Origin of the sequence: Pelagimonas phthalicica, from assembly GCF_004364805.1 — a bacterium.
In the GTDB taxonomy this organism is placed as follows: Bacteria; Pseudomonadota; Alphaproteobacteria; order Rhodobacterales; family Rhodobacteraceae; genus Pelagimonas; species Pelagimonas phthalicica.
This window is the reverse complement of the sequence record NZ_SOAP01000001.1, coordinates 731,727-789,397: the sequence shown is the minus strand read 5'-3', so window position 1 is coordinate 789,397 and position 57,671 is coordinate 731,727. Positions and strand designations below refer to the sequence as shown.

Genomic DNA, 57,671 nt, shown 5'->3' with positions numbered 1-57,671 from the left:
CTAACCTGCAAATCACCACGAATGATGGTGACCCTGACCCAAGGGTGTTTGAAGTTGGCGATACTTACGATGTGTCCTGGTCAGGTCATGGTGGTGGCAATTTGGAAGATGCGGTTGTCGTGCGCAGTGATCCGGCTCCTGGCAATGGAGGAATCGTTGTTTTTGAAGGGACGAGCGGCGGCGAAACGGTCCATGTCATCTGGACTCCCGATTTTGATCTCGAAAACTGGTATTGGACGAATTACGGCCCCTCAAACCCGCCAAATTTCTACACGACCGACCAAGACCCAGCTTACGACCATGAATATATCTGCTTTGAACGCTCAACGCAGATCGCCACGCCGCGTGGCTATTTTCGGGCCGGTCAGCTCAAGGTGGGGGAGACCGTGTGCACCCTGGGTGGAGTGGCACGGGAAATCCTGTGGATCGGTCGAAAGACCGTGTCCGGGCGCGGAGCAGCGGCTCCGGTGCGCTTTCCCAAAGGGGCCATCGGGAATTTCGCGCCGATCAAGTTGTCTCCACAACACCGGGTCTTGATCTCGTCCCATGAGGCGGATTTGCATTTTGGCGAGCGGGAAATTCTGGTGCCCGCCATCTCGCTTGTTGATGGGAAACGCATCCGACAGGTTGAAAAAGATCGGGTGACCTATGTCCATATCCTGTTGGACCGACATGATATCCTTTTGGCGCAAGGGGCCCCGTGCGAAAGCCTGCTGCCAAGCGAAATTGTCGATAATCTGATAGATGCCAAGGATCGCGCTGCGATCAAGGATGTGGTTGGTGATCGCAAATATCACCTGATCCGCCCTTCTTTACATCGGCGCGAGGCCGAGCTGATCGCGGCTAATCGCGAGCCGATTCAGCGCGAGGCCATGTTCCTGTAAGCTCGTGGTCTTAAATCACCCCTTGGGCTTGTCGTCATAATCGCCGGACAGGATGCGCTGGGCGTCGCCTTCAGGGTCGTCATATTGGTTGGACCGCAGGGTAAAGACGAAAAAGCCTAAGCCCACACAACCCAGAACCAAGGAAATCGGGATCAGATAAGTCAGAACATTCATCAGTTTACCTCAGGCGCAGGGCGTTCAGGGACACGGTCAGCGAGCTGCTCGACATGGCCAGCGCCGCAATCAAGGGTGAACACAGGCCGGCAATCGCCAAAGGCACCGCGATAATATTGTACCAAGTGGCGATGGTGAAATTTTCGCGGATGCGGCGGGTGGCTTTCTGCGCGGTTGTGATGGCTTCGGGGATCGGATCCAGCTCTCCGCCGAGCAGCACTATGTCCGAGGCCACACGCGCAGCGTCCAGCGCCGATGCGGGCGAGATCGAGGCATGGGCGGCAGTCAGCGCGGCGGTGTCGTTCAACCCGTCGCCAACCATCAGCACTTTGGCCCCCTGATCGGTCAGCGCCTGAATGCGCGCGGCCTTGTCTTGCGGCAGGGCTTCGGCCAGCCATTGTTCGATGCCCAGCCGGTTGGCCAGCGCTTCAACCGCCGGGGTGGTGTCACCCGACATCAAGATCACCTTATGCCCGGCCTCTTGCAGCGCGCGCACCGCCTCTTCGGCCCCGTCGCGCAGCCGGTCGGTAAAGGTAAAGGCCTGCACCGGCCCATCACCAACCCGCAAACAGGTCGATGTCAGCGCCAGGCTTGGCCCATCAACCCAGGCCGCACGGCCCAGACGCACCAATTGCCCGTTCCAGCGCCCTTGCGTGCCATGGCCGGGAACTTCTTGGATCTCGCTGACTTCAGCGGCACCGATACCTGCGCCTTGAATGGCAGCGGTCAGGGATTGCGACAGCGGGTGCGAGGAGCCAGAGGCCAAGGCCAAGGTGATCTCAAGATCGCGCCGGGTGAAATCATCGATATTGGTGACCTCGGGCGTGCCCGCGGTCAGGGTGCCGGTCTTGTCAAAAACAACCGTATCGATCTGCGCCAAGCGCTCCAGCGCGGTGGCGTCCTTGATCAGCAGCCCGCGTTTGAACAAACGCCCCGAGGCGGCGGTGGTCACTGCGGGCACGGCCAGACCCAGCGCACAGGGGCAGGTGATGATCAAAACAGCGGCGGCGATGTTCAGCGCCACGCGCAAATCACCGCTATAGAGATACCAGCCGACAAAGGCCAAAGCCGACAGGATATGCACGCCAGGCGCATAAAGCTTGGCGGCCTTGTCAGCCAAAGACGTATAGCGCGACCGCCCGGATTCCGCGATCGAGACCAGATCAGCCATGCGATGCAGTGAGGTGTCGCGCCCCACAGCGGTGGCGCGGATGGTCAGCGGGCCGGTCAGATTGACCTCACCCGCGCTGACGCTCAGCCCCGGTTCGGCAAAGACCGGCAGGGTTTCCCCGGTCAGCAATGAGCGATCCAGCTCAGATGTGCCATCGGCAATCTCACCATCCACCGGCATCCGCCCGCCGGGACGCACGCGGATCAGGTCGCCCACTTGCAGCTCGGCAACGTTGATCTGTTCCTCGCCATCCTCGGTGACCCGCCAGGCGCGGGGCACTTCGAGCGCTGCCAATTCCTCAGCCGCAGAGCGCGCGACGGAACGGGTGCGATGATCAAGGTAACGCCCTGTCAGCAAAAAGAAAGTCAGGGCAATCGCGGCGTCGAAATAGGCGTGTTCCCCTGATAAAGACGTTTCCCAAAGCGAGGTCACCAGCGCCAGCAGGATCGCCAGCGAGATCGGCACATCCATATTGAGATGCCCGGCCTTCAGCGCCGTCCAGGCGTTTTTGAAAAACGGTTGCGCGGCAAAAGCCACCGAGGGCAGCACGATGGCCGCTGAAATCCAGTGGAACATGTCGCGAGTCGGCCCTTCGGCCCCCGACCAGACCGCCACGGACAAAAGCATCACGTTCATCGAGGCAAAGCCCGCCACCGCCAGCCGCATGAGCAATTCGCGCCCGGCGCGGTCGGTTTGCGTGGCCGACAGCGCGGTGCTGTCCAACTCATGGGCCTCGTAACCGGCCGCTTCGACCAGCGGGATCACATCCGCCGCCGTCAGATCGGGATTGGCTTCGATGCTGACCCGTTTCATGGTCAGGTTCACCCGGGCCGAGCGCACCGTGTCCGATTTCATCAGCGCGCTTTCCACCGCCGACATGCAGGCGGCGCAATGGATGGTCGGCAAAGACAGGATGATATGCGCCTCACTCGGTTCCTGAGCCGCCGCCAGCGCCTCGGCCGCAGGGGCGGCAGAGCAGGCAGGGCAGGCAGAGGCTGGGGGCGGCATTACGGCTGTCATGACGGATCCTTCACCTCAAACACAACGCGCTGTTCAAACGGGGTCCCGTCCAGGGCGGTGGCCTTCATACGGATGTTCCAATTGCCGGGCGCGAGGGTTTCGCGCGCAACATAGGCGCGACCATCAAACTGGAAATCCGGCTCGCGGTCTTCTTTGACATGGGTGGGGCGGCCCAGAACCGCCGTCAGCTTGCCCACCTGCACCGGAGTGCCGTCGGCTTTGCTGATCGCAAGGATCAGCAAACCGCCCGTATTGCGGGCCTCAACCGTCCAACCCAGCGCCTCTTGCGCGGCGCGGCGATCATCAAAGGTCTGGCTGGCGATATAAGAGTTCTTGGTCTCCAACCCCGGAAAGGTTTTCACCGCGCTAAAGGCCAGCACCATATTCACGGCGATGATCACCCCAAAGGCACCGCCAAAGATCATCAGCACATGCCAACCGGTCAGTTTGCGTTCAGTCTTGGTCATTGGTCATCTCGTCCGTTAAAGACAGTATCATTATGGGCGCGGTCTCCGGTGGTCAAATCTTCGACCCAGAACCGGATGTCAGCGCGGCCACCCTTGGCCGGGTCCGAATGACGCGGTGCGATCACATGGACCTTTTGCAGCAGCGTCTCATTGGCTTTGACCGTGACCGTTTCATAGGGCGTGCCTTCCAGTTGCAGACGCAGGGTTGGGTCGGCCTTGAGGGTCAGGCGGAACGGGCGGTCTTCGCCATGTTTGTTGAGCAGGCGGATGTCATATGTGTTGCGGATCGACCCGTCAGACAGGGTGACATAGACCGGGTTGCGCACCGGGGCGACGGTCATCTCGATGGCGGGGCGGATGAACAGGGCAAAAACCAGCCCGACCCCGACCAGTGACCACAGGGTGGTATACATGATGGTGCGCACGCGGAAGATATGCTTCCAAACCGAGCGCGGTGGTTGGCCTTCGCGTTCGCGCGGCTCATCCGATAGGGCGAGATAATCGATCAGCCCGCGTGGCTTGCCGATCTTGTCCATCATCTCGTCACAGGCATCGATACAGAGGCCGCAAGTGATGCATTCCATCTGCTGACCATCGCGAATGTCGATCCCCATGGGGCAAACATTCACGCAGGCCATGCAATCGATGCAATCACCGGTCTCTTGGCTGGCATCCTGTTTCTTGCGCAGCTTGCCGCGCGGTTCACCGCGCCAGTCGCGATAACCGATGGTCAGCGTGTCTTCGTCCATCATTGCCGCCTGAATACGCGGCCAGGGGCAGGCATAGATGCAGATCTGTTCCCGCGCGATTCCGCCAAAGAAAAAGGTGGTCGCGGTCAGGGTCAGCATGGTGGTGTAGGCGATTGGGTGGGCTTGGCCGGTGACCAGATCCACCAAAAGCGTGGGCGCATCGGCAAAATAGAACACCCAAGCGCCGCCAGTGGCGAGGCCAATCACAAACCAGGCGATAAACTTGGTGACACGCAGCCGCAGCTTGCGAAGATCCCATTTCTTTTGGCGATGCAGGCGCAGGCGGGCGTTTCTGTCGCCTTCAATCCAGCGTTCCACCAGAATGAACAGGTCGGTCCAGACCGTTTGCGGGCAGGCATAGCCACACCAGACTCGACCCAAGGCTGAGGTGAACAGGAACAGCCCCAGCCCGGCCATGATCAGCAGGCCGGCGACAAAGTAAAACTCGTGGCTCCAGATCTCGATCCAGAAGAAATAAAAGCGGCGGTTGGCAAGATCGACCAGCACCGCCTGATCCGGTAGTTGCGGCCCGCGATCCCAACGAATCCAAGGTGTTAGATAGTAGATCCCCAATGTCACCAACATGATGATCCATTTCATGTTGCGAAATGCGCCGCTGACTCGTTTTGGGAAAACTGGCTCGCGCGCCGCGTAAAGGGAGGGAGGGGTCGTATTGTCGGACACGGGGAATCGCTCCGTTAAGGGATTTTGTCGATGCGTGTTTTCCCAAAAGCCGACCTGCGCAGCCTTGACCTGCATCAAATACTGAATCTCTAATTTAGGTTTTTCGGGCTTCGTCCAAGATCCAGCGACAAAATGCCCGCAGGGCTGGGCGCTGCAATCCGGGGCGCGTGACCAGATGATAGCTCGCCCCGGTGTTTTCCTCATGCAGGATGATCAACCGGCCCGAGGCGATATCCTCGGCCACCGCAAGGCGGGTGACAACGGCGATTCCCTGACCGCTGCGCAGCCCGTCCAGCACCAGGTTGCCCGGCGCATCGGTGATCGAGGTGATCTGATCGCGTTTCAACCCTTTGCGTTCCAGCCAAAGCGAGGCTTCGTTCGTGCCCAACTCATTGAGCCAGGGCAGTTTTTGCAGATCGGCATTTGTGCGGGGCACCTTGTTGGGAAACAGGACCGGCGCACCGACAAGCACCAGCTGCGCCGGAAAAAGCGCGCGATTTTCCAAGCCCGACCAGCCGCCCGTGCCATAACGAATGGCCACATCAATGCCGCCGGGGGTCAGTGTCACGAGATTGGGGTTGGGATCGATCATCATATCGATATTGCCGTGTTTCTCGCGGAACCGGGCCAGGCGCGGCATCAACCAGCAAGAGGCAAAGCTGGGCGTGCAGGAAATCTGCAAGGGCCGCTGATCTTCTTGCTCTGACAGCGCTTCAACCGCTTCGGCAATGGTGCCGAATCCATCCAGCAGCGCCGTCGCCAGGGCGCGCCCTTCGAGTGTCAAAACCATCTGTCGCCCTGACCGATCCACCAAGGCGACATTCAGATGCCCCTCAAGCTGGCGAATATGCTGGCTGATCGCCGCATGGCTGACATTCAACCGCGCCCCGGCGGCCGATACCGAACCGGTATCGGCATAGGCGGCAAAGGCCTTGAGCGGGGCCAGGGGCGGGACAGAGGACCACTTCATTTAAGTTCAGCTTACATAATGGAAAGATAGTTGGCTGGCTTGATGGCGGTGATTTCAGCATGTTGGAACGCAGAAAGTCAACAAAGGAGCTGGCTATGTTCAATATTCTCGCAAATTCCATGCTGCTTGCATCGCGTCAAAACTTACATAAGTTTCATCTGGAGCACCCGCAGACACCCGTGCATCTTGCCGACCTTGATCTGGCACCGCATCGCTGGCGGTCAACTCGGGGGAGCGTGAAATAGAAAATGCGCCGATACCCTAGGAAACGCGCGAACAGGACAGGGCATCGGCGCAATACGCCTCGGCACTGGGGCCGGGGTGTTTTATGACATGGGGGGAGGTCCCCAAGTCTTTCTGAGGACAGTTTGCCAAAACGAATCTCGGGCTTCCTTGATTTGTATCAAGCCGAGCTGCGTCGCGCGTTACATTCTTCGCTTTCCGGGCACGAAGTCATTGGGCATTTGCCGCTCACTCTCAGGGAGGGCACGCCGTTATTGGTGACCACCTGGTTGCGGCCATTGTGCTTGGCCGCATAAAGCGCCAGATCCGCACATTTCAGCCAGTCATTTTCGGTTTTGAACCCCTTGGCCGCAGGGGAAACACCAAAGCTCGCGCTGGTGTCAAAGCCCAATGCCAAAGAGGCGATGGCCTCTCGCAGGGATTCGGCCAAATCGACGGCAAATTGCGTGTCACACTGCTCTAGAATAACCGCAAATTCCTCACCGCCGATCCGATAGAGCTGTAGGTCCCGCCCCAGTTTCTCTTGCACCGCCTGCGCAATAGAGCGCAGCACAACATCCCCGCGATCATGGCCAAACCGATCATTGATCGATTTGAAATGGTCGATATCGAACAGGATTAGTTGCGCAGATGATGGCGACAGTCTGGTCTTGGCAAAGGCCATGTTCAGCGTCTTGCGAAAAGCGCGATTGGTGCCCGCGCCGGTCAACCAATCCTGCTGCGCTTCGCGGGTCAGCGCCTGATAACTCATTTCAAGCGATAATTCCTGCGCAATCCAGGCCCCGCAGAGCTTCAGCACGTCAAAATCCGCCTTGCCAAAGGCGGGCCTGGCCGCGGGTCCGGAAAAGCCCAATGTGCCGAAACGTTCACCATCGACGGTCAGCGGCAAGCCGATATAGGCCTGCAATCCGGTTTTGTCACCGACGGCGCGGGTCTGCGCATCGGAGTTTTCGTCAATCTGGTGCACCGCATGGGGCGCGCCGGTTTCCAGGGTTTGATGGCAAAAGGTTTCGTCGAGGCAAAACTGTGTCGTGGGCGGAATATCCGCATGGGCGCAATTGGAAAACAACACCGTGAACTTGTCGTCGCGAATGAGGCTGACCAGGGCAATGGGCAAGCCAAAAAAGCGTCGGCCCAGGGCAAGGATGGCGTCGATTTTCTCGGACCCGGTCAGAGATTGAGACGAGGAAATCCGATATAGGTCTGACAGCGCCTCGTTCACACGATAGCTGGCAGTCTTGTCGCGCAGAATGGCGGCAAAGCCGATCAACTGACCCTCGGCATCCTTGACCGGCCAACTGGTGGTTTCGGCAAAGATCTTGGACCCGTCCTTGTGACGGTATTCTGCGGTGTAGCACCGTCTGTCGAGATCGCGTTTGGGAATGGCCCGCTTGCCCCCGATGTGATCGAAGTCTTGTCTGTTGGCGTAAAGCGACCGGGTGCTGGTGCCTTGAACTGTGCTCAGATCATATCCCAGCAGGTTTTCGAAATGGGCGTTGCACCAGATAACGCGCCGCGCCAGATCCGTCAGGATCACCGGCTCGGGGAATTGGTCAAAGGCATCGACAAAAGCCCTTGGCGCGCAGGGGCTAGGTGCGGTCAAATGTGTGTCTGTTACTGTCATAGGCAAAGGGGCAGATTTGGCTTTGATCAAATTTGACTGAAAGTCTTTACAAAGCGTTAACATTGCCCTCTGACACAAAAAAAGGGCCTCTCACATTGCTGTGAGAGGCCCGATTCTCTGGTTTCAAGCGCTGATTATTCGGAGGCTTCGCCGCCGCCCAGACCATGCACATAGGCCGATACGGCGCGGATTTCCGCTTCGCTCAACCGGTCGTTCCAGGATGGCATGACGCCAAACCGGGCATTGGTCACAGTTTCGAGGATGTCCTCATAGCTGTCACCAAACAGCGTGATCGCGTCGGTCAGGTTCGGAGCACCCTGGCTGCGGTCACCGGTCCCGTCCTCTGCGTGGCAGGAGGAGCAGTTATCGGCAAAGACCTCAGCACCGGCCTCAGCAGCAGCGGCATCCGCAGGCGTATTGCCACCCAGTTGCATCACATAGTTTGCAACCTGGACAATTTCCTCTTTCTCCAGCAGCTCGTCGCGGCCAAAGGCGGGCATTTCCGAATAGCGCGCATCGTCGCTTGTTTCGTTACGCACGCCATGGCTGACCGTGTGGTGGATATCCTCGATGGAGCCCCCCCAGAGCCAGTCATCATCCAGCAGCGTAGGATAGCCAATGGCCCCTTTGCCGTTGGTCTGGTGACACTGGACACACCAGGTGTTGAACACGGCTTTACCAGCATTGTTGGCATAGGTGCTCAGCTCGGAGTCATCTGCAATCGCGGTCAACTCGGCCGCAGCCAGCTTGGCGTTGATTGCCGAGTTGGCCTCACTCACACGGTCGATTTCCGCTGCAACCTCACCACGGGTCGAATAACCCAGCAAGCCAGGGGTGGCTTCGCTGATCATCGGCCAGGCAGGGTAGGCGATCGAATAACCGATACCCCAGACGATGGTGGCGTAGAAGGTCCAGACCCACCATTTCGGGAGCGGCTTGTTGTATTCGTGAATACCGTCCCAGACATGGCCTGTTGTCTCATAGTCGAGATCGTCGTTTTTCTTGTCACTCATTGTTCCTCGCCTCCTTAATCCGCGGCGGGTTTGTCGTCACCCCGAAGGGGGGCAGGACGATCATCATGGCGGAACGGGATATTGGCCGTGTCGTCATGAATGGCGCGGCTGCCTGGGCGAAACGCCCAGAGACCGATGCCGATGAAGATCGAGAACATCACCAAAAGCGCCCAGCTATCGGCAAGTTCGCGCAGGAAAGAATAGGTTTCCATATCCGTTCTCCTTAGCGGCTTGCGTCAGGCGTGAAGGTCGAGAAGTCGACCAGGGTGCCCAGCATTTGCAGGTAAGCGACCAACGCGTCCGCCTCAGAGACACCAGCGCGGGCGTCAAAGTTGCGTACATTGACCTTGTCACCATAGCGTTCCAGCAGACCGTCATAATCGCTGTCCGGATCCGCCTGCGCGGCAAAGTCTGCCTGAGCGTTGTCGATCATCTCTTGGGTGTAAGGGACACCCACCAGACGATGTGTTGCCATCAGCTCGCCAACATATTTGCCGTCGATCATCTTGGCCTCGAGGAAGCCGTATTTCGGCATCACCGATTCCGGAACAACCGATTGCGGATCGCGCAGGTGGTCGATCTGCCACTCATCCGAGTAACGACCGCCCACACGGGCCAGGTCAGGACCTGTCCGCTTGGAGCCCCACTGGAACGGGTGGTCATACTGGCTCTCTGCAGCCAGAGAGTAGTGACCGTAACGTTCCACCTCGTCGCGCATCGGGCGGATCATCTGCGAATGGCAGACATAGCAGCCTTCGCGGATATAGACTTCGCGCCCGGTGAGCTCGAGAGGGGTGTAGGGACGCATGCCCTCTACATCCTCGATGGTGTTTTCGAGGTAGAAGAGCGGTACGATCTGCACCAGGCCCCCGATGGTCACCACAAGGAAGGCAAAGATTGCCAAAAGGGTGACGTTTTTCTCAAGGACTGCGTGTTTGTCGAGAATTGCCATCTATCCGGTCCTCCTTATTCGGCCGGGGTGGCATGCGCATTGGCGGCTTCGGCATCGACTGCCGGGGCTGCTTTTGCGGTCATCCACAAGTTATAGACCATGATCACGGCACCAGCGACGAACATCACACCACCCAAAGCGCGGACGATATACATCGGCAGTTTCGCACCTACGGTGTCTGCAAAGCTCCAGACCAGGAAGCCATTGGCGTCAACTTCGCGCCACATCAAACCTTCCATGATACCGGTGACCCACATCGAGGCGGCGTAAAGAACGATGCCGATGGTGGCGAGCCAGAAGTGCCAGGAGACCAGTTGCAACGAATAGAGACGTTCGCGGTTCCACAGCTTCGGTACCAGGTAGTACAGCGCACCAAAGGTGATCATGCCGTTCCAACCCAGCGCACCAGAGTGCACGTGGCCAATGGTCCAGTCAGTATAGTGGCTCAGGCTGTTCACGGCGCGGATCGACATCATCGGACCCTCGAATGTGGACATGCCGTAGAAACCGATCGAGATCACCATCATGCGGATAACCGGGTCGGTGCGCAGCTTGTCCCAGGCACCGGACAGGGTCATCAGACCGTTGATCATACCACCCCAGGACGGCATCCACAGGATGACCGAGAACACCATGCCAAGGGTCGAGGCCCAGTCAGGCAGCGCGGTGTAATGCAGGTGGTGAGGACCAGCCCAGATATACAGGAAGATCAGCGCCCAGAAGTGGATGATCGACAGTTTGTAGCTGAAAACAGGGCGTTCGGCCTGCTTTGGCACAAAGTAATACATCATCCCCAGGAAGCCCGCGGTCAGGAAGAAGCCCACAGCGTTGTGGCCATACCACCACTGGGTCATCGCGTCTTGTACGCCCGAGAAGACCTGAACCGATTTGGAGCCCCAGATCGAGACCGGGATGCTGAGGTTGTTGAACACGTGCAGCATTGCGACGGTCAGGATGAAGGACAGGAAGAACCAGTTTGCCACGTAGATATGCGGCTCTTTGCGTTTGACGATGGTGCCCACAAAGATCGCCAGATAGGCGAGCCAGACAATGGTCAGCCACAGGTCAACATACCATTCAGGTTCTGCATATTCCTTGGATTGCGTGCCACCCAGCAGGTAACCGGTTGCCGCCAGCACGATAAACAGCTGGTAGCCCCAGAATACGAACCAGGCCATGTTGCCGCCCCAGAGGCGCGCGGCGCTGGTGCGCTGGACAATATAGAAAGAGGTCGCAATCAAAGCGTTTCCGCCAAAGGCAAAAATCACCGCGCTGGTATGCAGCGGGCGCAGGCGGCCAAAGTTTGCATATCCCTGCGCCCAATCAAAGTTCAGCACGGGGAAAGCAAGTTGGAAGGCGATGAAAGTCCCCGCGGCAAAGCCGATCACACCCCAGAAGGCTGTGGCAATCACACCGGCGCGGATCACATCGTCCATATATTCGTTCTGTGGTGTTGCCACCACGGGTTCATCGGTGCGGCGCAGAGTCCAGATAAACATCCCGGCCGCAACAGCCAGAATGATGATCGCATGGACCTGATAAGCCACATCTCGTGCATAGGAGGCGGCGATCATCGCAAAGATCGCAACCAGTCCAAGCACGATCAGCTTGAGATAGTTGATCATAATTCGTCCCTTCGTCTGACCCGCACGATTCGCAAAGCCGTGCGAGCGGTTATTAGACCGGCTTGGTTTTGGACGTTTCGGGAAATGAGGGCATTGATCTGCATCAATAGATCTGCGGCTTGACCTTGACGAGGGTCAAGGTGCGACCATCCGCGCCGGTCTAGCGTGGGGTGAGTTAGGAACAGGAGGGGATAATGGCCTTCAAATCAGTATTTACAGTCGTCACTGACCCGGCGCTGGCAGAAACGACCCTGGACCATGCCGCTGCTGTGGCAACCGGATGTGATGCGCATCTTGATGTCATGTGCTTTGGCGTCGATCGCACGCAAACCGGCTATTACTATGCCGGGGCCAATGCGATGGTGCTGCAGGAAACCCTGACCCGCGCAAGCGGCGAAGCAACCGCGTTGGGCGCGCAGGCGCGCGAGCGTTTGGCCAGGACCGAGGCCCGTTGGGGGGTCGAAGACGGGGTGGCGCAATTGGTCGATATCGGCCGTCACGTGGCAGCGCGCGCGCGGTTCAGCGATCTGGTCGTCTTGCCCAAACCCTATGGCACCGGTCGCGGGGTTGAGCTGGAACCGGTTCTGGAGGGGGCCCTGTTCGAGGGGCAGGTGCCGGTTCTGGTGGTGCCCGAAGAGGTCGAGCCGCCGAAATCTCCCGAACGCATTGTCATTGGCTGGAATGAAAGCAGCGAGGCCTTGCGCGCTGTGCGCGCGGCGATGCCGTTTCTGGTTCAGGCGGATGCGGTGCATGTGGTTGTGATCGATCCTCCGCAGCACGGGCCGAACCGTTCCGATCCCGGTGGGATGCTGTCGCAATACCTGGCGCGGCACGGCGTGAAGGCCGAGATTGATGTGCTGTCCAAGACCCTGCCCCGGGTGGCGGATGTCATGCAGCGCCATGTGCGCGATGTGAATGCGGATATGGTGGTGATGGGGGCCTATGGCCATTCGCGCTTCCGTGAAGCCATTCTGGGCGGTGCGACCCGCAACATGCTGGAACAGACCGAAGTCACCACATTGATGGCGCATTGATTTTGCGAGATGTGGGGGACGCTTGTGCTCAGGGTAAACCCTGATCACATCGCCCCACCCACCATCCCGCAGGACGGTGTTCTGTTAGGGCAGGGTGATCGTTCCACTGCTGACCGGCACGGCTGATCCCGAGATGTAAACGGCCTGAAGCGCGCCATCTTTGGTGATGGCGCGAAAGCCGATCTCGCTCGGGCGGTCCATTTCCACACCTTGGCGCAGGGTGAGGGCGGTTTCGCCCTCTGCTAGCGCGCCATTTGCCAGCAATTGCGCCGCCAGAATGGCGCTGGCCGATCCGGTGGCCGGATCCTCGGGGATGCCGGCCGTGGGTGAGAACATGCGCGCCTGATAGCCACCATCGACAGCGGTATAGACATAGGCATTGTCCACCGCGCCCGCTGCAATCGCCGTGCTCCATGCCGGTTCGATAGGCCGCGCCTGTGCCAAAGCGTCGAGATCGCGCACCGGCACATACATGAACCGCGGGCCCCCTTCGAACACACCGGGGGCATGGCCGCTCATGCCGATCTGATCCTCGGACAAATCCAGAGCCGCTGCCAAGTGCCCGGCCTCGGGCGCGCGGCCCTCGCTGGCGGCAAAAGGCACAACCGGTGCCTGGAATTCCGCCTGTACATGGCCCGCCTGACGCCAGACACGCACCGGTACCAGCCCCGCCTGTTCCTCTAGCGTGATCTTGGTCTCGAAATCCCCCTCTGGCGCGGTTTCCAAGGCGAGATGGATGGCGCAGCCAATGGTGGGATGCCCGGCAAAGGGGATCTCGGCTGTGGGAAAGAAAATCCGCACCTTGGCGCTATGGGCCGGGTCATCCGGTGTTTGCACAAAGATGGTCTCGGAAAGGTTGAACTCGCGCGCGATGGTCTGCATCGCCTCTGTGCTCATCCCATCCGCCCCGCGCACAATCGCCAGCGGGTTGCCAGTGAACCGTTCGGTGGTGAACACATCGCAGGTCGCAAAGGGCAGTTGCTCAGGCAAAAACGCCCCCATCCGCGTCATCCCCGGCCTCATCCATCAACCGAGACATATCCGGAATGGTCACGTGACGCTTGCCCTCAAGCACGATCACCCCGTCCCGTTTCAACGCCGAAATCTGGCGGCTCACGGTTTCCAGCGTCAAGCCAAGGTAGTCCGCCATCGCCTCGCGGGTCAGTGGCAGGTCAAAGACCAGCGGTCCATCGGTTGTGGACAGGTGCAGCGTGGCATTGCGCCGCGCGATGATCGACAAAAGCGAAGCGATCTTTTCCCGCGCTGTTTTGCGGCCCAGAACCAGCATCCATTCCCGCGCCGCATCCAGCTCGTCCAGAGTCATTTCCAACAGGCGCTGGGCGATATGCGGGGTCTTGACCATCAGGTCCTCAAACGGGGCCTTGCGAAAGCAGCACATGACCAGATCGGTGGTCGCCACCACGTCATAGGCTGCCGCGCCCCGGCCCGGACGGCCGACAAAATCCGATGGCAACAAAAGGCCCACCATCTGGGTGCGTCCGTCTTCCATGGTCTGGGTCAGTGTTGCGATGCCAGAAACGACAGAGCCGACAAAATCCATACGGTCACCGGACCAGATAATGGTCTGCCCGGCTTCGAACTTGCGATAATACTTAATCTCTTCAAGCTGTTGAAGCTCATCATCTTCGCAGCGCGCACAAACGGCGCGGTGCTTGATCGGGCAGTCTTCACATTCCTGCAGAACTGCGAGGCTTCGTTTATTCACCATTGGCATGGTCCCATATTGATCTGGGTCAAGGTCGCGCTCCCCCAACATCCATAACTCTACGCCCATGGTGGACAGAACACAACTTGCACGTTTAGGTCTCTTTGACGCAAAAGTGCCCCGATATACCTCTTACCCAACTGCCCCGCATTTCGCCGGTGGCGTCGGGCCTGATACATTCACGAACTGGATCGAATCTGTTCCAGAATATGGGGAGGTATCGCTCTATTTGCATGTTCCCTTTTGCCGCAGGCTGTGCTGGTTCTGCGCCTGCCGGACACAAGGCACCTCGACGCTTTCACCGGTTGAGGCCTATGTTGGCACGCTGATTGACGAGCTCAAGATGCTGCGCAAACACCTGCCCAGGGGCGTCAAGCTGTCGCGCCTGCATTGGGGTGGTGGAACGCCGACGCTCTTGTCGCCAGACATGATGACCCGGCTGATCGCGGCCATTCGTGAAACGGCGGATTTTGCCGATAATGCCGAATTTTCGGTCGAGATTGATCCGAATGAGATCGACGAGGACCGGCTCAAGGCGCTGGCCGCGGGCGGGATGAATCGCGCCTCGATCGGGGTGCAGGATTTTGACGAGCAGATCCAGGAGACCATTGGCCGCCCGCAAGGGTTTGAACTGACTAAACAGGCGGTCGAAATGATCCGCGCCACCGGGGTGGCCAGCCTGAATGCCGACATCCTCTTTGGTTTGCCGCACCAGACTAAGGCCAAGATCACCGAAACCGTGCAAAAGCTGCTCAGCTTTTCGCCGGACCGCGTGGCGCTGTATGGTTATGCGCATGTGCCTTGGATGGCCAAGCGCCAGCAGTTGATCCCGTCAGACGCATTGCCGACGCCCGATGAACGGCTGGCCCTGTTCGAAACCGCGCGCCGCTTGTTCATGTGGGACAGCTATCAGGAAATCGGCATCGACCATTTTGCCACCAAATCCGATGGTCTGGCGATTGCTCAGAAAACCGGGCGGTTGCGGCGGAATTTCCAGGGTTATACCGATGATACGGCTGATGTATTGATCGGGCTTGGGGCCTCTTCGATCTCGAAATTCCCGCAAGGGTTTGCCCAGAATGCGCCGTCAACCTCGGCCCATACCGGCAAGATCCGCGAGGGCAGTTTTTCCACCTCGCGCGGTCATGCCTTTAGCGAAGAGGACAAGCTGCGCGCGCGTCTGATCGAGGCCATCATGTGCGATTTCGCCATTGATGCGCAGGAGATCACCCGCGATTTCGGCACCCCTCAGGGGGAACTGATGGATATGTTTCGGGCCGCCAATGCGCAGTTTGAGAACATTCTGCGCGTTGATGAGACCGGGTTGTTCATCCCGAAAGAGGCGCGTCCGCTGACCCGCCTGATTGCCCGCAGTTTCGACGCCTATGACCTGTCCAAGGCGGGGCATAGCTCGGCGATTTAGGGGCGGGACGTTTTCAACGCGAAACGGCGCTCACTCAGCGGTCTCAAACCCGCCAAGCCACTTCTTGAGCAGCGTATTTAGCTGCTCTCGCTCTTCGCCCGTCAGCGCGCTGATCATCTGCGCCTGATTGGCGACATGCGCGCTCACCGCTTGTTCGATCACGTCAAAGCCGTGATCCGTCAGTTGCACCAGAAAGCCGCGCCCGTCATTCGGGTCGGGGTTGCGGGTGATCAAGCCGGCCTGTTCCAGGCGATCCAGCCGGTTGGTCATGGTGCCCGAGGTCACCATGGTCTGGGCCAGCAACGCTTTGGGCGTCAACGCATAGGGCGCGCCCGCGCGGCGCAGTGTCGCCAGCACGTCAAAACTGGCATTGTTCAACCCGTGTTTCGCAAACAGCGCTGCATGACCCACATGCAGATGCTGTGACAGGCGCGCCATGCGCCCGATGGGCCCCATGGGCCCCACATCCAGATCCGGGCGGGCGGCATTCCATTGCGCGGTGATTTTGTCGACATGGTCCATGATCCGTATGTGAAAAGAAACAAGCTTGACGTCAAGCTTTTTGCACCTATCTTCACGTCAAGATATAAATCTCGACATCAAGGTATTTGCCATGTCCCGCCAAACCGACCTTTTCCTCACCGCCCTGGCCCCCATCATCTGGGGGTCGTCCTATATCGTCTCGACCGAGGCCTTGCCGGGCTTTGACCCGTTCTGGGTCGGCTTTTTGCGCGCGCTTCCGGCGGGGGTGCTTTTGCTGGTCATCACACGGCAATTTCCCGAACGGGCCTGGTGGGGGCGGGTGATCATTCTAGGCGGGTTGAACTTTGCCATCTTCTGGGGCGCGTTGTTCGTGGCCGCCTATCGCCTGCCCGGCGGGGTCGCGGCGACCTTGGGCGCGGTTCAGCCGCTCTTGGTTTTGGTACTGGCGCATCTCTTGCTGGGGGCCGAGCTGCGACTGGCCGCGATCCTGGCCGCCCTGGCCGGGATCGGCGGTGTCGCCTTGTTGATCCTTGGACCGGATGCGCAACTGGACGCCATCGGGCTATTGGCCGCATTAATCGGCGCAGGCTCCATGGCGCTTGGCACCGTGCTGTCGCGCCGCTGGCAACCGCCGGTGCCGCCGCTGACCTTTGCCGCCTGGCAATTGAGTGCCGGAGGGCTCCTGCTGCTGCCCATGGCCTGGATCAGTCGCCCGGAACTGCCCCAGATTGACGGCACAGCCCTGCTTGGCTTGATCTGGCTCAGCGTGATCGGCGCGGCTCTGACCTATGTGCTGTTCTTTCGTGGTCTCGCCCGGCTTGGCCCGGCGACGATCTCAAGCCTCGGCTTCCTCAGCCCGCTTAGCGCGGTTCTGCTGGGCTGGATCATCCTGAACCAAGCGCTGAGCCCGGTTCAAATAACCGGTGCCGCCATTATCCTCGCCTCAATCTGGGCGGCACAGCGGGCGGCAAACACGCCGCCCCGCCCGGTCCTAAACAGCAAGATCGAAAGCCGCGTGTAACAGCGCCTTGGTGTATTCATTCTGCGGTGCATCAAAGATCTGGTCCGAGGTCCCGACTTCGACCACATCCCCCTGTTTCATCACCATGACCTTGTGGCTCATGGCGCGCACAACCTTCAGGTCATGGCTGATGAACAGATAGGCCAGATCATATTTGCGCTGCAAATCGCGCAGCAGATCGACAATCTGCACCTGCACGGTCTTGTCCAGCGCCGAGGTCGGCTCATCCAGAACCACCAGACGCGGGCGCAGCACCATGGCGCGGGCAATGGCAATCCGCTGCCTTTGACCGCCGGAAAACTCATGCGGATAGCGGTGCATAGTGTCCGGGTCCAGCCCGACCTCCTCCATCACCTCGCGCACCATATCATGATGCGACAGGCCTTCGGGCGCGCCATGCACACCCAGCCCCTCGGCAATGATCTGTTCACATGTCATCCGCGGCGACAGAGAGCCAAAGGGATCCTGAAACACAATCTGAATTTCCGATCGCAAGCGGCGCAATTCGCGCACCGACCAACTGCGCACATCCTCACCGCGATAGGTGATGCCGCCCTGCGATTGGATCAGCCGCATGATGGCCAGCGCCAGCGTCGTCTTGCCCGAACCGGATTCTCCCACAATACCCAAGGTCTCCCCCGCGCGCAGAGAGATCGAGGCGTCATTCACCGCCTTCACATAGCCCGTGGTGCGTTTGAACAGCCCGGTCTGGATCGGGAACCAGATCTTGAGGTTTTCCGTGCTGGCGATTTCCTCGGCATTCTCGGCCACAGGTTCCGGCCCGCCGGTGCTTTCTGCCGACAGCAGCATCTGCGTATAGGGGTGCTGCGGGTTATCAAACAGCGCTTTGGTAGGGCCTTGCTCGACAATCTCGCCACTTTTCATCACACAGACGCGATCAGCAATTTTGCGCACGATGCCAAGATCATGGGTGATAAACAGCAGGCTCATATCCTCGGATTCTTTCAGCTCGGCCAACAGATCAAGGATTTGCGCCTGAATGGTCACATCCAGCGCCGTAGTGGGTTCATCCGCGATCAGCAGATCGGGTTTGTTGGCCAGCGCCATGGCGATCATGACGCGCTGGCGTTGCCCGCCAGACAGCTGGTGCGGATACGAGCCGAGCCGTTTTTCCGGGTCGCGAATGCCAACCTTGTGCAGCAGTTCCAGAATGCGGTCGCGCGCCTTGGCTCCGCTCAACCCCTGATGCAGGGTGATGCTTTCGGCCAGCTGTTTTTCCAGCGTGTGCAGCGGGTTGAGCGAGGTCATCGGCTCTTGGAAGATAAAGCTGATATCGTTGCCGCGCACGTCATGCAGCAGCTTCTTATCAGCCCCGATCATCTCTTGCCCTTCATAGAGGACCGAGCCTTCGACATGGGCGCTGTCGCCCAGCAGCGACACGGTGGACAGGGCCGAAACGGATTTGCCCGACCCGGATTCGCCGACCAGCGCCAGGGTCTCACCCTTGGCAATCTGAAACGACACGCCCTTGACGGCGACATTGGTCTTGCCGTCCTGGGTAAAGCTCACCTTCAGGTTTTTGACATCGAGAAGGGTCATGAGAATGTTTTCCTCGGGTCAAAGGCATCGCGCACGCCTTCAAAGATGAAGACCAGCAGGGACAGCATCACAGCAAAGACGGTAAAGGCGGTAAAGGCCAGCCAGGGGGCTTGCAGGTTCTGTTTGGCTTGCAGCGTCATCTCGCCCAGCGACGGGGCAGAGGAGGGCAGGCCAAAGCCCAGGAAATCAAGCCCGGCCAGGGTCGAGATAGTGCCGGTCACGATAAAGGGCATAAAGGTCAGGGTGGCAACCATGGCATTGGGCAGCATGTGGCGGAACATGATGGTCCAGTTGCTCACCCCCAAAGCGCGGGCGGCGCGGACATATTCCAGGTTGCGGGCGCGTAGGAATTCGGCGCGCACCACGCCCACAAGGCCCATCCAGCCAAACAGGATCATCAACACCACGAGCAGCCAGAAACTTCGCCCCAGGATCGCGAACAAGATGATGATCACGTAAAGCTGCGGGGTCGAGGCCCAGATCTCGATCACCCGTTGGAAAATCAGATCCAGCCAGCCGCCGAAATAGCCCTGCAAGGCCCCGGCAATCACCCCGATGATCGAGCTTGAGATCGTGACCAGCAGGGTGAAAAGGATCGACAGGCGGAAGCCATAGATCACCCGCGCGACCACATCGCGCTTGGTGTCATCCGTGCCCAGCCAGTTCTGGCTATTGGGGGGTAGGGGGGCGGCACCGGGGCGATCAACCGAGGTGTTAAAGCTGTAGGGGATGAGCGGCCAGATCATCCAGCCTTCGCTAAACTCTTCGCCCAGCTCGGCCCCTTGGCCAGATTTCACCTGTTCGATCAGCCCGTCCGGATCATCAAGGCAATCCTCAATCCCACCGGTATAGATCAGGCATTTGACTTCGACATCGCGATAGGCGGCTTCGGATCGGAATTCACCGCCATAATCGGTTTCGGCATAGAAACTGAAGATCGGCATGCGATATTCGCCGCGGTAATTCACCAGGATCGGGCGGTCATTGGCGATGAATTCGGCAAATAGCGACAGGCCAAAGATCACCGCAAAGATCCACAGCGACCAGAAGGCGCGGCGGTTCTTTTTGAAGTTGCTCCAGCGGCGCTGGTTCAGCGGGGACAGTTTGAACATGGCTCAGCCCTCCCGCTTTTCAAAATCGATGCGCGGATCGACAAAGACATACATCATGTCCGACAGAATCCCGATCAACAGCCCGATCAGCGAGCTGATGAACAGCGTGCCAAAGATCACCGGATAATCGCGTTCAACCGCCGCTTCAAAGCCCAGCCGCCCCAGCCCATCCAGCGAGAAAATCGTCTCGATGATGATCGAGCCGCCAAAGAACACGCCGATAAACACGCCCGGCAACCCGGCAATCACGATCAGCATGGCATTGCGGAACACATGCCCATAAAGCACCCGCCCCTCGGACAACCCCTTGGCCCGCGCCGTCATCACATATTGCTTTTTGATCTCATCGAGAAAGCTGTTCTTGGTCAGCAAGGTCAGCGTCGCAAAGGCGGCGATGGTCGAGGCAAAGACCGGCAGCGCGATATGCCAGAGATAGTCATAGATCTTGCCAAACAGCGTCAGCTCATCGAAATTCTCCGAGGTCAGGCCACGCAGCGGGAAAATCTGCCAATAGGACCCGCCCGCAAACAGCACCAGCAGCAGGATCGCGAAGAGAAAACCGGGAATAGCATAGGCGACAATGATCGTGGCCGAGGTCCAGGTGTCAAAGGGCGTCCCGTCGCGCACCGCCTTGCGGATACCCAGCGGGATCGACACGATATAGGCGATCAGTGTCGACCATAGCCCCAGCGAAATTGACACCGGCATCTTCTCTAGCACCAGATCAATCACCGAAATCGACCTGAAATAGCTCTCGCCAAAATCAAGCCGCATATAGTTCCACAACATGTTCAGGAATCGCTCAAGCGGCGGCTTGTCAAAGCCGAACTGCGCCTCAAGCTCCTTGATATATTCCTCGGGCAGGCCGCGCCGACCCACGCCTTCGTCATTGGAACCGGCAACCTCATTGCCGCCCCCCGCGATCCCGGCAAAGGCATCGCCTTCGCCCTCAATCTCGGCCAGGATTTGTTCGATGGGCCCGCCCGGCACAAATTGCACCAGGGCGAAGTTGATGATCATGATCCCAAGCAGCGTTGGTATGATCAAAAGCACACGTCGGAGAAGATAGGCCGCCATGGCGCGTTACAGTGCCCCTGCATCGCGCAAACGCTGCGCCTTGTCTTCGTCCCACCACCAGATCGAGGTCTGACCAATGGACAGGGGCGGCGGCGTGTCTGTGTAGGGGCGGCCATAGACATCGAGATAGGCGATGTTATGTGACCCCTTGTACCATTGCGGCACCCAGATATGCATGGCGCGCAGCACACGGTCCAGCGCACGCACGGCAACATCCAGCTCTTCGCGGCTCTTGGCGTTGGCAATGATGTCGATCAGCTTATCGATCCCCTCATTGTTGAGGCCGGCCATGTTATATCCGCCTACGGTATCAACGGTGGCCGAGCCAAAGAGCTGCTCCAGCTCGTCACCCGGCGTATTGGACATGACAAAACGCTGCGTGACCATGTCGTAATCATAGTTCTTTTCGCGTTCCTTGGCTTCTGCCGCATCGACCCGGTTATGCACCGCTGCCACGCCCAGACGCTTCAGGTTTTCCACATAGGGGTTGATGATCCGGTCATATCCCGGCACGTCATTCAGGATCTCAAGCGTCAGTTGCTGACCATCCTTATAGCGCAGCCCGTCATCGCCAACTTCCCAGCCCGCCTCATCCAGCAGCTTGCCTGCGCGGCGCAGCGCGCGGCGATCCGCCAGATCGATGGATTTGGACACAGCCGGGGTAAAGGCCTCTTCGGTGAACACTTCTTCGGGGAAGTATTCGCGCAATGGTTCCAAAATCGCCAGCTCTTCGGCGGGGGGCATCCCCGAGGCCTGAAGGGTCGGAGAATTCTCCCAGAAGCTGTCGGTGCGGCCATAAAGCCCATAGAACAGCGATTCATTGGACCATTCAAAGTTGAAGGCCATGCCAAGCGCCTCGCGCACCCTTGGGTCCTGGAATTTGTCGCGGCGCATGTTGAACCAGAAGCCCTGCGTGCCCGTCGGGCGGCCATCCGGCAGGGTTTCCTTGATCATGTAGCCATCGTTCAGCGCCGGGAAATCATAGGCGGTTGCCCAGGTTTTGGACGTGTATTCTTCGCGATAGGTATAGGCCCCGGCCTTGAACGCCTCAAAGGCGGAGAGGTAATCGCCGAAATACTCATATTTCAGAACGTCAAAATTCAGCGTCCCGACATTGACCGGCAAATCCTTGGCCCAGTAATCATTGCGGCGCTTATAGGACACGGACCGGCCCGGATCGACTTTGTCCAGCAGATAGGGGCCAGACCCGATGGGTGGCTCTAGCGTGCTTTCGGCGAAATCGACGGTCTCGTAATAGGCCTTGGAGAAGATCGGCAGCCCGCCAGCGGTCATCAGCAATTCGCGCAAGGCCCCGTCGGGTTTGAAGGTGAACTTGACCGTGTAATCATCAATCGCCTCAGCGCCGATGATATCCTTGAACAGGGATTTGTAGCGCGGCTGGCCCTTTTCCAGCAGCACATCATAGGAAAAAACCACGTCATGGGCGGTTAGTTGAGACCCGTCGCTAAACTTTGCCTCAGGGCGCATGTGGAAAATCACCCATTCGCGGTTTTCCGGGTATTCCAACGTATGCGCCACCAGACCATACATCGCGTCCGGCTCTTCCAGATTGCCCGTCAGCAGCGTGTCAAAGAACAGGCTGGACCCGGCCGCGGCATTGCCCTTGATGATATAAGGGCTGAGACTGTCAAAGGTGCCAAAGGCCCAGCTGGAATATTCACCGCCCTTGGGGGCCTCGGGGTTCACATAGTCGAAATGCGGAAAATCCGCATCATATTTCAGCTCGCCAAAGGTCGACACCCCATGCGCCTTGATCACCTCTTGCTCGGCCAAGGTCCCGGTTGCCAGCACCGCCAATCCCAGCGCCAGCAAGGCCCCGGTTGCGATGGGTTTCACGTCAAAGGCGACGGATCGTGCGCGGGCAGGGGCTTGGGAAGCAGGTCGGGTAAAGGGGCGGGCTGCGGCTTTGGGTCTCAGCATGGGATCTCCCTGATAGGTCCTGTGAGGCGGTGCATATAACTAATCTTCATTTTAGTTAATTTATAGCTAAGGGCAGGTGCGGTGCAGTTTCAAGTTGAGATTCCGTGATGTTACGGGAATCGCGCACTAGTTGCGCCAGGTTTGTGCAAGAGTTGCGCCGGCAGTCGCGCATAAAAAAACCGCGCCCCAGCGGGACGCGGCCTGATTCTCTCGCGATTTGGGCTTAGTTGCCCAGGGTGCTCAGATAAGCAATCACATCTGCGCGATCTTCCGGCTTGGAGAAGCCTTTGAACTTCATGCCGTTGCCAGGTGCGTAGGTTTTTGGGTTTTCCAAGAAGCCAAACAGGTGCTCAGGCGTCCAGTTGTCCACCACTTCGTTCAAAGCACCCGAGTAGCCCGAGAAGCCAGCCGCCGTGCCAACCGGACGGTTCACAACGCCAAACAGGTATGGCCCTGTGCCGTTCGCGCCATCGTCAACCTTGTGGCAAGAGCCGCATTTCTTCTTGAAGGTGGTCGCGCCCTTGCCAGCGTCACCCGCCGCCAGAACCGCCGCCACGTCGATTTCCACGACTTCTTCATCCGCCGCCGCATCGTCGCTGCCTGTATCGATGATATAGGCCGCCTGCGCGTGGTCCCCATGGCCACCGCCGGTGTGATACAGCTCTTCGGCAACCCATTTGCCGAGAAGGAAGACCAGCAGGGATCCGCAGACGCCGCCTACAACTTTGGTCATGGTCATTGTGTCAAACATGAGGTGCCCTGTTCGCTATTCGCATTCGCTATTCGTCGGGCGCGTGTCTATTGCTTCCCTTCGCCCATGGCAAGGTGTAGAAGGCGCGACCAAACGCCCGCCCACCGGGCCACTGCGTCCAAACTGACAGGAAACCGCCCCATGACCCAGCGTATCGCCTTCCAAGGAGAGCTCGGCGCCTATTCTCACGAGGCCTGCCGCGATGCCCGCCCCGATATGGAGCCCGTGCCCTGTCAGACCTTCGAAGACGTCATTACGGCGGTGAAATCCGGCAAGGCCGACCTCGCCATGCTGCCGGTGGAAAACACCACCTATGGCCGCGTTGCTGACATCCACCGCATGTTGCCCGAAAGCGGGCTGCGCATCATCGACGAAGCCTTTGTCCGTGTCCATATCTCCCTCATGGCCATGCCCGGCGTGCAGATCGAAGACCTCGAGCTCGTGCGCGCCCATCCCGTGCTGATTCCCCAGGCCGAATCCTTCCTCTCCCGCTATGGCATCAAGGGTGAATCCGCCCCCGACAGCGCCGGCGCCGCCGCCGAGATCGCCGCCAACAAAGAGATGAAAATCGGGGCGCTCGCCTCTGACCTCGCCGCTGAGATCAACGGGCTGCACATTCTCGCCCGCCATATCGAGGATCACGCCCACAACACCACCCGCTTCCTGATCATGTCCCCCGAGGCCGACGCCTCGCGCCGCGGCACCCATGGCATGATGACCACCTTCGTCTTTCAGGTCCGCAACCTGCCCTCGGCGCTTTACAAAGCCATGGGCGGTTTCGCCACCAATGGCGTCAACATGACCAAGCTCGAAAGCTACATGGTCGGCGGCTCTTTTACAGCGACCCAGTTCTACGCCGATATCGAAGGCCACCCCGACGACCTAGGCGTGCAACGCGCCATGGAAGAACTCGACTATTTTACGGACATGGTCGAGGTGCTGGGGACATACCCTCGGGATCCGCGACGGGATTGAGGGGGACGCCTATACACCGCATCTGGTAGAAATATGAGTTTTGCAGAGGAAATACAATGCTCGGTCCGCCATTTAAGGCAACCTGCCGCGGCTAAGCCAACGCGAAAATCAGTCGCCCAATACGGCCAGAAAGAAAGAAGAAAACGGCCGCAGTCAAGCGGCCGCCCTCCGCCTTCAAATGAAGGAAAAGCCGACCACGACGAGCGTTAATGCGATCACAACGACTGCACCGACAGCGACATTACCGCTAGCATTTGCTTCGAAGTGCTTTCCAATTTTGATGAGGAGTTTGTTTTCTTGGCTGTTCATGCCGAGTCTCCTCAACCCAAAGTGTCCAATTGCTGCTGCATCACATGCAGCCGCACCGTTTTGAACAAATTAGCCCAATGATTGCGGTTTTTACCCAGCGAGTCGGGAGCGTTGCCAATGTCACGAATGGCCTGTTTGGTTTCCGAAACCAACTCGGGCGCAAGCTCACGCCAAGAAGCCAACACATTTTCAAAACCGCCAAGCCACTCGACGGTGCCTGTCTCAGGGTTAACAACTACAAAGTTCCTGAAAGCACCCAGAATGGGAAATGCTGCACCCTTGGTCAGACGTTGGTCATGATCGTCCAGTTTTGCATAGCGAAATTGGTAGCGACCTTTGCTAGGAGGAGCCTTTTCAACAATACGCAAGTTCCCTGCCCGGCCACCGACCGTTTCATTGTAAACCCGCAGGAAGTCGCGCCGGATGTGATCGTAAAGAACCAGTGCATCGAGAAGCAGCGGCTCGAAAGCAACATACTTCCGCTTTGACGGGTCAACGCGGTTATCTTCGTAGTCATCTCCGAACTTCTTGAGAGGAGTAGACCACTTCTCATACGCCGCAATGGGGTGCTTCGAGTCGCGGACTGGAAAATCCGTGATGTTCATCAGTTCGAGCACGGACACCAATTCGCGGACGTCGATGTCCTTCTTGTCCGACTCCTTGAAGCCAATGTCGCCTGCCCAGTCTTGATCCTTCACGATCTCTTTGAGGCTTTCGAAAGCCCCATCAAGTTCAAAGATCGAACGGGGCTGTACTGAAATCCCAGTGTTTTGCCCTCTTGCAATGTCCACGCGGAGCGTGTGGTTTTCTCCACCTTCCAGCCCGGTGATGATTTTGACTTCGACGTGCTGGCCTTCGGCGATCGAGTCATCCTCTTGGCAGTCGTAGATAATCTGGGTGGTGTGACCACCATTGGCGATGCCGTAGTCATCGTCTATCATTACATCGAAGATCCGTTTGTCGATCACTTCAATATCTTCTGCAATAATAGTTATGCCAAGGTTCAGCAAATCGAAGGTGCCTGGGAGCGCTTCTTTGCCTTCAAGGCTTGCTTTGACATCCTTGTAAACCTGCCTATTCATGCCAACGGGATCACGCAGGTTCGCTCCAGTCGGAACGTCCTTGGGAAACAGGCGTGCAGGAACCAAAAAAGTGTGCTTAACAATTTTAGGGAGGGTTGGGTGTTTGACGCTACGCGCCTCGGACACCTCAAACCGATACGGTTTGATAGCCATCTTTGAGTACTCCATGGGTCACGAGGGACCGATGTTGCGGGGCGCGATGACCCCGGTAGGCAGGATTGCCTGACCCGTTTATAGGGAAAAAAGTTAGTTAAAGCAATGATGGGATTTTTTAATTACAGCATGTGGCCTTTTTAAGAAAACGAGCAAAAAGTTTTGAAACTCTAAGTGCGATGAATTCGGGTAAAGCAGTCGTTCTATTTTTGTGCAGCAAAAGCCTAGTTTCCGCCCCATCTTCTGAATGTAACAACGGAGTCGTTCGTAAGACAAATAGCCAAATTAGTCCTGTAGCACTCGAAATCACCTTAACCACCCCTAACCCAAATTAACCCACTTTCTGCCAAGCAAAACCAGCGCAGGGGGCAATCTCTCCTGAATTCAGGTAGAATCGGACAGATTGGGTGGGGGGCTTGATCAGGGGCCCCGGATTGGGGGCGAAAGGGCAGGGGGCAATCTCTCCCAAACGCGCGGTGTTTTGTACGGATTGCCCCGTTGCCCAATCAGCGCTCGCCCCGTTACCGGGCAGCGGGCGCTGCGTTAATTTGGCTTCAGAAGATGAAATCGCCCGCCTCAAGATCGGCGATATTCACCCCGGTCAGGCGGATGGAATTGCCGCCGCCGGTGTCGATCACCACATCCGCGCCGACCTGCGTCGCCGCGCCCGATGTGGCCGATCCGAGGTTCAGGTCATTGACGTTGGAGATCGCGGAAACGCCTGATAAATCAATCTGTTCCAGGTTGGTGTTCGTGTCGAAATCCTGGATCGTATCCGCGCCATGCCCGTCTTCAAAGACAAAGGTATCGGCGTTGAAATCCCCGCGCATGACGTCATTGCCCGCGCCGCCAATGATCGTATCAAAGCCCGAGCCGCCATAGATCGAGTCATTGCCACCTCCGGCTGAAATGGAGTCATTTCCAGAGCCACCGAAAAAGCGATCATTGCCGTTTCCGGCAATCATTGTGTCATTGCCGCCTTCGCCAAAGAATCCATTATTATCAAGGGTATCTTCAAGGCGGTCATCGCCGTCACCACCAAACATCCGATCCAGCCCCTGACCACCATAGAGCGAGTCATTGCCTGCATCTCCATAGAGGTTATCCGCCTGGTGGCCGCCTATAAGCACATCCTCACCCGTGCCTCCTGACAGATAATCAAAGCCCGCATCGCCATAAAGCGTGTCATTCCCGGCCTCACCCCAGAGCCCGTCAACGGATTCACCAAAATTGGACCCGGCGCGGATGATGTCATTGCCATCACCGCCCCAAACCCGGTCGGCCTCGCTCCCGGCATCCAGGCTGTCATTGCCCTCACCGCCCAGCAAATGATCCGTGCCCTGACCGCCGATCAGGGTGTCATCACCAGCTCCGCCGTAGAGGCGATCAGCGTGTTGCTCACCATCGATCCAGTCGTCACCCTCGCCCCCTTCAATCGTGTCAAAGCCGTATCCACCCAGCAGCGTGTCATCCCCACCGCCACCGATAATCGTGTCATTGCCACTCGCTCCGTAGACACTGTCATTGCCGCCCCGGCCCACCAGCAGATCCGCTCCGGCGGTAATTTTGGTCATTTCGATGCGAATGAGGCTGTAATCTTCGATCGTGTCGAAGGGAACATTGAGGTCAACCCCGTCAGGGTTCGTAGGGTTGGTGTCGATCAGGTCTACTTCCGCACCTGTAATCACCGTGCCATCGGTAAACTCGACATGCGGGAATTTCCCAGCTCCTTCGGGGTTTTTGTCCGCAGTATGCAACTGGGTCATCGTCACAAAGTAACTCGCGCCGTCATCGATAAAGTTGGCAAAGTCGAGCGAAAATTGGCCGTTTTGGATCAGGTTGCCCGCGCGCTCGGACGCAAAGGCGACCAGACGGTTGCTGTTCCCAAATCCATGGACGTCGAAATTTGTCGACGTGCCGCCAATGCTGACTGCGCCGGTGTCAAAATCAAAGATCGGGGCCAGATCGTAGAGGCTTTCAGACATCATGGCAAAGGCCGTTCCGACAATGGACAGGTGATGCGTGTGCTCACCATCGACGATTGTGTCCGGGTTTGTCAGTGCCGTCCCTACAGTGGAATTGTTGTGGACCAATGGCCACACTTGGGCGCCGGTTATGCCATGTTCGAGCATTTCAAACATAAGCTCAACCAAACCCTGGGCATTTGGTAGCCCGGTATTGTCTGGGTGGTTGTGCCCGTCACCATCGGCCTCCATGTTCCATTCTGTCACATAGGTTTGCAACTCGTCCAAGCCTGCGCCTCTAACTAGTTCTTCCTGCCATTCTGCCAATCTTTCGAAGACGGCATCTGTATGGTTCCCGTTGACATCAATGCTGTCGATTCCGGAATCAACATACATGTGGGTGGTTATGCCATCGATGGCGTTCGCTGCTGTCAGACCCGGGATTACCGAAGAAACCGTGCTGTTGAAGATCGCAATCTTGGCAAGGTTTTGACCCTGATGACCAAAGTGTTGGTCATTTCCAACCAAGGGATCCAAACCCTCATCCCAGTCCCAATCAACCTGAGTCAAGCCAGGTGCGCTTTCAGCATAAACGGTCAAGTTGGGGTCATTCTCATCCACCCAGAAAGTTGAGCCGCCTGCGTTGCTTGGTTGTCCGCCAATGCGACCAATATGGGATTCGACAAGAATTTCAGGCTGTTCGAGCTCAGGATGTTCTGCGAATAACTCAACGATGGCCAAGGCCACCTGCGATGCCAGCAGCGCATATTCGATACTTGTCATGGGGGGCATCGCCCAATTGGACTCGTTGCCGATTTCAAAGGAGTGCAGTTCTACGCCTGCTGCGGCGGCTGCAATGGCAGCATCCAGTGCATATTGGGCAACCATTTCGACAAAGTCTGGATTGACCTCGCGATTTGTAATTCCGTAACCTTCTGTGCCATTGGAGTCGTCAATCAATAGCAGGTGTTGGCCCGCAGTGGTGGTAAATGCATCATCGTAATTCATGCCCAGGACGTAATTAATCTGGATGTTGCTCCCGTAGTCGGCATTCATCGACGCGACCGTCTGATAGAACATGTCTTGTCCGATTAGGTTGGGACCGCCGTCAACCGGAGTAGGGTTTGGGTTTGCGTAATCGACTTCGTTGGCGTTGCCACCGGGATAGCGAAGAATCGTCACTCCAAGGTCATCGACCAGGTCATATGCCATATGGTCGACTTGAATATCACTAAAGGTTTCACTGCCGGGTGAAACCCATTGGTCGTAACGATTGGAGACAACATTGCCACCAAAGTGCTCGGCGGTTGCTGCGGTAGCATCATTATACGATGATTGATCGGTAACTAGCATGGTTCGGCTTTCTAATAGGACACAAATTCAACTTATGCGGTGGTTTTACACTTTTAGATGGATATTGTTTTTGCCGCACAGATAAAAGGTGCATTTGACCTGCTGGAATAGTTGACTGTTTGAGGGTGTGTTCGCTGGTCAGGAACTGCCCAATTGTGATTGCGTGTCCGCAAGGCCGCCGGTTGGGTCACTAAACGGGTTTGATTACAAAACTGGATTTGGTTGCCAAGCTTGACCCACAACAAAAGAAACGCTGAGGATGGTGGTATTTCCTGAAGGTATGTAGCGTTGGTGCCGCGACCCTATTCGTCGCGCACCGCTTTGGCCTGTTTTGCCGCCGCCCGCATATTGCGTGCGAACAGGGTCACATCGATATCGGTTGCGACAAAGGTAGCTCCAAGGTCCAGGCAAGCGCGTTGCGTCTCTTGGTCAAGCGTCAGAATACCGGCGGCCTTACCTACCGCGACAATGCGCTTGATGGCGTCCAGAACTGCGGCTTTGACCTCGGGGTGGCCCGCTTGGCCGATATGGCCCATATCCGCGGCCAGATCTGACGGTCCAAAAAAGACACCGTCCACATCGGTGGCCAGAATATCGTCCAGGGCGGCCATTCCGGCGCGGTTTTCGACCTGCACGAGCAGGCAGATTTGTTCGTCTGCTGTGGTCAGGTAATCGGGGATTGCCGAAAATTCCGACGCGCGGGCAAGGGCGGATCCAACGCCGCGCACGCCCCGGGGCGGATAGGTCACGGCTGCAACCAGATCCTTGGCCTGTGCTCCGCTTTCGACAATGGAGACCAGAATGCTTTGCACCCCGGCACCCAGACCTGTTTCTTCTATCCCACCATTGCGGAAGGTCAACGCGCCAAAGCTTTGGGGTCAACGGCTGCTCGGATATTGGTCTGCATCTAGTGGTTTATTGTTGTGATGTGCAAATGACTTGGGGTCAGGATGCATTGATTTGGCGCCTCTTCCTGCGTCTGCAAGATTTACCTGATCTTGCCCCTGATCTGCGTTACATCGCCTTGAAATACAACCAGTATTTCTACGTCGATGCGCCTTGTCAGGAACAAGATCAGGTAAACCAGTGGTGCCAAATCAATGCATCTTGACCCTAGACGTTCAGAGCGCCTAAGCCATCACAAACATTGCTGCGCTAGTTCGACAGCCCGCGATGCTCCAGCACACCTTCGTACAGGGTATAATCTTCACTCAATACGTCTCGCAATATGGGCGCAAATTTCTCATACGCCTCGATCATCTTGTCTTTGTTCTTGTTTTCATTTTCCCGCCGTTCAGTATCGATGGTTTGCCCAAGCGAATTGGCGATGAACTCCAGATCTTGGGTGAAGTGCTCAGTGATCCCGACAAAGTCAAAGTCGCGGTAGGCGTGGAGCAGAACGTCTTGGACGGTTTCCGTTTCGTCCAGGCGTAGGAAATCCGACATTTTGTTCATTTCGCCCGGGTTGCTCATGTAGTGTTCAAATGTCGGATAGGTCGCATGGAACGTCTCGGCACCAGGGTTCTTTGTCGAGATGCTGTAATAATAATCCGACAAGGTGCGCCAGGCCGGGTCACGTAAGAAGGTGATCAACGACAGCCGCGCACGGTAAGGGGCCAGGATATCCGCGATATCTCGATATCTGTAATGGCCTGAGATCATGCGATGGCTGAGGTCGAACAGGCGCGGAAGCGTCGCGTCGAAACCCTGACGCAGGCCGTCGTGATATTCCCTCTCTTTGTTCGGCGAAACACCCAGCACAAAGGTTCGGCCTTGATCGTCCGTGGGGAAGAGAGTTGCGAGATTGGCGCGCAAGGCGCTGCCTGCAGATTTCGGGATGTGGACGTTGACAAGATGCTTTTTCATACAGGTGATCCCACTCCAGAATTTGCTCCATAGTGCATGCGTGTTTTGCAGGCGACCTAAGGTAAACATGAGCTGCGGATGTTTTTTTCTTGACTCAAATTAATAAAGTTCGATTTCATGTTCGGGCTTAATGTACTAAATTTGTAACCTTTTTCAATTGACAAGCGGTCGACGCGGGCTTCGGAGAGGTTCTTCCATTTATGACCCAAAAGATACTTGTTCTAGGTGGGGCCGGGTATATCGGCAGCCACACCTGTAAAAAGCTGCGTCAGAAAGGCTTTGATCCTGTGACGTTTGACAATCTGTCAGATGGGCACGGCGCGTTTGTGAAATGGGGGGAGCTGATCCTAGGCGACATCAGATCCAAACCTGATTTGGACGCCGCAATTGCCAAAGTCGCGCCGGCTGCGATCATTCATTTTGCCGCGCTGGCCTATGTGGGGGAGTCCGTCAGTGACCCCGCCAAGTACTATGAAAACAACACGCTTGGCTCGTTGAATGTCGTCCAGGCCGCCGCAGATGCTGGCAATATCCCGATCATCTTTTCGTCGACCTGCGCAACCTATGGCACGCCAGATGTGTCCTTGATCACTGAGGAGACCCAGCAGCAGCCGATCAACCCCTATGGCCGCAGCAAGCGCATGGTGGAACAGATCTTGCAGGATTTTTCTGCAGCTTACGATCTGAGAAGTGTGAGCCTGCGTTACTTCAATGCGGCCGGGGGGGATGCGGATTTGGAAGTCGGTGAAGCCCATCGTCAAGAGACCCATCTTATTCCGCGCGCGATCCTTTCCGCTCTGGGCCGAATTGATGATTTTGCCGTTTTCGGAGACGATTATGACACGTCCGACGGGTCGGCCGTTCGCGACTATATCCATGTTTCGGATCTTGCCGAGGCCCACGCGGCCGCCTGCTCTTATTTGTTGAATGGCGGGCGAACAGATGTCTTCAATCTTGGTGTCGGCAAGGGATATTCGGTGTTTGAGGTGATCAAGGCAGTGGAAGCAGAATTGAATACCTCGGTACCGTTTCGCCAGGAACCTCGCCGCCCAGGTGATCCCGCGTCTTTGATTTCTGATCCGGCCAAAGCCAAACGCCTTCTCGGGTTTGAAGCCAAACACTCATCTCTTGAAAACATAATCCATACAGCGGCACGTTGGCATTGTTTGGATTGGCAGCCGAAAGCCTGCGAGACAGTTACGTTAAATGCCTGACCGAAATATGAATTTTGCCGATATCCACCCGTGGTTTTTCGATCTTGACTATGTGCGTGGACGGTATGAGGAGGCGCAGTCGCTTTCAAATGAGCGGTTACTGGCCGAGATTTTGGATCCGTCGAACCCGACACCATTTTCCCCCAATGTGCTGTTCGACGACATTCATTGCAGAACGGTTTGCGGGCAGGATAGCGGGACAGAAAATGGTGTCTTGCAGTATTTGCAGGTCGGGCTGCCGCGCGGCGTTTCGCCAAACCCGATTTTTGACCCAGCGTTTTATCTGTCTCGGCACGTGCACCTGCCCCAAGATCCTGTTGTCGCAATTCGTGATTGCCTGTCACGGCTGAGAGAGGGGGCTGACCTATCGGCGGTTCACCCTTTCATTGACGAAGCCTATTTGCGTCACCAACAGGAGCTTTCCACGCCAAACGGATTTCACAATGCGCTATTTTCTGGCGCGTTTTTCGTTGAAAGACCACATCCGCTGGTCGATCTCGGCTATTTGGGGCGCCAGCTTGACCAGAGGTTTGAAAACTATCGAGACACCTTTGCAGCCTATTGGATGGCTGAAGAGGATGTTTCGACACATGTGTTGTTCGATCTCGATTTCTATCGCGCCCAGTTGGGTGAAGATCACGGCATCAAACGAGCCGTCTATCACTATTTGGTCTCCGATGGGGCGCACTCACCTCAGCCTCTGTTCGATCCTGATTTTTACGTCAAGGATGCGGAAGACAGGTTCGAAATTACACCGCAGCGCCCGTTTGAGCATTACATCACCCATGGCCAACAGGCGGGTTTGAACCCGTCTGCGTTTTTCGAAACCGAGCATTACCGGGCGCGGATTGGCGAGTGCGACGTGCCTCTGGAGCATTTTTTGCAGGGGGGGCATTCCTCGGCGACAGGTCTTTCCATTGTGAGGTTCGCGCAATCTCAACTCCATGCTCAGGCCTCGGCGAATACGGGATTGGCGATGGAAACATTGCTGGCGACGCGACCTGAGATGGTGCCGTCACAGGTAATCCCCGAGTTTGATCCGGTCTATTGGAAGAACCAAAACAAAGGTGATCTGGCTACTCAAGAAGAGCCTGCAGCAATCAGAGACCACTACCTGCGCCACGGCAATCCAAAGCAACGGCCGCCAAATGGCTTGATCAATGTAAAATACATCGCCGAGCAACTGGCTTTCCTGGGCGTTGATGACGAAAGCCCGGTCAAAGCGTATTTTCAGCGCGGTTGGCATCTGCGCAGACGGGTTATGTTTGCACTCGACAATCTGGACGATACGGCGATTAACCGCACGCTTAGCGCCGCGTTGCGTTTGCAGCTTGGCGCGCTGGGCCTCGATGTGGTGATTGTGACGCGTGCTAGCGGGGCGTTGAGCCGAGAATTTTCCAACTGCGCCCATATCTGGCACCTGCCCCCCAAAAACCAAAAAGGGTATGAGGCCCATCTGAGAAACAGCCTTGCCCGTTTGCGTCAGGCGTTGTCCGGCAACCTGCCTGAGATTGCTTTTTTTCAAACGGACCAAGACCTGTCACTGCTTGAGGTTTTGCATGACCTAGCGGGTAAAAACGTTGTCTTTTCCAAGATGTGGCCGGAGCCTGACAGTGAAGATGCCGCACAGCTTTTAGAAAAGCATGTTGATCATGTTCTTACATCTCAGGCTGGGCAGGACGGGGGACCCAAATCTTTGCCAGGCGGCATTTCAGCTTCGTCTACACTTGGCTACACCACCGGTGTCCTCTTGGGTGCGCGTCAGGCGCAGAAACCGCCCAGTCGTGTAGAGATGCGAGAACGGCTTGGCGTCGCGTCTGATGCATTTGTTGTAGCGGGGCAGGGGCCCTTTTCTCTAGACAGTGGCATAGATTTTTTCGGGGTCATTGGGGCGAAGTTCCGCACCGAATGGGCCTGTGAACGGGATGTTCACTTTATCTGGGCTGGGGATGGTCCAACTTATGCCAATACCGCGCATTTTTACGGAACTTATTTTGCCGAGCTGTCGGACCAATCCGAGGTGTTCACGACTGTCAAGGACATGGATCTTGCCGAGGTTTTGGCGGCCTCTGACGTATTCCTGGACACGAAACGGGGGGGCGGGGACGCAAATGTGCGTGCCTATGCGCAAAACCTGGGGCTCGCGACGATATCTATCAGCGGGGCGAGGGGCGACATTCAGCCTGGCGGAGAAGCGGCGATTTGCTCGCCCTTTGCGCTGCCTGAAATCGTATCCAGATTGAAAGGGTTGGCCGAGCAAGTGGAAAATGACCTTGCCATCGATCAGCAAGACTTCCCCAAGATTAAACCTGTTATGGCGTTCCTGTCAGAGCTTAACCACTGTTCAAGTGCCTTGTCTCTGCAAGAACCGTTCCTAAAACAGTTGCTGTTCAGCCCGCCGCAAAGGGTCTTGGTTATTGCCGGAGCCTCCGTTGCCAAAGTGCTGGCCGATCTTGATGCCGAGCGAGAGACCAAACTCCCAACCGGGCCGATCAGGTTCACCAGACACCAGTTAATGACATCCCCACTTTCGATGGGGGCCAAGGCGGCTTTGCATGTGGATGGCGCGACTGAATACAATGTGCGTGGGTTGAGTGCGGGGCTGTCGGTGCAGGACATAGCCAGCTTTGACAGGGTGCTTTGGGTGTTGGACGGCGTCCAATCTGAACTGGCCGAGATCTACAACTTTGCTGACCTGACGGATGAAATCTTGGTGGCAAATGCCGATATCATTTCGGAAATGGCGGCGCTGAACCCACGCATAGCCGACCGGATGAGGTTTCAGGAGGGGCTGACGTCATGCTAGATGACAAGGATCGAGACCCTACAAGCCTTTTCAGACGCGCCTTGCGGAGGGCTTTGCCGCCCGCAATTGATGCTGATGTCAAAGACCTGTTTGACGGCGATTATTATCTGCGGGTGAACCAGGATGTGCGCGAGGCCAATATCAACCCGTTGCGTCATTTCGAAAGGTTCGGTCGCCAGGAAAAGCGCCGACCGAATGAATGGTTTAGCGAGCGATATGTCTTTCATGGATTGGACCACTCATCGCATTACGGTGTCCCTCCTTTGGACGCCTATTTGGCATCGAAACTGCAACACAAACCCCGGCTGGTTTTCGTCAGCCATGACGCCTCTCGGACCGGAGCCCCCGCGATCATTTTGCGTTTGCTTGAGATGTTTAGCAAAAGCGGCGCGTTTGAGTGTTTTTCGATCCTGGACGATGGTGGTGAACGTTTGGAAGAGTTTCAGGAGCTTTCGCATACCTATGTGATGTCCAGAAACCGCCATGACAAAGGGTTTTCGGATGATGAGGCCTTTGCCGAAATTGCAAGGCTCTTTGATCGGCAAGGTGTTTTTCAGAACAATCAACCGGTCCTTGCCCTTGTGAATTCGGCAGAATCCTTGCGGATCGCGCAAGGGCTGGCACGCCAAGGCGTTCCGATGATTTCGCTGATCCACGAAATCGCAGCCTATTACGGCCGTGAAAAGTTCACTGAATTCGGCGCTTGTTCCGAAAAGGTCGTGTTCCCCTCTGAGTTCGTTAAGAAAGCCGCCGCCAAGTTTTCGGACATGGACATGTCCAAAGCTTGGGTGCGCGGACAGGGATTATTGACCGATGGCTTTGGCAGTATGGACCGCATGCGATGTCGTCGAACCTTGTGCGAAAACCTGGGTCTGGAAGAGGACGCGTTTATCGTTTTGAACGTCGGAACGATGGATGTCCGAAAGGGCGGGGATCTGTTTGTCGATACGGCAAAGCTTTGCCTTGACGCTTTGCCCGCAGATCGCCCGGTCTATTTTTTGTGGTATGGTAAGCCGGACCCGAGTTTTTCCTATCCGCAAGAGGCTGTTCGCGCCCATGGGATAGAAGACAGAGTTCGGTTTTTGCCCTCTACGCCTGAGATTGAACAGGTTTTTCTGGGGGGCGATCTGTTCTTGCTGACCGCGCGGGCGGATCCGTTTCCTTGTGTGATCCACGAAGCCATGATCTGCGGGCTGCCGGTTGTTGCCTTTCGGGAGGGCGGCGGCGCACCCGAGCTGATTGGTGACGATTGCGGGCAGATTGTTGACATTTATGACCTCGCCGCAATGGCGCAGGCCGTGCTGTCATATGTGGATGATCTGGATCTGGTGAACGCGCATTCCGGTCAGGCTGTCAAAAAGATCAAGGATGCCTGGAGCTATTTTGACTACCAAAAAGACCTTTATGATTTGATCAAGGATGTGGCACCCTCCCCACCATCGGGATGGCCAGAATTGAACCCGCCAGAGGTGCCAGAGCACCTGGTCATCATGAATGCCACCCAACATGATTTGGTTGTTTTCGAAAGCTGCGAAGGATTAGATCCCGAGACGCCGCTCGACATTGCTTTGATCGATGGTCGGTTCAGTGAGGAAGCGGAGGAGGTTGCCGAGCGTTTGAGGCAATTGGGGCATCGGGTGCGCCACCATCAGCCCAAGGCCAATGACGTGGCATCACGCGCGGCGCTGGTTGCGAAATTGCTGGTCAATCCGCGGCCACAAAAACTGACGCTCTTGAATACGTTGCGGTTTGCCTCGACAGCGCAATTGCGGCTTTTGGCCTATCCGATCCATGCGGTCGAAACCGGCCCGCATGTCGATGTGGATTTGATGTATTTGGCTTTGCCTTACCTTTCAGCCTTGGATTTGACCGATATCAAAGCGGTTGAAAACCTGGTCGCTTTGAATCCCAATGCCGAGAGGCTTGTTTCATTGATGCCCTCGTTTCAGAAATCCGACCTTAATTTGCCCGGAGTTGGAAAACCATGAGCCGCCAAGAGTTACTTGATCAGATCCAAAAACTGGCCCCATGGCACCACCATTTGGAGCTTGGTAATGGGCTGTCGACCAGTGATCAGCCAAATCTCGATACCACTGGCAAGGAGGTCACCTTCTTAAACGCGCATAGCTCGTTCCAATTCGCGACCGAGCATGTTTTGCCAAACGGAATGGAAGGGCGCAGTTTTCTGGATTGTGCTTGCAATGCGGGGGGGTACTCCTTTGCGGCAAAGGATGCCGGGGCCAGTCGGACCTATGGTTTTGATGTTCGGGACCATTGGATCAATCAGGCAAACTTTGTCTTGGCAAACCGCGACGCGGACAGTTCAGGCATGGCGTTTGAGGTTGCCGACCTTATGCAGATCGGCGCGGGAGATCAGGAATTTGACGTCACCTGGTTTTCAGGGATTTTCTATCACCTTCCCGACCCGGTTACGGGTTTGAAATACGCCGCAGACCGCACCAAGGAACTGCTTTTCCTGAACACCGCGTGCTCGCCCTACATCCCGGGTGAGGTGGAAGTGCCGGCCCTCCATTACAAGAAGGAAGGTGTCGAGGAAGTGATGTCGGGGGTCCATGAGTTGAGCTGGCTGCCCAGCGGTCCCAAGGTTCTAAAGGACATTTTGAAGTGGTTGGGTTTCGCAGAGGCCAAAATCTATTATTGGCAGGCCAATTTGCCGGACAGGTTGAAAGCTAATAGGGCGTCCAGGATTGGCATTGTCGCGGCGCGTGAACCGGGGCGGTTGGACGGGTTGAGGGAACTGAATGCGCCGACCGATGTGAAACCGGCCCCAAAAACAACCAAGCCCGCGGCGTCTGAGCAGGTGAATACCGCTTCGGTTCAGCCGATTGCCCCGGAACACAGGCCACAGCGTTGGGAAGATGATTTTTCTTGCAATGCCTTGGATGCAGACGCCTTTTCCGACCAGCCTGCGATATCCACATGGGATGATACCGAGTTTGAAGCCCGAACCCAGATCAGCCTGCCTGCGAACCTCCGGTCTTTGCCGCTGCTCGAAATGAAGAACAAAGATCAGTTGCCCATTCCAAATTCCGAGGACCGAGAGGGGTATAGCAAAGGGCAGGATGCGCGTTACTGGATCAGCGGGCTGCGCGACTACGAACATGTTCAGGCCGCGGCGAGAACACGAGACATCCAAATTGACCGCATCCTTGATATTGGCTGTGCCAGCGGTCGGGTGTTGCGGCACTTTGCGTGCCAAAGTGATACGCCCGAAATCTGGGGAACAGATATCAATGGGCGCCATATCCGCTGGCTTTCCAAGGTGATGCCTCAAAACGTCAAACCAGTTTTTGTGCCGGCGCTTCCCAATCTGCCATTCGAGGATAACTATTTCAACGTTGTCACGGCATTTTCGGTCTTTACGCATGTGGATACGTTCGAAAGCGCCTTTCTGAGCGAAATCAGACGAATACTGCGCCCCGGCGGGCTGGCCTATCTTACCGCCCATACCGAGCCAACCTGGGAGGCGTGGCGCGAGCAGGTCGCGCAAACGGGATCGGACTTGTCTGAAAAAGTAGCGCAGTTTTCTGGTCTAAAGGATGATCTGGCTCATCCGATGACGCAGGATGTGCAAACCTATCGTCGCACCGAGATCGGCCCCTATCGCACGCTCAGCTTTCACAAAGCTGATTATATTAGAACGTCTTGGGGAAGCTTCCTTACTGTGGAAGAGATCATTCCCATGCAACACAATTTGCAAACCTGCATTCTGGCGCGAAAGTAACGCATTCGGGTCCTGAAATCGTTTCTGGCTATGGCGGCACCTTGGGCGTGCTTCCTTAGGAGACGTGTTGGTAGCCGGGCTGATGAAGCTCAGTCGCCATGAGCGGAAACCGCTCATTTTTTCAATCGCTATCTGTGTCCTCATTGTTGTCATAAGGTACTTTGTGACGGGGGGGATTGAATGATTTTTGGGCGTGACGGGCGAAACGGCAGCGTGGCGAAAAACTATCTATTTGCTGCGCTCTTTGCGGCGCTTCTTCCGCTGATCCTGATATCCGTGCTGTATGATCGCTATAGCGCACAGTTGATCGACACGATTTCACACAGCCGAGCCGAAGGTGAGCTGGAGGCTGTGACGTCACGCATGGGCAGCTTTCTCGGCGGGCATTTGAACCGTTTGGAAAACATCGTGGACTTGCCTGAAACAGCGCGGTTTTTGGGGAGTGGTCAGCCGATTAATGAGGCGTCAGACTTGCTTGATTTCCTCCTATTGGAGGCAGAAAGCCAGGATGTCTATTCCATCGAGTTACTGGACCCAAAGGGCAAGGTTCTGGCGGTGGTTCCGTCCTCAGATGGCTTTCGGGGCGACGTGTTGCCAACCACGCCTATAATCAGTTTTCAGAACGCAGAAGTTGTTGGACCTGTTTTGCCGGCGGATGGATACCCGGGCTGGTTCCAGTTCAGTTTGCCGGTCAAGGTCGACCACCAAATATTGGGTTACGCCGTCATGAGAATGCGGCTGGCATCCCTGACAGAGCAAATGCAACCTCTTGAACTGGAAGGCATTCGCACCCCGCAATTGGTGGTTTTTGATCGAATGAAACTCAAAAGCACGGGCGCAATGGCCACGGGCGAAACAATCTTGCAATCGTCGCGGGCAATCTTGCCGGGCTGGCATTTGGAGCTTGTCGCTCAGAACGACCAATTGACCAGCCCGAGGCAAACCTTGCGTATCGTCTTACTGTTATTATCGGCGCTCTTAGCTGCGGTAATGGTCCTTTTGTTTCTCAGGCTGTCTCACCGGCTCAATACCTACCTTGCCCCTTTAAAGGCGGGGGCGGATGCGGTGTCTCGTGGGGATTTCATGACAGCGGTGCCAGAGACAGGACCAGGAGAGTTGGGCAGCCTCGCAAAGGCCTTCAACCATATGCGACGGCACTTGCGGGACATGATCAACTCGCGCGTAGAGAGTGAACGCCGCGCATCCTTGGGCAACTTGGCCGCGGGGATTGCCCATGAGGTGCGCAACCCTTTGGCGACTGTCGTAACAGCGCTTTACGGGCTGAAACGGCAGGAAACAAAAGGCGACCGCATCGAAATGTATGATGAAATTGCCGAAGAAATCGAACGGGTGGATCAAACCATCGAGGAGTTTTTGAAATATGCCAGACCGGCGCGCCCAAATGTCGAACGCGTGGCTGTGCGGGATGTGTTCCGAAGCTTGCACACGCTGACAGCGGCCAAACTCATGGAACATGGTGTGACCCTAAACCTGGGTGGTGAGTCGCGTTTGGAGTTCGAAATTGACGAAGCGCATCTGCGACAGATCCTTTTGAACCTCATTCTGAATTCGATTGATGCGCTCCCACAGGGGGGGCTGATTTCCCTCACTGCGTTGCGCGTCGGTGGCGATGTTCAAATTCGGGTCGAGGATAATGGAACTGGGATGACTGAGGAGGTTTTGGCCAAAGTCTTGCGACCGTTCTTTACCACGCGAACGCGTGGGTCGGGATTGGGGCTTGCTGTTTGTGCGGAATTGGTTCGGTCGAATGGCGGACGAATGGACATCGAGAGCGCCGAAGGCAAGGGTACCAAGGTTACCCTAACCTTCCCACGCAGTGCAAAAAGGAGCGGGGCAGATGACCAAGACCATCCTGATCATTGATGACGAAATCCGGTTGACGCGATCCTTGTCGTTCACATTGCGGCAAATCGGCTATGAATGCCTCGAAAGCCATAATGGGCGTCAAGGTTATGAATTAGCATTGAAAAAGCGACCGGATGTTGTGCTGCTGGATGTACGCATGCCGGGAATGTCCGGTCTGGAAATCCTTCGGCATTTGCGCATGGATATGCCCGAATTGCCGGTTATCATGATGTCGGCGCTGGACGCGACCCGCGATGCAGTCGAAGCGGTGAAGCAAGGCGCGATTGAATATCTGGCCAAGCCGTTCGATATGGATGAATTGGTGCAACTGCTGGCAAACACTGTCCAGGCAAGTGGCGCGCGATCCGAGACGCAATTTCGGTCTGAAGCGTCACTTCATGATGTCTCCCTTTTGGGAAATAGCCCTGAAATTCGGCATCTGCGTGGCCTGCTTGATCGTGCTGCACGAACCAGGTTGAGCGCCGTGTACTTGCTTGGGGAATTGGGCGTAGGGCGTGCTGTTGTTGCGCGTGATTTGCACCAGAGAAGTTGCGGTGAGGATGCGCCCTTTGTTGAGGTGAACTGCGCCACTTTGACTGGCGATTTTGTTGAAACGGAGCTGTTTGGGCGTCAGGGAGAACTGCCGCGTCCGGGTTTGATTGAAGCGGCGGATGGTGGAACGCTGTTCTTGCACGAAGTCGAGGCTCTACCAGCCACGGCGCAAGCACGGTTATTGGATTTTTTGGACAAGGGATGTCTTTATCTGACACCCGGAACGTCAGGTGTTGCATCTAATGTGCGTTTGATCACCACATCTTCTCGTGATCTGTCGCAGTGTTGCGATGAAGGCAGTTTTCGCCGAGATCTTTATTTGAAACTGTCGATGCTCCCTATCAAAGTGCCCCCTTTGCGCGAGCGTCCGCAGGACATAGAACTGTTGTGCATTCATTTCGCTCGGGAATGTGCGATCAGGTTGGATCAACGGTCGGTCCAGTTTTCGCGCGCCTTTCACGACGGGCTGAAAGGCTACGGTTGGCCGGGCAATGTGCGAGAGTTGAAGAACCTGATAGAGCGTTTGACCATTTTAAAGGGCGGTGAGGTGCTGGCCGAGACCGATTTGCCCGCGGACATGACAGTGCGAGACGCGCACGCAGCCTTTGGGATTGAAGAAACAATGCGAAATGTTGAGCGCGATTTGGTGCGCGACGCATTGACCAAAGCGCAAGGGCGCAAGGGGCTGGCGGCGGAACAGCTTGGGATTTCCCGCCATGCGCTGAAGCGGAAAATGCAAAGGCTTGGGATGGTATGAGATTTTTTCTCGCCGTTACACTCGCCGTCTGTGCAAGTCTGAGCTTGGCGCAAACCGATGTCGCAAATGGAACCGTCGTCAAAGTCGGGTGTCTGTATCCTCTGTCGGGCGCGGGTGGCTTATATGGGCGTGACTCTCAGGTAGCTATCGCAATGGCTCAGGATCATCTGGCGGCAAAAGGCGGATACCCTAAGCTGGATGTGACTGTGCGCGACAGCCGGTCCAAGACATTGCGATCCCTCTTGATCGCACGAAGTTTTGTCGAAGATGACGGCGTGGATTTTCTCTGTGGAGTAGTCAGTTCGGCGGTGGCACTGACAGTGTCTGACTATGCCCGCAGCAGTGAAACCTTTTTCATTGGTACCGATCACGCGTCGCCAGCGCTCACCTCGACACATCTCCATCCTTATTATTTTCGCGTTACGAATGGGGCGCGTCAGTCCATGTCGGCCGGTGCTCAATACATCGCGGAACATTATGCAGCACAGGGGCTGCTCAAGATCAGCTTCATCGGGCCGGATTACGATTACGGCTATCGCAGCTATGAAGACTTGCGGCGCTTCCTAGATGATCTTGGGGTGCAGTATGACGTCGTTTCGACCTATTGGCCAAAGCTCTTTGATACTGATTTCAGCCTTTATATTCGCAATATCATGGCGGATGAGCCCGACATTGTCGTCAATGCCCATTGGGGGTTGGATCTTGTGACCTTTGTCCGTCAAGCAGATCGTTTAGGTTTGTTCAAACAGTCTCAGTTCATGAACTTTGATACCGGTGGCAATTACGAAATTCTGGCAGAACTTGGTTCTGATATGCCCGCAGGGTTGGTTCTATCTGCGCGTCACCATTTGAACTGGCCGAAAACGGCTGCGAACCAAACCTTTGTACAAGAGTTTCATCAAAGGACCGGGCGGTTTCCAAGCTATAGCGCTGAGGGGGCCTATTCCGGTATTCTGGCCATAGCCGAGGCGGTTCGGCAGGCCGGAGGAACCGCTGACAAAGAGAAAATCAAGACAGCCTTGGAGACCCTCAGCCTTGCCTTGCCAGAAGATCCGGACGGATTTCAATCCTATATGGATCCGAAGCATCATCAGATCATGCAGGCCCAAGCAATCGGGCGGACCGGGCCAAATGCAGATTTCCCTCCGGCGCAAATGATGCTGACGGATATTTCGGTCTATTTCCCTCCGCCGCAATGGCCGGATTTTTCCGGCCAGTAGCGTCAGGGTTTGCCTCTTACGGCCAGCGAGCGGAAACCGCTCGTGAAATTGGCGAATTGCGCGCGTTCCGCTCTGATCTTGTTTGCGGCTGAATTGAGGTCACACAGCTCCCCGCTCATGGTTTCTCTGCGCTTCAAGCAAAGCGCGAGGGAGGATTTCGCAAGACTTTTTCAGACCATCATCGCGGCCAATGCCGCGGATTTGTCGCTTGCGGGATTATTGAGAAAATGGAGGGCCTCGCATGAGGAAAATTTCCCGTATTTTGATGACCACAACCGCTGTCGCGACAGCAACAATCTGTGCCGCGCCTGTATTTGCAGACGATGTGAAAGTTGGCGTGGTGACCTTTTTGTCGGGCGGGGCGGCCGGGCCGTTTGGTGTGCCTGCGCGAAACGCTGCGGAACTTGTCATTGACGCGATCAACAAAGGTGACTTGCCTGCACCCTATAATACGGCGGGGTTGGCAGGTAACACCATCGCGCCGGTTTATGTCGATGAGAACTCGAAACAAAAGAACGCGGACTTTCAGAAATTGGTGGAAAAAGACGGAGTGGAAATGGTCGTCGGCTATATTTCCTCCTCGTCATGCAAGTCCATCGCGCCCGAGGCGGAAAAACTGAAAAGGCTCACAATCTTGTTCGATTGCGGCACGCCGCAGATTTTTGAGGACATCGTAACCGAGCCGCATTACACTTTCAGAACGGCGGCCACGGCAACCATGGATAATGTGGCTGCCGCGCGTTATCTGATGGATACCGGCGCGGATGCTGGCCGTGTCGCTGGCATCAATCAAAACTATGCGTGGGGGCAAGACAGCTGGCGCGATTTCTCGGCTTCGCTGGAGCAGCTTGCCGAGGCAACCGAAGTTGTCACCGAACAATTTCCCAAAGTCTATGCCGGTCAGTATGGCTCTGAAATTTCAGCGCTTTTGACCAATCGACCTGAGGTCGTGCATTCTTCTTTTTGGGGAGGCGACATGGAGGCTTTTGTCATCCAGGGGTCAGCTCGCGGCTTGTTTGAACGCTCCAAAGTGGTACTGACCGCAGGTGAAACTGCGATGTTCTCGCTGGCAAAACAAATCCCAGAAGGTACGGTCATCGGGGCCCGTGGGCCACATGGAGATTTGGCACCGGAAAGCGACCTGAACACATGGTTCCGGGCGGCCTATAAAGAGCGTTTCGGCTCAGAGCCGACCTATCCATCCTACAAGATGGCGCAGGCACTGCTGGGCGTAAAAGCCGCCGCTGACAAAGCTGGCTCTTCTTTGCAAGACGATGTGATCGGTGCCTTGGAAGGGCTTGAATGGGAGGGGCCGTCGGGCAAGGTTTCCATGGCCCTGGCAGGTGGTCACCAAGCGATCCAGGATACGGCCTATGGCACGTTCAAACTGGCAGAAGACGGGTCTGCCTCTTTAGTGGATGTGATCCGTTATGATGCCGGGTGTGTGAACCCTCCAGCAGGCGTGAAATCCCTGAATTGGATCAAGTCTGGCTTTGACGGCGCGACCTGCAACTGACCTGAGCTTTTACAAATTGGTCGAACCTGACTCGGGCGGGTTCGACCATATTTCGGCCCGAACCGGGCCCTTCTCTCATCACGGAGTTCTTTATGCTAACTGCAATAGCCATTGCAGTGGACGGGCTGGGCTTTGCCGCTTGGCTGTTCCTGTCTTCGGTGGGTCTCACGCTGATCTATGGTGTGATGCGCATCCTCAACATCGCCCATGGCGGGTTCTACGCCTTAGGGGCTTATGCCTCGGCTTGGGGGATCGGGCTGTACATGCAGACCGGTAACCCGGTTGGATTTGCCTTTCTGATTATCCCTGTCATGGCCTTGATTGCCGGTGTGGTTGCCGGTCTTGCGATTGAGCGCGGTGTTTTGAGGTTCATGTATGGGCGTGATGAAGTCCTTATGGTGCTTGTCACCTATGCAATGTTTCTGATCCTCGAAGATGTCACCAAATTGATTTGGGGCACTGACAGCTATGTCGCTTGGCAGCCCGCCTACGCGCTGGGGACGATCGACATCGCAGGGATTCCTTACACGGGTTACAAGTTTCTGATTATCGGTGTCGCAATGCTGTGTGGAGGGCTACTGTATTGGGGCCTGACGCATACGCGGGTTGGAAAACTTTTGCTTGTCGTGATCGAGGATCGCGAAGTGTCCATGGCACTTGGCATCAATGTCACAAAGTTCTTTACCATTACTTTCCTGATCGGGGCGACATTGGGGGCGCTTGGCGGTGCCTTGACCGCGCCTGAAATCTCGGTGGTGCCGGGCATCGGAGCCGAGATCATCGTTATGGCATTTGCTGTCATTGTGATCGGTGGCATGGGATCAATCCCAGGAGCCATTATCGGCGCACTGATCGTAGGATTTGCCCGTGCTGCCTCGGTTCACATTTACCCGCCAGCTGAACTTTTTTCCATCTACCTCGTGATGGCGGCCGTGTTGGCTGTCAAGCCCTATGGGCTGTTCGCCCTGGCAGAAGGGCGCAAAATATGACGCAGTTTGATCGTACCGAACTAACTCTCTTCGCGGCGCTTCCAGTTCTTGTTCTTCTCAGTGTTCTCCTGCCGTCCTGGATCGTGAATTACATTCAGGTCAGCCTGGGCACCGGTATGGTGGCGCTTGGCGTGATGATCCAAATGCGGGCCGGGCTGGTGAGCTTTGGACAAGGGCTTTACTTTTGCATTGGTGGCTATGCCGCAGGTCTCGCCGGGAAATACTTTGGGATCACTGACCTCTTTGCCTTGCTGGGCCTGGGCGTTGTTGTTGCGCTGGTGACATCGGTCGCGCTGGGCTTCTTGTTGCGTCGCTACCGCGAAATCTTTTATGCGATGCTGTCATTGGCGGTCTCCATGATCCTTTACGGGCTTTTGTCCTCGACCGAAGAGTTGGGGTCGACGGATGGCTTCAATCTGCCTGTTCCAACCTACCTGTTTTTTGCCCCCGAAGGTGAAACCGCGCGATTGACCCTGTTTGCGATCACCGCAACAATCGTGATCCTAAGTGCCGTTGTCCTGAACCGCTTGTTGCGATCTTCGTTGGGACTGGTGAATGAAGCCATTCGTGAAAACGAGCTGCGGGTCGAATATTTGGGCACGTCGGCGCATATGGCGGTGCACATGACTTATGTTGTTGCCGCGGTTGTTTCCTCGATGGGCGGCGTGCTTTGGGCGCTGGCTTTGGGCCATGTAGATCCGGAAATGACCAATTGGACCACATCGGGGTCCTTTGTATTCATCGTCATTCTGGCTGGTACGGGCAGTATCATCGCCCCGCTTATCGGCACGTTTCTGTTGGAGATCCTGCGGGTCTACGCGGTCGAGCTTTCGCCTAATACGTGGCAGATGATCCTAGGATCGGTGATGCTCTTGACCATCATTTTCCTGCCCAAAGGTCTTTGGTCACTTGTACAGAAAACCTCTCCTCGAAAACGGTTCGATCCCGATACGGGCGACGCAGTGGCAAAGGGAGTGTGATAGATGACAGTCATACTTGAAACCCGAAAACTGAAACGCACTTTTGGCGCTGTTATCGCCGCCCATGATATCAATATCAAAATTTCATCAGGTGAAGTTTTGGGGGTTATCGGGTCGAACGGGGCGGGCAAAACAACCTTCGTCAACATGGTAACGGGCTATCTGCCGCCATCGTCCGGTGAGATCCTTTATCGTGGTGAAAACATCGTCGGTCTGCCGACCCGCGAGATCACCCAAAAGGGCATATGCCGCTCGTTCCAGATCCCGCAATTGTTTCCGGAACTGTCCGTTCTGGATAACGTGCTGATCGCGCTGAGTGTTGCTGACAACCCGCGACCGGCCTTGTTCAAAACGGCTGTTAATCCGGCGCTCGAAAAGCGGGCGCTGGCCTTGCTTGACCGGTTTTCGATTGCCCAGCACGCCCATCGCGAAGTGGGCGTTCTGGCCCAAGGCATTCGCAAGCTTGTCGACATCGCAATGGCCACCGTGGCCGAGCCTGAGCTTTTGTTTCTTGATGAGCCGACGTCAGGCGTTTCAGCAGACGAGAAGATGGCGTTTATGGCGACCCTGATCTCAGCCTTGAAGGCAACCGAAACGGCCGTGCTGTTCATCGAACATGACATGGAAATCATCGAGACCTTCAGCCCCCGTGTGGTGGCTTTTTACGAGGGGACCATTTTGGCCGATGGGCGAACCGAGCAAGTGCTGACCAATGACAAGGTTCGCGAATTCGTCATTGGCAGCGAATTCCATCGAACTGAGGCAACAGCCGAGGAGGAGGCATAATGCTGCAACTCAAGAATGTTTCATTGTCCATCCAACGCACGCCGATCCTAAGAGATGTGTCTTTGGAGATCGAAACTGGGACAACGGTCGGTTTGATTGGGCGCAACGGTGCAGGCAAGACTACCGCGATGCGTGCGATCATGGGGTTGTTGCCGCTGCAAGGCGGTACCATCCAGTTCGAGCACGGGGCGCTGCATGACAAACCCGCCCATCACCGGGCCGAACTTGGCATTGGCTATCTGCCCGAAGATCGCCGTTTGGTGCCCCATTTTACGGTCGAGGATAACATCCTTGTCTCACTATGGGCGACAGGAAACACGGACCGAACGCGTCTGAAATGGGTCTACGAACTCATGCCAGAGATTGGCCGCTTTGCCGATCGCAAGGCGATGAGCCTGTCCGGAGGGCAGCAGAAGCTTGTGGCGCTGGCACGGGCTTTGGTCGCGGGCAGCAATCTGTTGTTGCTAGACGAACCTTTTGAAGGGGTGGCCCCCGCGCTGGCCCAACGTTTGATGGAGGTTATTGGCGACCTGCGCCAAGAGCACCTTTCGGTGCTGATTTCTGAATCCGATTACACCCATTCCGAAAAAGTCGTCGACAAGGTCTATGCCGTTGAACGCGGCCAAGTCGGTCTGATGGACACAAAACGAGCCGCTTAGGGGGAACACCATGTCAGATTTCATTTTCAATACAACGCCGTCTGTTCGTCAAATGGCGGGCGGTGCAGCCCAGATAGGCGATCTGATCGCTGGTTTGCCCAAGGTCGCGCCAAGCGCAACGGTTCTCTTTGTGACAGATCCCGGAATCATGGGCTTGGGATTAGCGGAAAAGGCACTGCAAGATCTCAGCGAAAAGGGATTTGAGGTGACGCTTTTTGATCAGGTCGAGCCCGACCCCAAAGCCACTACCGTTCTGGAGGCCGCGGAAATTGCGCGCAATGCAAAGGTCTCCGCAGTCATCGGCTTTGGAGGCGGGTCATCGATGGATGTGGCCAAAGTGGTTGCATTATGTCTGGGCTCTGACCAGCCGCTGGACGACATGTACGGTGTCGGGATGGCACGCGGGAACCGCCTGCCGTTAGTTCTTGTGCCAACCACGGCGGGCACAGGGTCTGAGGTCACGCCAATTTCCATTCTGACGACCGGAACCGCCGAGAAGAAAGGGATCAGCTCCGCGCTGATTTTGCCGGATATTGCCCTATTGGACTGTGATCTGACGCTTGGACTGCCGCCTGCTGTCACGGCGGCAACGGGCGTAGACGCGATGGTTCATGCAATCGAGGCTTACACTTCAAAATCCGCCAACAACAATCCGATTAGCCGGATTTTGGCGGTGCAGGCCTTGAAGCTTCTGTCGCAAAATATCCGCGAGGCCGTTTTCAACGGGTCCAATCGCGAAGCACGTGCCAATATGTTACTGGGTTCTATGCTGGCCGGGCAGGCCTTTGCCAATTCGCCGGTCGCGGCGGTTCATGCATTGGCCTATCCGGTTGGCTCATTGTTTAAGGTCCCGCATGGCCTGTCCAATGCGCTCGTGCTGCCAGCCGTCATGCGGTTCAATGCTTTGGTTGCGGCACCGGCCTACGCCGAGTTGGCCCCACATATCTTCCCGGATATCGCGACGGATCGCGACAGTCAGGCAATCACAGCTGAACTGATTGACCGCTTGGCAGGTTTGAACACGGAACTCGGGCTTGAGCCCGGGTTGCGTGGCGTTGGGATTGAACAGGGCGACATCGCCAAACTGTCCTCTGATGCAATGAACCAGACGCGTCTGTTGGTGAACAATCCACGTGATGTGACCGAGGCGGATGCGGCGTGCATCTATGAAGCCTCGCTTTAGACAGGCATCAAGGTACAGAAAAATGACAGAAAACACTTTGAAAAATAGGCTTGATCGTCAGGACCTGCTGGTCGAAGCGGCTTTGATCGGGGAAAACTGGGTTTCGGAGGCGGAACAACGCTTTGACGTGACGAACCCGTCGACCGGTGAGGTTATCGCCCAGTTGCCGGATATGGGCCTGGAGCAGGCGCGAGAAGCTATCAGGGTCGCCGAAAATGCGCGCCACGATTGGGCGGCACGCACAGGCAAGGAGCGGTCACAGGTCCTTCGTAAATGGTACGACCTTATGGTTGCTCATGCTGATGATCTGGCCGCAATCCTGACCGCAGAAATGGGCAAACCTCTGGCTGAAGCAAAGGGGGAAATCCTGTACGGGGCAGGGTATATCGAATGGTTCGCAGAAGAAGCCAAACGCATCTATGGCGACATTATTACCGGGCACCAGCCCGACAAGCGCATTCTGGTGCTCAAGCAGCCTGTCGGCGTTGTGGCCTCGATCACACCTTGGAACTTTCCAAATGCGATGATCGCTCGAAAAGTCGGGCCGGCCTTGGCGGTCGGCTGCAGTTTCGTGGCCCGCCCGGCCGCAGAAACGCCACTGTCCGCTCTCGCCATGGCCAAGCTCGCGCTTGAGGCTGGTTTGCCTGCCGGGTTGTTCTCGGTGATCACCTCGACAGCGTCTTCGGATATCGGACTAGAATTCTGTTCGAACCCGTTGGTGAGAAAACTGACCTTTACCGGGTCAACAGGCGTTGGGAAAATCCTCATGGCGCAATCGGCCCAACAGGTTCAAAAGACCTCGATGGAGTTGGGAGGCAACGCGCCATTCATTGTGTTTGACGACGCAGATCTTGATGCGGCGGTCGAGGGGGCGATGGTGTCCAAGTTCCGCAACAATGGGCAGACCTGCGTATGCGCCAATCGAATTTACGTTCAGTCTGGTGTTTACGAGGCTTTCGCAGAGAAACTGGTTGCCGCGGTTGAGAAAATCCAAGTTGGGGATGGGTTTGAAACTGGTGTTACAGCTGGTCCCCTGATTTCGGAAAAGGCCGTCAAAAAGGTCAAAGGCCACATCCACGATGCTCTGTTCAAAGGCGGGGCCGTTGCCACAGGCGGTGCGCCACATGATCGCGGTGGCACTTTCTTTGAGCCGACTGTGATTGTTGGGGCAACCGCCGAGATGCAGATCGCGCGGGAAGAAACCTTTGGCCCTGTGGCACCCTTGTTCAAGTTCGACACGGTGGATGACGTGATCGCATTGGCAAACGCCACGGAATTTGGCTTGGCATCCTATTTCTATGCCCAAGACCTGAGCAGGGTCTGGCAAGTGGCAGAGGCGCTGGATTATGGAATGGTGGGCGTCAATACGGGGCTGATTTCGACGGAGCTCGCACCGTTTGGCGGTGTTAAACAGTCCGGGCAAGGACGGGAGGGCAGCAAATATGGCTGCGATGACTACTTGGAAATCAAATATGTGTGCCTCGGCGGGGTGTGACGTCAGCCTTTGCTAGAGGACCTTGCAGATGACAAAAAACCTCGGCGGAAAAGTGATCCGCCGAGGTTTCTTTGGCTGTTCCGAGAGTGACAGGTTCAGCCGGGAAGCGTTTGCATGACCATGGCCGCTGGGTAAAACTGAAACCCGTCGCCGACTTTGGCAATGTGGCCAATGCCTGGCCAAGGAAAGTGGTAGGCGATCATCGGAATGCGTTCACGGGCGAGCATATCCAGCACCTTGTAGCGGGTTTGCGCCGACTGTTTGGGATCCGTGTCAAAGGCGAACTCCATTAAGGGGCGTTCCAAAAGCAGGACGTGGTGATGCGTGGTGTCCCCGATGGCTGCCATGGTTTCCCCGTCGCTTTCGATCATAAAGATGGTATGCCCCAATGTATGGCCCGGGGCAGCCATCGCTTGGATACCTGGCAGGAATTCCTCACCATCTTTGAAAAACACAATGCGGTCGCGCATGGGGAGTAGATTAGCACGCGCCCCAGCGACAAAGGCTTTCATGTAACCAGGTTCTGCCCAGGACAGTTTCGCTTCATCCGTCCAGAATTCGAAATCCGTTTGCGAGATATAGATCTGCGCGTTTGGAAAATTAGGTACGCCGTTGGACCCAATGATACCCCAAACATGGTCGCAATGGGCATGCGTACACACAATCGCATCGATATCAGCTGGATCAATGCCTGCCGCCGCCAAGTTCTTCATCATCTGGCCGGTGGTGGGGCCAAACATCTCGGAATGTCCCATACCGGTATCAAACAGAACGAGCTTGCTGCCCGTATCCAGCACCAGAATATTCTGTTCCAGGATCACGTTGTTCGGATCCAAAAAGTTGTTGGTCAGCATCTGACCGACTTCTTCTTTGGTTGTGCCCAGGAAACTGGCCGACGGTTCGCCCAGTGGCAAGATACCGTCCGAGATCACGGTTCCACGCATGGAGCCGTGTTTGAACCTGTAGAAATATGGAACCTGGTCCCATTTCTTTGGCGTCACCAAATCGGTTCCAGCCGCTGCGCCGGGTATGCCGGTTACGGATGCCCCCATCATGGCCGCTCCGCCAAATAAGGCGTTGCGACGAGTTAGAACTAAGTCACGCATGGTTTTCCTCCCTGAAAATCAAAGCGCTTCGCGCTCTGACCGGCCGCGCAACATTGTCTGTGTCGGCAACCAAGTGGTCAGGCGCACGCTTGTCCGGAAAACAAAGCCTGATATCCCTTGTGAGGCGATGGGAGAGACTCGTGAATTATGAGCGTTTCCCGCGCAAAATTCCCAAGGAGAGGGCGGAAGCCGCACACATATAAAATAGGGACAGGATGCATTGGTTTGACGCCAATGGCGCAGTAAGCGCAACAAATCGATGCATCCTGGCCCTAGATCTGCGCGTTTGGAAAATTGTGCGCCGTTGGGCCCGATGATGCCTCAAACATGATCACGATGGTCATGCGTTTACACAATCTCATCGAAACCGGCTGGATCAAATCCTGCCACCGCGATGTTATTCATCATCTGGCGGGTGTTGGGATCGAACAAGTGGGATTCTCGGATGCCAGTACCAAACAGAACAAGTTTAAGCATTATGACACAAAAGAGGACAGCGCCCCGCGATCCTGATTAAGCGGATCGCAGCGATTGGTTTTTAGGATCCTAGTCCCGAATAGGAAACCCATCGCTACGGAGGTCACCATGACCCGCGCTTTCATTATCTCTGCCGTTTTGGCACTTCAATCCAGCCTCGCGACCGCTGCTGAACCCGACGCCGCCATTCAGGGGGTGATCGATACATTGATCCTGCCATGGGCCGGAGACGCTGTTTTGACTGAGGCGATCAACGCGCAAAACGTCACCACGGCGGATTACAACGAGGCCAGAATTCTGGAACTGGATCAAGTTTGGCGCGCCGAAGTGGGCACAGGCGGGTCCGACCTGGTCGATTCCGTATTGACCAGCACCGCGGCTGACTTTCTGCGGTCTCAGGTCGTGTCCTCTGACGGCGCTTTGACCGAGATTTTCATCATGGATCAACATGGCTTGAACGTCGCTGCATCCAACCCGACATCGGATTATTGGCAGGGTGATGAGGCCAAGTTTCAAAAGACCTACTCGGTCGGACCTGATGCCGTTCATGTGTCTGAAATCGAATTCGATGAATCCAGCCAAAGCTACCAGGCTCAGGTATCGATTACCCTGACCGATAGTAACGGCGCACCAATCGGCGCACTGACCGTCGGCATCAATGCTGAGCTTATCATGTAATCAAAGCGCACCCGCCCTTGGCCGGGCGCGTGCCGAAAGGGAGCTCAATGACTGACACACCCCCCCCGAAATCGCGAAAAAGATCTTTCTTCCATTCGATCTTTTTTCGTTGCTCGGCAACAATGGCGATCACCACGATCATGGTCGCTGCAACTTTGTCGATAGGCGCACTAAATCTATTGGATCGTTTCGCGGTTGAAGGGGTGAACAGACAAGTCGACAATCTTGCGGCCTCAGCGGTGGACGCGTTGCAAAAACCGCTGCGTTTTAATGTGGTTAACAAGGTCGATGAGATCGCCTTGCAGACACTTCACAGTGCCGGCGACAACGCAACTGAGGCGCTGGTTCTTGGCAAAGACGGTGCTGTGCTAAGCCAAAGTGCCGAGGAGGGCAGCGCCCTTATGACTCTGGCCACACAAGCATTGGAAAGCGGGGTGCCAGAACGGGCCGAAAGTGGCCGTCTGGTCGCCTATCCTGTGTTGGGATCGCCAGACGGGCCAGCCTTCGGGGTTTTTGCCATCGCGTCCAGCTATGAGGCGCAGCGTGCCGTCGTTGCCCGCAGTGTTCGTGGTGTCGTCTTCCTGGCTATAGTTGTTTTTACGGTGATGATGGGCCTGACTTTGCTCTTGCTGCACCGCATGGTTGGGAAACCTTTGACACGCCTGTCAGACAGCGTGGCGCAGGTCGAGCAGGGGGATTACCTCTCACCCACAGGCATGGATCAGCGACCTGATGAGATCGGCGCAATTGCCAAACGCATCGACAGCCTTCGCGAGGTTCTGAGCGCCGGCCGCACCTCAGAGGAAGAGCGCGCTGCCTTGCTCGACATCCAAAAGGGTGTTGTTCTGACAATGGGCAAGGCGCTTGACCGCTTGGCCGAGGGCATCCTGTATCACCAGATTGACGATCGCTTTGACGATGACAACGAGCCGCTGCGCGTCAATTTCAATCGGGCTAGTGGTAACCTGCACGCGTTGGTGCGGGATGTCGCCAAGAATGCCGAGTTCATCCTGAACAATGCCAATCGGATGAGTTCGGCCTCACACGAACTGTCACAACGGACAGAAACCCAGGCCGCGACTCTGGAACAATCAGCGGCCGCGCTTGAGCAAATGCTCAACACGGTCAAGTCCGTCGCCGAAAACACTGCGCAAGCTGATGAGAATGTGCAAAGAACTCGGGAAATCGCCCTCAAGAATGGCAGTGTCATGACCGCCGCAGTTGAGGCTATGGATCAGATACAAGACAGTTCCAAGAAAATCTCCGAGATTACTTCGATGATCGACGACATCGCCTTTCAAACCAATCTCTTGGCGTTGAATGCGGGCGTCGAAGCCGCGCGAGCCGGTGAATCTGGCAGCGGGTTTGCTGTTGTGGCCTCCGAGGTGCGCGCCCTTGCGCAACGATCTTCTGAGGCGGCGCAGCAGATCAAAGGGCTTATCATGAGTTCCAGCGAACAGGTGCAATCCGGCGCTGAATTGGTGCAAGCAGCTGGCACCGCGTTGGATGAGGTCCTGAGCGAAGTCGAAGAAATCGCCAATATGATGAATGGCCTGGCCTCAAGCGCAGGCGAACAGGCCGAGGGGTTGAACGAGGTCAATGTCGGGATCTCCAATTTGGATCGCGTTACCCAACAGAATGCATCCATGGTCATCGAAGCATCGACAACCGCTCAGGAATTGAGCGCTAGCGCGAAAGAGCTCGGCGGGCTTGTCGGGCGGTTTTCGACCGAGAAAGATAAGCCCGAAACCCACGACATGGCAAAAAAAGACCAGGGGTTGATAACGGGGTCCGATCGGGCAGCATAATTTCTGGTCTTGATTTAGGTGCGTGACCTGAGGGGTTGGATGTCTTTGTATTCGTTTCGACGGGCCTTGGATGTACGATTTGCTCCAAGTTGCTGAGAATGGCTTAGGGTCTCTGGTGAGAGCCCACAGGCCCTAGTCCAAAAAGAGGCCGAAATAATCCTGTGCTTCGGACAGTTTTTTGACACGTTGACCTGCCGCTTCGCCCAGTTGCGTGCTGACATCCTGAAGCAAAAGATTCAGCCCGGTTGTGATCCCCTGTGGCATCGCCAGAAAGAAATGCGTCTCGGCGGGAAAGCGCAAGACATGCGGGGTGATACCGGCGGCCCAATCGCAAAACTCATCGGCCAGAATGACAACTTCGATCCCGCGTTTCTTGGCCAATTTTGCCAGTTGCGGGCCATGTGCACCATACCGAAACACATCCATCATGACCAGGGTCACCCGTTCGCCATCCTCAGGCAACAGACCGGCATAAACCCCGTCGATTCCGTCGACCAGATGCACGCGGTCGCGTAAATAGGATAGCCGCCGGGAAAAGCCATCTGCCAGGTAATGCATGGTTTGAAAACCGGTGATATGCACGGCATCTGAGGCGCATAAAAGCTCTACGATCTCCGTCCACATCGCCCCATTACGAAACCCAAAGGCGGCTTCGATCGAGGCATAGCTGAGATCCAGGTCACTGTCGCTGCCACTGCTGGTACGCCGCAGGAAATTATCTTCGAAGCGGCGATCGACACGGCTGCTGCCTGAAGAATAGTTGGCATTGATTATGCGCGTCCGCGCGTCCGCGGTATCAGCAAATCCGAGTTTGCGGAAAAACCGGGTGACGGTCATCGGGCTCAGGCCCAGCTTTTTGGCAATATCGGCGTTCTTTTCGACAATCACGGCATCAGGGCGGGCCTGAAAGTAAGCTGCGATACGCTTCTCTTTTTGGGTAAAACCAGCTTCGGCGTTTTTGATTGCCCGGCTCAGACTGTCGCGTTCCTGCTCCACTCTTGTGGTCTCCATCCCTGATGATTTTGGCGGGTACAGTATCGTTTTGATCATAGAGTCTGTGCAATTGCAAAGTGTTACGTTTAATAACATTATCACGTAAAATGTTATCTTGATAACATTTGAGGACTGCGCTAACGCTATAGATACGCCCAATTGTGCCGGATTCTTTTGCTGAACTGCCCGTTGTTTCAGGTGCAAAGCAAAGACCGCAAGCGGGGCCAATGAATGAAAATGCCTCTTCAACAGGAAGGATACCATCATGAAACTCAAGCTTCTGGCCTCAGCCGCGTTGCTCATGACGACTGCTTTTGCGGCCCATGCCGACCCTATCAAGCTTGGCTATAATGGCGCGCCCGATGCCAAGAAAAACGCCGTTCACTATTTTGCAGAAACGCTTGAGAAGATTGTCGAGGAAAAGACTGACATCGAAATCGAACTGTTCCCGAACTCGCAACTTGGCAGCGAGCAGGAGCGCATGGAAAATACACTGGCCTCGCCAATGCTGAACGTGGCCAGTTTTGCCGGCCTGTCTCCGGTGGTGCCAGAAAGCTTTGTGTCCAACACCCCCTTTATGTTTGGCTCACCTGAAGAGGCGCGCAGCTTTTTTGATGAGGGCAAATATTGGGGCATGGTCGAGGCAGCCTTTGCCGAGCGCACTGGTGGTTCCGAAATCCTGGCCGTGGTGGAAGAGGGCGGTTTCCTGGCCTTCACCAGCACAGACAAGGCGATCCATACACCGGCAGATTTTGATGGCATGAAGTTCCGCGCGATGGATCCATCGCAGGTCGCTCTGTACGAGGCGATGGGCGCGTCCGGCACGCCGATCCCTTGGACCGAAGTCTACAGCGCGTTGCAAACCGGTGTTGTCGAAGGTCAGATGAACCCACCGCTTTACATCATTCTGGGCTCGTTGAACGAAGTGCAAAAATACATGACACGGGCTAACGTGCAGTATTCCATGCAGTTTCTGGTCGGCAATGGCGAATGGTTGGCGTCGTTGTCAGACGAGGACCGCGCCGTATTGGAGGCGGCAGTTGTCGAAGCAAACAACAAAACCCGCGCCAAGGTGCAGGCGACAGTCGAGGAACGTGTGACCTGGCTGGCTGAAAACGGCATGGAAGTGATCACACCGACAGCGGACCAACTGGCTGAATTCCAGAAAATCGGTCAGCCAAGCTTTATCAACTGGCTGGGCACGCAATCCATCGATAAGAGCTTTATCGAAGCGGCCTTTGCTGACCTCGGCAAATCCGACCTGCTGAAGTAATGCTTGCAGCGCTGCAAAAATGGTTGGCACGCCTCACCTTGGGCGTGTCTTCCCTACTGGTCGCCTGGGTCACCGGGTTTATCCTTTATGGCGTCGGCGCGCGCTATTTCTTTGGCTCATCACCGATCTGGTTTGATGAATTGGCGCGCTATTCGATCATCG

Annotated in this window: 50 protein-coding genes (2 of these 50 cut by a window edge); 25 read left to right on the top strand and 25 right to left on the bottom strand. The window is 56.3% G+C overall.

Annotation, left to right across the window (positions count from 1 at the left end):
• Positions 1 to 884: the 3' portion of a Hint domain-containing protein gene (locus CLV87_RS03855; RefSeq protein ID WP_166652664.1), read on the top strand. The gene continues 112 nt to the left of window position 1, outside the view; only the last 884 of its 996 coding nucleotides appear in the window; its start codon lies beyond the left edge, outside the window; the stop codon is at positions 882 to 884.
• A 15-nt stretch (positions 885 to 899) separates the two neighbouring features.
• On the opposite strand, the gene ccoS is transcribed toward CLV87_RS03855, so the two are convergent.
• The 10 genes from ccoS to ccoN all read right to left on the bottom strand — a co-directional run bounded on the left by ccoS (position 900) and on the right by ccoN (position 11,576).
• Positions 900 to 1,058, bottom strand: coding sequence for a cbb3-type cytochrome oxidase assembly protein CcoS (ccoS, locus tag CLV87_RS03850; RefSeq protein ID WP_099243357.1), 159 nt, complete (start codon positions 1,056 to 1,058; stop codon positions 900 to 902).
• Between the two features lie 4 nt (positions 1,059 to 1,062).
• Complete coding sequence (locus tag CLV87_RS03845) at positions 1,063 to 3,249, bottom strand: heavy metal translocating P-type ATPase (protein WP_099243358.1); 2,187 nt, start codon at positions 3,247 to 3,249, stop codon at positions 1,063 to 1,065.
• The gene (locus CLV87_RS03840; RefSeq protein WP_099243359.1) at positions 3,246 to 3,716 is read right to left on the bottom strand and encodes a FixH family protein; all 471 of its coding nucleotides are present in this window, start codon (positions 3,714 to 3,716) and stop codon (positions 3,246 to 3,248) included. Before CLV87_RS03840 ends, CLV87_RS03845 begins: the two co-directional genes overlap by 4 nt.
• Positions 3,713 to 5,149 (bottom strand): cytochrome c oxidase accessory protein CcoG, encoded by a 1,437-nt coding sequence (gene ccoG / locus CLV87_RS03835; RefSeq protein WP_099244808.1) that lies wholly within the window; start codon positions 5,147 to 5,149, stop codon positions 3,713 to 3,715. Before ccoG ends, CLV87_RS03840 begins: the two co-directional genes overlap by 4 nt.
• Before the next feature lie 94 nt (positions 5,150 to 5,243).
• Positions 5,244 to 6,119: a LysR family transcriptional regulator gene (locus CLV87_RS03830; RefSeq protein WP_099243360.1), complete on the bottom strand. Its 876-nt coding sequence runs from the start codon at positions 6,117 to 6,119 to the stop codon at positions 5,244 to 5,246.
• Between the two features lie 403 nt (positions 6,120 to 6,522).
• Entirely contained in the window at positions 6,523 to 7,965 is a 1,443-nt protein-coding gene (locus CLV87_RS03825) for a sensor domain-containing diguanylate cyclase (protein ID WP_176556018.1), read from the bottom strand.
• Between the two features lie 155 nt (positions 7,966 to 8,120).
• On the bottom strand, positions 8,121 to 8,999 hold the full coding sequence (gene ccoP / locus CLV87_RS03820) for a cytochrome-c oxidase, cbb3-type subunit III (protein WP_099243362.1): 879 nt from the start codon (positions 8,997 to 8,999) through the stop codon (positions 8,121 to 8,123).
• 14 nt (positions 9,000 to 9,013) lie between these two features.
• Positions 9,014 to 9,211, bottom strand: a complete 198-nt coding sequence (locus tag CLV87_RS03815; RefSeq protein ID WP_099243363.1) for a cbb3-type cytochrome c oxidase subunit 3 — start codon at positions 9,209 to 9,211, stop codon at positions 9,014 to 9,016.
• An 11-nt stretch (positions 9,212 to 9,222) separates the two neighbouring features.
• Entirely contained in the window at positions 9,223 to 9,951 is a 729-nt protein-coding gene (ccoO, locus tag CLV87_RS03810) for a cytochrome-c oxidase, cbb3-type subunit II (protein ID WP_099243364.1), read from the bottom strand.
• Between the two features lie 14 nt (positions 9,952 to 9,965).
• Positions 9,966 to 11,576, bottom strand: coding sequence for a cytochrome-c oxidase, cbb3-type subunit I (ccoN, locus tag CLV87_RS03805; protein ID WP_099243365.1), 1,611 nt, complete (start codon positions 11,574 to 11,576; stop codon positions 9,966 to 9,968).
• Positions 11,577 to 11,770: 194 nt separating this feature from the next.
• On the opposite strand from ccoN, the gene CLV87_RS03800 reads away from it, so the two are divergent.
• Positions 11,771 to 12,610, top strand: coding sequence for a universal stress protein (locus CLV87_RS03800; protein WP_099243366.1), 840 nt, complete (start codon positions 11,771 to 11,773; stop codon positions 12,608 to 12,610).
• An 84-nt stretch (positions 12,611 to 12,694) separates the two neighbouring features.
• On the opposite strand, the gene CLV87_RS03795 is transcribed toward CLV87_RS03800, so the two are convergent.
• Both CLV87_RS03795 and fnrL read right to left on the bottom strand, forming a co-directional pair.
• Entirely contained in the window at positions 12,695 to 13,621 is a 927-nt protein-coding gene (locus CLV87_RS03795) for a PhzF family phenazine biosynthesis protein (RefSeq protein WP_235871831.1), read from the bottom strand.
• Positions 13,593 to 14,339, bottom strand: coding sequence for a transcriptional regulator FnrL (gene fnrL / locus CLV87_RS03790; protein WP_099244810.1), 747 nt, complete (start codon positions 14,337 to 14,339; stop codon positions 13,593 to 13,595). The genes CLV87_RS03795 and fnrL overlap by 29 nt, the downstream gene beginning before the upstream one ends.
• A 64-nt stretch (positions 14,340 to 14,403) precedes the next feature.
• On the opposite strand from fnrL, the gene hemN reads away from it, so the two are divergent.
• Entirely contained in the window at positions 14,404 to 15,759 is a 1,356-nt protein-coding gene (gene hemN, locus CLV87_RS03785; protein WP_099243368.1) for an oxygen-independent coproporphyrinogen III oxidase, read from the top strand.
• 30 nt (positions 15,760 to 15,789) lie between these two features.
• On the opposite strand, the gene CLV87_RS03780 is transcribed toward hemN, so the two are convergent.
• Positions 15,790 to 16,281, bottom strand: a complete 492-nt coding sequence (locus CLV87_RS03780) for a MarR family winged helix-turn-helix transcriptional regulator (RefSeq protein ID WP_099243369.1) — start codon at positions 16,279 to 16,281, stop codon at positions 15,790 to 15,792.
• A gap of 91 nt (positions 16,282 to 16,372) precedes the next feature.
• Between CLV87_RS03780 and CLV87_RS03775 the strand changes: the two genes are divergently transcribed.
• Positions 16,373 to 17,263: an EamA family transporter gene (locus tag CLV87_RS03775; protein WP_099243370.1), complete on the top strand. Its 891-nt coding sequence runs from the start codon at positions 16,373 to 16,375 to the stop codon at positions 17,261 to 17,263.
• On the opposite strand, the gene CLV87_RS03770 is transcribed toward CLV87_RS03775, so the two are convergent.
• The 5 genes from CLV87_RS03770 to CLV87_RS03750 all read right to left on the bottom strand — a co-directional run bounded on the left by CLV87_RS03770 (position 17,234) and on the right by CLV87_RS03750 (position 23,704).
• Entirely contained in the window at positions 17,234 to 18,823 is a 1,590-nt protein-coding gene (locus CLV87_RS03770) for an ABC transporter ATP-binding protein (RefSeq protein ID WP_099243371.1), read from the bottom strand. The genes CLV87_RS03775 and CLV87_RS03770 overlap by 30 nt on opposite strands.
• The gene (locus CLV87_RS03765; protein WP_099243372.1) at positions 18,820 to 19,935 is read right to left on the bottom strand and encodes an ABC transporter permease; all 1,116 of its coding nucleotides are present in this window, start codon (positions 19,933 to 19,935) and stop codon (positions 18,820 to 18,822) included. The genes CLV87_RS03770 and CLV87_RS03765 overlap by 4 nt, the downstream gene beginning before the upstream one ends.
• A 3-nt stretch (positions 19,936 to 19,938) precedes the next feature.
• Positions 19,939 to 21,012: a microcin C ABC transporter permease YejB gene (locus CLV87_RS03760; protein ID WP_099243373.1), complete on the bottom strand. Its 1,074-nt coding sequence runs from the start codon at positions 21,010 to 21,012 to the stop codon at positions 19,939 to 19,941.
• 6 nt (positions 21,013 to 21,018) lie between these two features.
• Positions 21,019 to 22,953 (bottom strand): extracellular solute-binding protein, encoded by a 1,935-nt coding sequence (locus CLV87_RS03755; RefSeq protein ID WP_099243374.1) that lies wholly within the window; start codon positions 22,951 to 22,953, stop codon positions 21,019 to 21,021.
• Positions 22,954 to 23,176: 223 nt separating this feature from the next.
• Positions 23,177 to 23,704, bottom strand: a complete 528-nt coding sequence (locus CLV87_RS03750; protein ID WP_099243375.1) for a c-type cytochrome — start codon at positions 23,702 to 23,704, stop codon at positions 23,177 to 23,179.
• A 141-nt stretch (positions 23,705 to 23,845) separates the two neighbouring features.
• Between CLV87_RS03750 and CLV87_RS03745 the strand changes: the two genes are divergently transcribed.
• On the top strand, positions 23,846 to 24,679 hold the full coding sequence (locus CLV87_RS03745) for a prephenate dehydratase (RefSeq protein ID WP_099243376.1): 834 nt from the start codon (positions 23,846 to 23,848) through the stop codon (positions 24,677 to 24,679).
• A gap of 174 nt (positions 24,680 to 24,853) precedes the next feature.
• Here CLV87_RS03745 and CLV87_RS24255 read toward each other — a convergent pair whose 3' ends face one another.
• The 4 genes from CLV87_RS24255 to CLV87_RS03730 all read right to left on the bottom strand — a co-directional run bounded on the left by CLV87_RS24255 (position 24,854) and on the right by CLV87_RS03730 (position 30,400).
• Entirely contained in the window at positions 24,854 to 24,988 is a 135-nt protein-coding gene (locus CLV87_RS24255) for a hypothetical protein (protein ID WP_255301719.1), read from the bottom strand.
• A gap of 11 nt (positions 24,989 to 24,999) precedes the next feature.
• Positions 25,000 to 26,223 carry an AIPR family protein gene (locus tag CLV87_RS03740; protein ID WP_166652662.1) on the bottom strand — a complete coding sequence of 408 codons (1,224 nt, stop codon included), beginning with the start codon at positions 26,221 to 26,223 and terminating at the stop codon, positions 25,000 to 25,002.
• Between the two features lie 554 nt (positions 26,224 to 26,777).
• Entirely contained in the window at positions 26,778 to 29,540 is a 2,763-nt protein-coding gene (locus CLV87_RS03735) for a calcium-binding protein (protein ID WP_099243378.1), read from the bottom strand.
• A 302-nt stretch (positions 29,541 to 29,842) separates the two neighbouring features.
• Complete coding sequence (locus CLV87_RS03730) at positions 29,843 to 30,400, bottom strand: aldolase/citrate lyase family protein (protein WP_099243379.1); 558 nt, start codon at positions 30,398 to 30,400, stop codon at positions 29,843 to 29,845.
• A gap of 74 nt (positions 30,401 to 30,474) precedes the next feature.
• Here CLV87_RS03730 and CLV87_RS23790 point away from each other — a divergent pair, with 74 nt between their 5' ends.
• Positions 30,475 to 30,651 (top strand): hypothetical protein, encoded by a 177-nt coding sequence (locus CLV87_RS23790; protein WP_166652661.1) that lies wholly within the window; start codon positions 30,475 to 30,477, stop codon positions 30,649 to 30,651.
• Between the two features lie 44 nt (positions 30,652 to 30,695).
• Here CLV87_RS23790 and CLV87_RS03725 read toward each other — a convergent pair whose 3' ends face one another.
• On the bottom strand, positions 30,696 to 31,406 hold the full coding sequence (locus CLV87_RS03725) for a sulfotransferase family 2 domain-containing protein (RefSeq protein ID WP_166652660.1): 711 nt from the start codon (positions 31,404 to 31,406) through the stop codon (positions 30,696 to 30,698).
• A 200-nt stretch (positions 31,407 to 31,606) separates the two neighbouring features.
• Between CLV87_RS03725 and galE the strand changes: the two genes are divergently transcribed.
• From galE to CLV87_RS03655, 14 genes are all read left to right on the top strand, one after another.
• Positions 31,607 to 32,620, top strand: a complete 1,014-nt coding sequence (gene galE / locus CLV87_RS03720; protein ID WP_099243381.1) for a UDP-glucose 4-epimerase GalE — start codon at positions 31,607 to 31,609, stop codon at positions 32,618 to 32,620.
• Positions 32,613 to 35,426 carry a glycosyltransferase family protein gene (locus CLV87_RS03715; protein WP_099243382.1) on the top strand — a complete coding sequence of 938 codons (2,814 nt, stop codon included), beginning with the start codon at positions 32,613 to 32,615 and terminating at the stop codon, positions 35,424 to 35,426. Before galE ends, CLV87_RS03715 begins: the two co-directional genes overlap by 8 nt.
• The gene (locus CLV87_RS03710) at positions 35,420 to 37,414 is read left to right on the top strand and encodes a glycosyltransferase (protein ID WP_099243383.1); all 1,995 of its coding nucleotides are present in this window, start codon (positions 35,420 to 35,422) and stop codon (positions 37,412 to 37,414) included. Before CLV87_RS03715 ends, CLV87_RS03710 begins: the two co-directional genes overlap by 7 nt.
• Positions 37,411 to 39,171 carry a class I SAM-dependent methyltransferase gene (locus CLV87_RS03705; RefSeq protein ID WP_099243384.1) on the top strand — a complete coding sequence of 587 codons (1,761 nt, stop codon included), beginning with the start codon at positions 37,411 to 37,413 and terminating at the stop codon, positions 39,169 to 39,171. The genes CLV87_RS03710 and CLV87_RS03705 overlap by 4 nt, the downstream gene beginning before the upstream one ends.
• 180 nt (positions 39,172 to 39,351) lie before the next feature.
• Entirely contained in the window at positions 39,352 to 41,055 is a 1,704-nt protein-coding gene (locus tag CLV87_RS03700) for a sensor histidine kinase (protein WP_099243385.1), read from the top strand.
• A complete protein-coding gene (locus CLV87_RS03695; RefSeq protein ID WP_099243386.1) occupies positions 41,030 to 42,346 on the top strand; it encodes a sigma-54-dependent transcriptional regulator in 1,317 nt (438 codons plus the stop codon). Before CLV87_RS03700 ends, CLV87_RS03695 begins: the two co-directional genes overlap by 26 nt.
• Positions 42,343 to 43,566, top strand: a complete 1,224-nt coding sequence (locus tag CLV87_RS03690; RefSeq protein WP_099243387.1) for an ABC transporter substrate-binding protein — start codon at positions 42,343 to 42,345, stop codon at positions 43,564 to 43,566. The genes CLV87_RS03695 and CLV87_RS03690 overlap by 4 nt, the downstream gene beginning before the upstream one ends.
• A 241-nt stretch (positions 43,567 to 43,807) precedes the next feature.
• Positions 43,808 to 45,082 (top strand): ABC transporter substrate-binding protein, encoded by a 1,275-nt coding sequence (locus CLV87_RS03685; RefSeq protein WP_099243388.1) that lies wholly within the window; start codon positions 43,808 to 43,810, stop codon positions 45,080 to 45,082.
• 92 nt (positions 45,083 to 45,174) lie between these two features.
• Entirely contained in the window at positions 45,175 to 46,071 is an 897-nt protein-coding gene (locus CLV87_RS03680) for a branched-chain amino acid ABC transporter permease (RefSeq protein WP_099243389.1), read from the top strand.
• Positions 46,068 to 47,051 carry a branched-chain amino acid ABC transporter permease gene (locus tag CLV87_RS03675; RefSeq protein WP_099243390.1) on the top strand — a complete coding sequence of 328 codons (984 nt, stop codon included), beginning with the start codon at positions 46,068 to 46,070 and terminating at the stop codon, positions 47,049 to 47,051. Before CLV87_RS03680 ends, CLV87_RS03675 begins: the two co-directional genes overlap by 4 nt.
• 3 nt (positions 47,052 to 47,054) lie before the next feature.
• The gene (locus CLV87_RS03670) at positions 47,055 to 47,837 is read left to right on the top strand and encodes an ABC transporter ATP-binding protein (protein ID WP_099243391.1); all 783 of its coding nucleotides are present in this window, start codon (positions 47,055 to 47,057) and stop codon (positions 47,835 to 47,837) included.
• The gene (locus tag CLV87_RS03665; RefSeq protein ID WP_099243392.1) at positions 47,837 to 48,496 is read left to right on the top strand and encodes an ABC transporter ATP-binding protein; all 660 of its coding nucleotides are present in this window, start codon (positions 47,837 to 47,839) and stop codon (positions 48,494 to 48,496) included. Before CLV87_RS03670 ends, CLV87_RS03665 begins: the two co-directional genes overlap by 1 nt.
• A 10-nt stretch (positions 48,497 to 48,506) precedes the next feature.
• Positions 48,507 to 49,679 (top strand): iron-containing alcohol dehydrogenase, encoded by a 1,173-nt coding sequence (locus CLV87_RS03660; protein ID WP_099243393.1) that lies wholly within the window; start codon positions 48,507 to 48,509, stop codon positions 49,677 to 49,679.
• A 22-nt stretch (positions 49,680 to 49,701) separates the two neighbouring features.
• Positions 49,702 to 51,174, top strand: a complete 1,473-nt coding sequence (locus CLV87_RS03655; protein WP_099243394.1) for an NAD-dependent succinate-semialdehyde dehydrogenase — start codon at positions 49,702 to 49,704, stop codon at positions 51,172 to 51,174.
• A gap of 95 nt (positions 51,175 to 51,269) precedes the next feature.
• Here the strand turns inward: CLV87_RS03655 and CLV87_RS03650 are convergent, their stop codons facing one another.
• On the bottom strand, positions 51,270 to 52,280 hold the full coding sequence (locus tag CLV87_RS03650; protein WP_099243395.1) for an MBL fold metallo-hydrolase: 1,011 nt from the start codon (positions 52,278 to 52,280) through the stop codon (positions 51,270 to 51,272).
• Between the two features lie 327 nt (positions 52,281 to 52,607).
• On the opposite strand from CLV87_RS03650, the gene CLV87_RS03645 reads away from it, so the two are divergent.
• The 3 genes from CLV87_RS03645 (at position 52,608) to CLV87_RS03635 (ending at position 55,243) form a co-directional block, all read left to right on the top strand.
• The gene (locus tag CLV87_RS03645; RefSeq protein WP_099243396.1) at positions 52,608 to 52,793 is read left to right on the top strand and encodes a hypothetical protein; all 186 of its coding nucleotides are present in this window, start codon (positions 52,608 to 52,610) and stop codon (positions 52,791 to 52,793) included.
• A gap of 72 nt (positions 52,794 to 52,865) precedes the next feature.
• Complete coding sequence (locus CLV87_RS03640) at positions 52,866 to 53,435, top strand: hypothetical protein (RefSeq protein WP_099243397.1); 570 nt, start codon at positions 52,866 to 52,868, stop codon at positions 53,433 to 53,435.
• Between the two features lie 47 nt (positions 53,436 to 53,482).
• Positions 53,483 to 55,243, top strand: a complete 1,761-nt coding sequence (locus CLV87_RS03635) for a methyl-accepting chemotaxis protein (protein ID WP_099243398.1) — start codon at positions 53,483 to 53,485, stop codon at positions 55,241 to 55,243.
• Positions 55,244 to 55,375: 132 nt separating this feature from the next.
• On the opposite strand, the gene CLV87_RS03630 is transcribed toward CLV87_RS03635, so the two are convergent.
• Positions 55,376 to 56,254 (bottom strand): MurR/RpiR family transcriptional regulator, encoded by an 879-nt coding sequence (locus tag CLV87_RS03630; protein WP_166652657.1) that lies wholly within the window; start codon positions 56,252 to 56,254, stop codon positions 55,376 to 55,378.
• A 247-nt stretch (positions 56,255 to 56,501) separates the two neighbouring features.
• Here CLV87_RS03630 and dctP point away from each other — a divergent pair, with 247 nt between their 5' ends.
• Both dctP and CLV87_RS03620 read left to right on the top strand, forming a co-directional pair.
• Positions 56,502 to 57,509, top strand: coding sequence for a TRAP transporter substrate-binding protein DctP (gene dctP, locus CLV87_RS03625; protein WP_099243399.1), 1,008 nt, complete (start codon positions 56,502 to 56,504; stop codon positions 57,507 to 57,509).
• Positions 57,510 to 57,532: 23 nt separating this feature from the next.
• Positions 57,533 to 57,671, top strand: partial view of a TRAP transporter small permease gene (locus tag CLV87_RS03620; RefSeq protein ID WP_208293326.1) — the beginning only. Its footprint extends 323 nt past the window's final position; the window shows 139 of its 462 coding nt (coding positions 1-139); it begins with the start codon at positions 57,533 to 57,535; its stop codon lies off the right edge, out of view.

Bases quoted from the DNA above. Each gene is read 5' to 3' on its own strand.
- CLV87_RS03705 (WP_099243384.1), top strand. From the start codon at position 37,411: ATGAGCCGCCAAGAGTTACTTGATCAGATCCAAAAACTGGCCCCATGG.
- CLV87_RS03695 (WP_099243386.1), top strand. From the start codon at position 41,030: ATGACCAAGACCATCCTGATCATTGATGACGAAATCCGGTTGACGCGA.
- CLV87_RS03745 (WP_099243376.1), top strand. From the start codon at position 23,846: ATGACCCAGCGTATCGCCTTCCAAGGAGAGCTCGGCGCCTATTCTCAC.
- ccoO (WP_099243364.1), bottom strand. From the start codon at position 9,951: ATGGCAATTCTCGACAAACACGCAGTCCTTGAGAAAAACGTCACCCTT.
- CLV87_RS03680 (WP_099243389.1), top strand. From the start codon at position 45,175: ATGCTAACTGCAATAGCCATTGCAGTGGACGGGCTGGGCTTTGCCGCT.
- CLV87_RS03715 (WP_099243382.1), top strand. From the start codon at position 32,613: ATGCCTGACCGAAATATGAATTTTGCCGATATCCACCCGTGGTTTTTC.
- ccoS (WP_099243357.1), bottom strand. From the start codon at position 1,058: ATGAATGTTCTGACTTATCTGATCCCGATTTCCTTGGTTCTGGGTTGT.
- CLV87_RS03685 (WP_099243388.1), top strand. From the start codon at position 43,808: ATGAGGAAAATTTCCCGTATTTTGATGACCACAACCGCTGTCGCGACA.
- CLV87_RS03815 (WP_099243363.1), bottom strand. From the start codon at position 9,211: ATGGAAACCTATTCTTTCCTGCGCGAACTTGCCGATAGCTGGGCGCTT.
- CLV87_RS03755 (WP_099243374.1), bottom strand. From the start codon at position 22,953: ATGCTGAGACCCAAAGCCGCAGCCCGCCCCTTTACCCGACCTGCTTCC.
- galE (WP_099243381.1), top strand. From the start codon at position 31,607: ATGACCCAAAAGATACTTGTTCTAGGTGGGGCCGGGTATATCGGCAGC.
- CLV87_RS03830 (WP_099243360.1), bottom strand. From the start codon at position 6,119: ATGAAGTGGTCCTCTGTCCCGCCCCTGGCCCCGCTCAAGGCCTTTGCC.
- CLV87_RS03665 (WP_099243392.1), top strand. From the start codon at position 47,837: ATGCTGCAACTCAAGAATGTTTCATTGTCCATCCAACGCACGCCGATC.
- CLV87_RS03775 (WP_099243370.1), top strand. From the start codon at position 16,373: ATGTCCCGCCAAACCGACCTTTTCCTCACCGCCCTGGCCCCCATCATC.
- CLV87_RS03765 (WP_099243372.1), bottom strand. From the start codon at position 19,935: ATGTTCAAACTGTCCCCGCTGAACCAGCGCCGCTGGAGCAACTTCAAA.
- CLV87_RS03635 (WP_099243398.1), top strand. From the start codon at position 53,483: ATGACTGACACACCCCCCCCGAAATCGCGAAAAAGATCTTTCTTCCAT.
- CLV87_RS03675 (WP_099243390.1), top strand. From the start codon at position 46,068: ATGACGCAGTTTGATCGTACCGAACTAACTCTCTTCGCGGCGCTTCCA.
- CLV87_RS03655 (WP_099243394.1), top strand. From the start codon at position 49,702: ATGACAGAAAACACTTTGAAAAATAGGCTTGATCGTCAGGACCTGCTG.
- CLV87_RS03670 (WP_099243391.1), top strand. From the start codon at position 47,055: ATGACAGTCATACTTGAAACCCGAAAACTGAAACGCACTTTTGGCGCT.
- CLV87_RS03660 (WP_099243393.1), top strand. From the start codon at position 48,507: ATGTCAGATTTCATTTTCAATACAACGCCGTCTGTTCGTCAAATGGCG.
- CLV87_RS03750 (WP_099243375.1), bottom strand. From the start codon at position 23,704: ATGTTTGACACAATGACCATGACCAAAGTTGTAGGCGGCGTCTGCGGA.
- CLV87_RS03725 (WP_166652660.1), bottom strand. From the start codon at position 31,406: ATGAAAAAGCATCTTGTCAACGTCCACATCCCGAAATCTGCAGGCAGC.
- CLV87_RS03645 (WP_099243396.1), top strand. From the start codon at position 52,608: ATGATCACGATGGTCATGCGTTTACACAATCTCATCGAAACCGGCTGG.
- CLV87_RS03760 (WP_099243373.1), bottom strand. From the start codon at position 21,012: ATGGCGGCCTATCTTCTCCGACGTGTGCTTTTGATCATACCAACGCTG.
- CLV87_RS03650 (WP_099243395.1), bottom strand. From the start codon at position 52,280: ATGCGTGACTTAGTTCTAACTCGTCGCAACGCCTTATTTGGCGGAGCG.
- ccoP (WP_099243362.1), bottom strand. From the start codon at position 8,999: ATGAGTGACAAGAAAAACGACGATCTCGACTATGAGACAACAGGCCAT.
- CLV87_RS03795 (WP_235871831.1), bottom strand. From the start codon at position 13,621: ATGACGCGGATGGGGGCGTTTTTGCCTGAGCAACTGCCCTTTGCGACC.
- CLV87_RS03780 (WP_099243369.1), bottom strand. From the start codon at position 16,281: ATGGACCATGTCGACAAAATCACCGCGCAATGGAATGCCGCCCGCCCG.
- CLV87_RS03740 (WP_166652662.1), bottom strand. From the start codon at position 26,223: ATGGCTATCAAACCGTATCGGTTTGAGGTGTCCGAGGCGCGTAGCGTC.
- CLV87_RS03640 (WP_099243397.1), top strand. From the start codon at position 52,866: ATGACCCGCGCTTTCATTATCTCTGCCGTTTTGGCACTTCAATCCAGC.
- CLV87_RS23790 (WP_166652661.1), top strand. From the start codon at position 30,475: ATGACTTGGGGTCAGGATGCATTGATTTGGCGCCTCTTCCTGCGTCTG.
- CLV87_RS03690 (WP_099243387.1), top strand. From the start codon at position 42,343: ATGAGATTTTTTCTCGCCGTTACACTCGCCGTCTGTGCAAGTCTGAGC.
- fnrL (WP_099244810.1), bottom strand. From the start codon at position 14,339: ATGGTGAATAAACGAAGCCTCGCAGTTCTGCAGGAATGTGAAGACTGC.
- CLV87_RS03770 (WP_099243371.1), bottom strand. From the start codon at position 18,823: ATGACCCTTCTCGATGTCAAAAACCTGAAGGTGAGCTTTACCCAGGAC.
- CLV87_RS03840 (WP_099243359.1), bottom strand. From the start codon at position 3,716: ATGACCAAGACTGAACGCAAACTGACCGGTTGGCATGTGCTGATGATC.
- CLV87_RS03800 (WP_099243366.1), top strand. From the start codon at position 11,771: ATGGCCTTCAAATCAGTATTTACAGTCGTCACTGACCCGGCGCTGGCA.
- CLV87_RS03700 (WP_099243385.1), top strand. From the start codon at position 39,352: ATGATTTTTGGGCGTGACGGGCGAAACGGCAGCGTGGCGAAAAACTAT.
- CLV87_RS24255 (WP_255301719.1), bottom strand. From the start codon at position 24,988: ATGAACAGCCAAGAAAACAAACTCCTCATCAAAATTGGAAAGCACTTC.
- CLV87_RS03845 (WP_099243358.1), bottom strand. From the start codon at position 3,249: ATGACAGCCGTAATGCCGCCCCCAGCCTCTGCCTGCCCTGCCTGCTCT.
- ccoN (WP_099243365.1), bottom strand. From the start codon at position 11,576: ATGATCAACTATCTCAAGCTGATCGTGCTTGGACTGGTTGCGATCTTT.
- hemN (WP_099243368.1), top strand. From the start codon at position 14,404: ATGGTGGACAGAACACAACTTGCACGTTTAGGTCTCTTTGACGCAAAA.
- CLV87_RS03630 (WP_166652657.1), bottom strand. From the start codon at position 56,254: ATGGAGACCACAAGAGTGGAGCAGGAACGCGACAGTCTGAGCCGGGCA.
- CLV87_RS03710 (WP_099243383.1), top strand. From the start codon at position 35,420: ATGCTAGATGACAAGGATCGAGACCCTACAAGCCTTTTCAGACGCGCC.
- CLV87_RS03735 (WP_099243378.1), bottom strand. From the start codon at position 29,540: ATGCTAGTTACCGATCAATCATCGTATAATGATGCTACCGCAGCAACC.
- dctP (WP_099243399.1), top strand. From the start codon at position 56,502: ATGAAACTCAAGCTTCTGGCCTCAGCCGCGTTGCTCATGACGACTGCT.